50 protein-coding genes and 1 pseudogene (1 of these 51 running past the window's edge) are annotated in these 57,671 nt (G+C 45.8%); 38 read left to right on the plus strand and 13 right to left on the minus strand.

Features of this window, described 5'->3' with window-relative positions:
• The 12 genes from ACYVD3_RS17165 to ACYVD3_RS17220 form a co-directional block, all read left to right on the plus strand.
• Nucleotides 1-296 carry the final stretch of a tyrosine-type recombinase/integrase gene (locus ACYVD3_RS17165; protein ID WP_460643705.1) on the plus strand. The gene continues 562 nt to the left of window position 1, outside the view, so the window shows 296 of its 858 coding nt (coding positions 563-858); the start codon falls outside the window, past its left edge; it ends in the stop codon at nt 294-296.
• 39 nt (nt 297-335) lie between these two features.
• Nucleotides 336-2,144, plus strand: a complete 1,809-nt coding sequence (locus tag ACYVD3_RS17170) for a HAMP domain-containing methyl-accepting chemotaxis protein (protein WP_460643706.1) — start codon at nt 336-338, stop codon at nt 2,142-2,144.
• Between the two features lie 433 nt (nt 2,145-2,577).
• Nucleotides 2,578-3,852: a SpoIVB peptidase gene (gene spoIVB, locus ACYVD3_RS17175; RefSeq protein ID WP_460643707.1), complete on the plus strand. Its 1,275-nt coding sequence runs from the start codon at nt 2,578-2,580 to the stop codon at nt 3,850-3,852.
• 540 nt (nt 3,853-4,392) lie between these two features.
• Nucleotides 4,393-5,199: a sporulation transcription factor Spo0A gene (gene spo0A, locus ACYVD3_RS17180; RefSeq protein ID WP_025234581.1), complete on the plus strand. Its 807-nt coding sequence runs from the start codon at nt 4,393-4,395 to the stop codon at nt 5,197-5,199.
• Between the two features lie 97 nt (nt 5,200-5,296).
• Nucleotides 5,297-6,742: a glycogen synthase GlgA gene (gene glgA / locus ACYVD3_RS17185; RefSeq protein WP_460643708.1), complete on the plus strand. Its 1,446-nt coding sequence runs from the start codon at nt 5,297-5,299 to the stop codon at nt 6,740-6,742.
• Between the two features lie 37 nt (nt 6,743-6,779).
• Nucleotides 6,780-7,349 carry an HD domain-containing protein gene (locus ACYVD3_RS17190; protein WP_460643709.1) on the plus strand — a complete coding sequence of 190 codons (570 nt, stop codon included), beginning with the start codon at nt 6,780-6,782 and terminating at the stop codon, nt 7,347-7,349.
• Nucleotides 7,350-7,362: 13 nt separating this feature from the next.
• On the plus strand, nt 7,363-7,821 hold the full coding sequence (locus tag ACYVD3_RS17195) for a divergent PAP2 family protein (RefSeq protein WP_460643710.1): 459 nt from the start codon (nt 7,363-7,365) through the stop codon (nt 7,819-7,821).
• A 113-nt stretch (nt 7,822-7,934) separates the two neighbouring features.
• Nucleotides 7,935-8,498 (plus strand): putative ABC transporter permease, encoded by a 564-nt coding sequence (locus ACYVD3_RS17200; RefSeq protein ID WP_460643752.1) that lies wholly within the window; start codon nt 7,935-7,937, stop codon nt 8,496-8,498.
• 141 nt (nt 8,499-8,639) lie between these two features.
• Nucleotides 8,640-9,236: a Maf family protein gene (locus ACYVD3_RS17205; protein WP_460643711.1), complete on the plus strand. Its 597-nt coding sequence runs from the start codon at nt 8,640-8,642 to the stop codon at nt 9,234-9,236.
• On the plus strand, nt 9,233-10,015 hold the full coding sequence (locus tag ACYVD3_RS17210) for a Cof-type HAD-IIB family hydrolase (RefSeq protein ID WP_460643712.1): 783 nt from the start codon (nt 9,233-9,235) through the stop codon (nt 10,013-10,015). The genes ACYVD3_RS17205 and ACYVD3_RS17210 overlap by 4 nt, the downstream gene beginning before the upstream one ends.
• 23 nt (nt 10,016-10,038) lie before the next feature.
• On the plus strand, nt 10,039-11,010 hold the full coding sequence (locus ACYVD3_RS17215) for a peptidylprolyl isomerase (RefSeq protein WP_460643713.1): 972 nt from the start codon (nt 10,039-10,041) through the stop codon (nt 11,008-11,010).
• 29 nt (nt 11,011-11,039) lie between these two features.
• Complete coding sequence (locus ACYVD3_RS17220; protein WP_460643714.1) at nt 11,040-11,273, plus strand: hypothetical protein; 234 nt, start codon at nt 11,040-11,042, stop codon at nt 11,271-11,273.
• Nucleotides 11,274-11,348: 75 nt separating this feature from the next.
• Here ACYVD3_RS17220 and ACYVD3_RS17225 read toward each other — a convergent pair whose 3' ends face one another.
• From ACYVD3_RS17225 to ACYVD3_RS17245, 5 genes are all read right to left on the minus strand, one after another.
• The gene (locus ACYVD3_RS17225) at nt 11,349-12,107 is read right to left on the minus strand and encodes an ABC transporter ATP-binding protein (RefSeq protein WP_460643715.1); all 759 of its coding nucleotides are present in this window, start codon (nt 12,105-12,107) and stop codon (nt 11,349-11,351) included.
• A 3-nt stretch (nt 12,108-12,110) separates the two neighbouring features.
• Nucleotides 12,111-14,429 carry an ABC transporter permease gene (locus ACYVD3_RS17230; RefSeq protein WP_460643716.1) on the minus strand — a complete coding sequence of 773 codons (2,319 nt, stop codon included), beginning with the start codon at nt 14,427-14,429 and terminating at the stop codon, nt 12,111-12,113.
• Nucleotides 14,426-15,667 (minus strand): MFS transporter, encoded by a 1,242-nt coding sequence (locus ACYVD3_RS17235; protein WP_460643717.1) that lies wholly within the window; start codon nt 15,665-15,667, stop codon nt 14,426-14,428. The genes ACYVD3_RS17230 and ACYVD3_RS17235 overlap by 4 nt, the downstream gene beginning before the upstream one ends.
• 10 nt (nt 15,668-15,677) lie before the next feature.
• Nucleotides 15,678-16,307, minus strand: a complete 630-nt coding sequence (locus ACYVD3_RS17240; RefSeq protein WP_460643718.1) for a TetR/AcrR family transcriptional regulator — start codon at nt 16,305-16,307, stop codon at nt 15,678-15,680.
• 264 nt (nt 16,308-16,571) lie between these two features.
• On the minus strand, nt 16,572-17,162 hold the full coding sequence (locus ACYVD3_RS17245) for a hypothetical protein (protein WP_460643719.1): 591 nt from the start codon (nt 17,160-17,162) through the stop codon (nt 16,572-16,574).
• Between the two features lie 509 nt (nt 17,163-17,671).
• On the opposite strand from ACYVD3_RS17245, the gene ACYVD3_RS17250 reads away from it, so the two are divergent.
• The 6 genes from ACYVD3_RS17250 (at nt 17,672) to ACYVD3_RS17275 (ending at nt 25,038) form a co-directional block, all read left to right on the plus strand.
• Nucleotides 17,672-18,325 (plus strand): molybdenum cofactor guanylyltransferase, encoded by a 654-nt coding sequence (locus ACYVD3_RS17250; protein ID WP_460643720.1) that lies wholly within the window; start codon nt 17,672-17,674, stop codon nt 18,323-18,325.
• Between the two features lie 19 nt (nt 18,326-18,344).
• Entirely contained in the window at nt 18,345-19,133 is a 789-nt protein-coding gene (locus ACYVD3_RS17255; RefSeq protein ID WP_460643721.1) for a formate/nitrite transporter family protein, read from the plus strand.
• Nucleotides 19,130-19,654 carry an NADH-quinone oxidoreductase subunit NuoE family protein gene (locus ACYVD3_RS17260; protein ID WP_460643722.1) on the plus strand — a complete coding sequence of 175 codons (525 nt, stop codon included), beginning with the start codon at nt 19,130-19,132 and terminating at the stop codon, nt 19,652-19,654. Before ACYVD3_RS17255 ends, ACYVD3_RS17260 begins: the two co-directional genes overlap by 4 nt.
• 17 nt (nt 19,655-19,671) lie before the next feature.
• Entirely contained in the window at nt 19,672-20,934 is a 1,263-nt protein-coding gene (locus ACYVD3_RS17265; protein WP_460643723.1) for a complex I 51 kDa subunit family protein, read from the plus strand.
• Between the two features lie 47 nt (nt 20,935-20,981).
• The gene (gene fdhF / locus ACYVD3_RS17270; protein ID WP_460643753.1) at nt 20,982-23,678 is read left to right on the plus strand and encodes a formate dehydrogenase subunit alpha; all 2,697 of its coding nucleotides are present in this window, start codon (nt 20,982-20,984) and stop codon (nt 23,676-23,678) included.
• 151 nt (nt 23,679-23,829) lie between these two features.
• Complete coding sequence (locus ACYVD3_RS17275) at nt 23,830-25,038, plus strand: molybdopterin molybdotransferase MoeA (RefSeq protein ID WP_460643724.1); 1,209 nt, start codon at nt 23,830-23,832, stop codon at nt 25,036-25,038.
• A gap of 2 nt (nt 25,039-25,040) precedes the next feature.
• Here ACYVD3_RS17275 and ACYVD3_RS17280 read toward each other — a convergent pair whose 3' ends face one another.
• Nucleotides 25,041-26,327, minus strand: a complete 1,287-nt coding sequence (locus ACYVD3_RS17280) for a M18 family aminopeptidase (RefSeq protein ID WP_460643725.1) — start codon at nt 26,325-26,327, stop codon at nt 25,041-25,043.
• A 473-nt stretch (nt 26,328-26,800) separates the two neighbouring features.
• Here ACYVD3_RS17280 and ACYVD3_RS17285 point away from each other — a divergent pair, with 473 nt between their 5' ends.
• The 12 genes from ACYVD3_RS17285 (at nt 26,801) to ACYVD3_RS17340 (ending at nt 42,497) form a co-directional block, all read left to right on the plus strand.
• A complete protein-coding gene (locus ACYVD3_RS17285; RefSeq protein ID WP_460643726.1) occupies nt 26,801-27,298 on the plus strand; it encodes a DUF5721 family protein in 498 nt (165 codons plus the stop codon).
• A 256-nt stretch (nt 27,299-27,554) separates the two neighbouring features.
• Nucleotides 27,555-29,558 (plus strand): molecular chaperone HtpG, encoded by a 2,004-nt coding sequence (gene htpG / locus ACYVD3_RS17290; protein ID WP_460643727.1) that lies wholly within the window; start codon nt 27,555-27,557, stop codon nt 29,556-29,558.
• A 168-nt stretch (nt 29,559-29,726) separates the two neighbouring features.
• Nucleotides 29,727-30,014, plus strand: a complete 288-nt coding sequence (locus tag ACYVD3_RS17295) for a sulfate transporter (protein WP_460643728.1) — start codon at nt 29,727-29,729, stop codon at nt 30,012-30,014.
• 209 nt (nt 30,015-30,223) lie between these two features.
• Nucleotides 30,224-31,066 carry a DegV family protein gene (locus ACYVD3_RS17300; RefSeq protein WP_460643729.1) on the plus strand — a complete coding sequence of 281 codons (843 nt, stop codon included), beginning with the start codon at nt 30,224-30,226 and terminating at the stop codon, nt 31,064-31,066.
• A gap of 305 nt (nt 31,067-31,371) precedes the next feature.
• Nucleotides 31,372-32,805, plus strand: coding sequence for a 6-phospho-beta-glucosidase (locus tag ACYVD3_RS17305; RefSeq protein WP_460643730.1), 1,434 nt, complete (start codon nt 31,372-31,374; stop codon nt 32,803-32,805).
• Nucleotides 32,806-33,105: 300 nt separating this feature from the next.
• Nucleotides 33,106-34,203 (plus strand): GntR family transcriptional regulator, encoded by a 1,098-nt coding sequence (locus ACYVD3_RS17310; protein ID WP_460643731.1) that lies wholly within the window; start codon nt 33,106-33,108, stop codon nt 34,201-34,203.
• Between the two features lie 298 nt (nt 34,204-34,501).
• Nucleotides 34,502-35,974, plus strand: a complete 1,473-nt coding sequence (locus ACYVD3_RS17315) for an ABC transporter substrate-binding protein (RefSeq protein ID WP_460643732.1) — start codon at nt 34,502-34,504, stop codon at nt 35,972-35,974.
• A gap of 28 nt (nt 35,975-36,002) precedes the next feature.
• Nucleotides 36,003-36,902: an ABC transporter permease subunit gene (locus ACYVD3_RS17320; protein ID WP_460643733.1), complete on the plus strand. Its 900-nt coding sequence runs from the start codon at nt 36,003-36,005 to the stop codon at nt 36,900-36,902.
• Between the two features lie 16 nt (nt 36,903-36,918).
• The gene (locus ACYVD3_RS17325; protein ID WP_460643734.1) at nt 36,919-37,785 is read left to right on the plus strand and encodes a carbohydrate ABC transporter permease; all 867 of its coding nucleotides are present in this window, start codon (nt 36,919-36,921) and stop codon (nt 37,783-37,785) included.
• 12 nt (nt 37,786-37,797) lie between these two features.
• Nucleotides 37,798-39,069, plus strand: coding sequence for a CehA/McbA family metallohydrolase (locus tag ACYVD3_RS17330; RefSeq protein ID WP_460643735.1), 1,272 nt, complete (start codon nt 37,798-37,800; stop codon nt 39,067-39,069).
• The gene (locus ACYVD3_RS17335; protein ID WP_460643736.1) at nt 39,056-41,131 is read left to right on the plus strand and encodes a DUF5054 domain-containing protein; all 2,076 of its coding nucleotides are present in this window, start codon (nt 39,056-39,058) and stop codon (nt 41,129-41,131) included. Before ACYVD3_RS17330 ends, ACYVD3_RS17335 begins: the two co-directional genes overlap by 14 nt.
• Before the next feature lie 163 nt (nt 41,132-41,294).
• The gene (locus ACYVD3_RS17340; RefSeq protein ID WP_460643737.1) at nt 41,295-42,497 is read left to right on the plus strand and encodes a CapA family protein; all 1,203 of its coding nucleotides are present in this window, start codon (nt 41,295-41,297) and stop codon (nt 42,495-42,497) included.
• Nucleotides 42,498-42,521: 24 nt separating this feature from the next.
• Here the strand turns inward: ACYVD3_RS17340 and mnmL are convergent, their stop codons facing one another.
• Complete coding sequence (gene mnmL, locus ACYVD3_RS17345) at nt 42,522-43,466, minus strand: tRNA modification radical SAM protein MnmL/YtqA (RefSeq protein ID WP_460643754.1); 945 nt, start codon at nt 43,464-43,466, stop codon at nt 42,522-42,524.
• Between the two features lie 491 nt (nt 43,467-43,957).
• On the opposite strand from mnmL, the gene ACYVD3_RS17350 reads away from it, so the two are divergent.
• Together ACYVD3_RS17350 and ACYVD3_RS17355 are read left to right on the plus strand one after the other, a co-directional pair.
• Complete coding sequence (locus ACYVD3_RS17350; RefSeq protein WP_460643738.1) at nt 43,958-45,253, plus strand: galactokinase; 1,296 nt, start codon at nt 43,958-43,960, stop codon at nt 45,251-45,253.
• An 84-nt stretch (nt 45,254-45,337) separates the two neighbouring features.
• On the plus strand, nt 45,338-45,985 hold the full coding sequence (locus ACYVD3_RS17355; protein WP_460643739.1) for a cytidylate kinase-like family protein: 648 nt from the start codon (nt 45,338-45,340) through the stop codon (nt 45,983-45,985).
• A 103-nt stretch (nt 45,986-46,088) separates the two neighbouring features.
• Here ACYVD3_RS17355 and ACYVD3_RS17360 read toward each other — a convergent pair whose 3' ends face one another.
• Together ACYVD3_RS17360 and ACYVD3_RS17365 are read right to left on the minus strand one after the other, a co-directional pair.
• Nucleotides 46,089-46,460 carry a DUF4180 domain-containing protein gene (locus ACYVD3_RS17360; protein WP_460643740.1) on the minus strand — a complete coding sequence of 124 codons (372 nt, stop codon included), beginning with the start codon at nt 46,458-46,460 and terminating at the stop codon, nt 46,089-46,091.
• A 184-nt stretch (nt 46,461-46,644) separates the two neighbouring features.
• A complete protein-coding gene (locus ACYVD3_RS17365) occupies nt 46,645-47,109 on the minus strand; it encodes a helix-turn-helix domain-containing protein (protein WP_460643741.1) in 465 nt (154 codons plus the stop codon).
• Between the two features lie 473 nt (nt 47,110-47,582).
• On the opposite strand from ACYVD3_RS17365, the gene ACYVD3_RS17370 reads away from it, so the two are divergent.
• The 4 genes and pseudogenes from ACYVD3_RS17370 (at nt 47,583) to ACYVD3_RS17385 (ending at nt 49,331) form a co-directional block, all read left to right on the plus strand.
• Nucleotides 47,583-48,161, plus strand: a complete 579-nt coding sequence (locus tag ACYVD3_RS17370; protein ID WP_460643742.1) for an HAD-IA family hydrolase — start codon at nt 47,583-47,585, stop codon at nt 48,159-48,161.
• Nucleotides 48,162-48,446: 285 nt separating this feature from the next.
• On the plus strand, nt 48,447-48,635 hold the full coding sequence (locus ACYVD3_RS17375) for a hypothetical protein (protein WP_460643743.1): 189 nt from the start codon (nt 48,447-48,449) through the stop codon (nt 48,633-48,635).
• Between the two features lie 24 nt (nt 48,636-48,659).
• Nucleotides 48,660-48,971, plus strand: a pseudogene (locus ACYVD3_RS17380) (methionyl-tRNA formyltransferase); the annotation flags it as partial.
• 75 nt (nt 48,972-49,046) lie between these two features.
• On the plus strand, nt 49,047-49,331 hold the full coding sequence (locus ACYVD3_RS17385) for a hypothetical protein (RefSeq protein ID WP_460643755.1): 285 nt from the start codon (nt 49,047-49,049) through the stop codon (nt 49,329-49,331).
• 370 nt (nt 49,332-49,701) lie between these two features.
• Here ACYVD3_RS17385 and ACYVD3_RS17390 read toward each other — a convergent pair whose 3' ends face one another.
• A complete protein-coding gene (locus ACYVD3_RS17390; protein ID WP_460643744.1) occupies nt 49,702-52,206 on the minus strand; it encodes an FAD-dependent oxidoreductase in 2,505 nt (834 codons plus the stop codon).
• Between the two features lie 290 nt (nt 52,207-52,496).
• Here ACYVD3_RS17390 and ACYVD3_RS17395 point away from each other — a divergent pair, with 290 nt between their 5' ends.
• Both ACYVD3_RS17395 and ACYVD3_RS17400 read left to right on the plus strand, forming a co-directional pair.
• On the plus strand, nt 52,497-53,042 hold the full coding sequence (locus tag ACYVD3_RS17395) for a glutathione peroxidase (protein ID WP_460643745.1): 546 nt from the start codon (nt 52,497-52,499) through the stop codon (nt 53,040-53,042).
• 42 nt (nt 53,043-53,084) lie between these two features.
• Complete coding sequence (locus ACYVD3_RS17400) at nt 53,085-53,528, plus strand: MarR family winged helix-turn-helix transcriptional regulator (protein ID WP_460643746.1); 444 nt, start codon at nt 53,085-53,087, stop codon at nt 53,526-53,528.
• 85 nt (nt 53,529-53,613) lie between these two features.
• Here ACYVD3_RS17400 and ACYVD3_RS17405 read toward each other — a convergent pair whose 3' ends face one another.
• From ACYVD3_RS17405 to ACYVD3_RS17415, 3 genes are all read right to left on the minus strand, one after another.
• Complete coding sequence (locus tag ACYVD3_RS17405; protein WP_460643747.1) at nt 53,614-55,005, minus strand: FAD-binding oxidoreductase; 1,392 nt, start codon at nt 55,003-55,005, stop codon at nt 53,614-53,616.
• A gap of 93 nt (nt 55,006-55,098) precedes the next feature.
• Nucleotides 55,099-57,051: an HD domain-containing phosphohydrolase gene (locus ACYVD3_RS17410; protein ID WP_460643748.1), complete on the minus strand. Its 1,953-nt coding sequence runs from the start codon at nt 57,049-57,051 to the stop codon at nt 55,099-55,101.
• A 31-nt stretch (nt 57,052-57,082) separates the two neighbouring features.
• A complete protein-coding gene (locus ACYVD3_RS17415; protein ID WP_460643749.1) occupies nt 57,083-57,646 on the minus strand; it encodes a hypothetical protein in 564 nt (187 codons plus the stop codon).
• Nucleotides 57,647-57,671 lie beyond the last annotated feature (25 nt).

Consider the following 57,671-nt stretch of genomic DNA (forward strand, 5'->3'; position numbering starts at 1 on the left):
AAAAAAAGACCTCCGGGCCTGTTTTTGTCACAAAAACAGGCAGAACCCTTGATCGTTCCAACATCTGGCGGGACATGAAAGCCCTTTGCAAAAGTGCAGACGTGGAACCGGAAAAAGTGTTCCCCCACAACCTGCGACACCTGTTTGCCCGCATTTATTATACACTGGAAAAAGACCTGTTCCGGCTGGCGGATATACTGGGCCATTCCAATATCAATACTACCCGGATTTATACCGTGGAAAGCGGTACGGTTCATGCAAAGCAGATTGAACACATGGGGTTAGTAATCACATAATTTCGATTATGTGGTTTATGATAGGAGAGGGTGAATTTTATGAAGAAATGGTTTATCAACTTAAAAATCGGCGGTAAAATCATTTGCGGGTTCCTGCTTGTGGCGGTGATTGCCGGAATAATAGGCGCTATCGGGATTGTGAGCCTGGAACATGTGGGCGGGTCCTACAATGTGGCTTATTCGGATACTGTCACGGCATTGGAATGCATGGAAAGGGTCAGCGCTTCTTTTCAGGAAGTGCGGACAGACCTTTTGGAAATGGTGTTGTCCAGTAACAAAGCGGATAAGGAAGCTTGTGTGGAAGCCTTGACTCGTCATAGAGGCATCATAGACGACAACTTGTCCAAATACAAGGGCACGCTGGAGAAATACAAAGCAGAGGAAGTGGAGGAGGAGCTGAAACTGATTTTCCAGCTTGAATCAGCCTTGAATGGGTTTACTGAGGGACGCAATCGATTTATCAGCAGTCCCGCCGCCACGGATCCGGAGCACTACATGGAAGCTTACAGTATGTTAAGTGATGGAGGAGAACTGCACACCCTGGGTCAGGCAGTGGAAGAAATGATTACCGTTCTGGTTAAGTATAACCAGGATTATGCCAAGCAGCAGATCGACATTAACGATAAGCTGGTGGCAAGTGTCAAGATCATTATGTACATAGGCGTGTTAATGGGGGTAGTTTTGGCAGTGCTGGTTGGGTTATTTATTGCCCGCGGCATATCAAAGCGGATCGGCCTGATGGTAGAGGCCGCCGACAAGCTGGCCTGCGGAGAGGTCAATGTCAATATTGAAGCAAACTCCAGGGATGAAATTGGGGTGCTGGCCCAGAACTTCCGGCGTATGTCGGGCACCTTGAAACTGATGATCACCGATGCAGCCTATCTGTTGGAGGAATTGGCGGACGGCAACTTTACGGTGTACTCCAAAGCGGAAGAAAGCTATGTAGGCGACTATTTTTCTCTGCTGGATTCCATGGGCAAGATGAGGGACACCCTCAGTAATACCCTGAAGTCCATTGATGTGGCGGCTGACCAGGTGGCCACCGGCTCCGATCAGGTATCCAGCGGAGCGCAGGCGCTTGCATCAGGTTCCACCCAACAGGCCGCTTCCGTAGAGGAACTCAGTGCATCAATTGAAAAAATTGCGGAACAGGCAGCGGAGAACTCGGCCACGGTTGCGCTTGCATCAGAATCCGTGAATCAGGCTGGTGAAGACGCAAATGCCGGAAATGAACATATGGAGCAGCTTACGGCCGCAATGGCGGACATTGGCTCTGCTTCCGACCAGATCGCCAGCATTACAAAAGTTATTGAAGACATTGCGTTCCAGACCAATATTCTGGCGCTGAACGCTGCCATAGAAGCAGCCCGGGCAGGAAGTGCGGGAAAGGGTTTTGCAGTTGTGGCAAACGAGGTCAGGAACCTTGCCGGAAAATCGGCGGAAGCTGCAAAGCAGACCAGCGATCTGATTCAGGCTTCCGTCTCCACGGTAGCAAAGGGGACGGAAATCACCGCCAGGACGGTACAAATCCTGCAAGACGTAGGTACAAGCGCCCTTAAGGTGACGGAAAGCTTTGGAAAGATCCAGCAGTCCTCCGCTGAGCAGGCGGTGGCAATCAAGGAGATCAAACAGGGGCTTTTCCAAATATCTGCTGTTGTACAGACAAATGCCGCCACAGCAGAGGAAAACTCCGCTACCAGCGAGGAAATGTCCGCACAGGCCGCGGCTCTCCGTGGGGAGGTGGGAAAATTCAAGCTGGCAGGAGATATGGGTCTTTCCTCTGTGAGGTCTTATGAGGAGCCGGAAACAGAGTTTGAGCTCCGTAGGGACTATTTGCAGAAAATGTAATAAGATTTGGGCTGTTGGCTGACAGGTGGATTGCCCGAAAGGGTACTTCTTTCCTGTGCCTGTTTTTTCAAAATCATTGATAAGTAATTTAAAAAAAATAGTGAGACATGGGGAAAAGCTTTTATTTAAGCCAATTTCAGAAACTTTTAAAGGAATACTCAAAAATGTCTTTCTACTATTTAATTAATAAACAATAAAAAAATGGAGATCATAAGTATAAATAAAAATAATATTTCGCAATATTAATTTTTGATATTTAAATTCGGACTATTCATCGAAAACCATCAAAAAGATTTCCATTCTGTCGTTATCGCTGCCACCCAAAGAAAATAGTTACAACTAAAATATGACAGTGTGATTTAAACAATTTCTCACATACTAAGAGAGGAGCAAAAAAATTGTCTCCTTTCATTCACCTAAGGAGGTATGTGAGATGGGAAGAAATAAAATTCATAAAATAATTATTAGAGTATTCTGGATCAGCCTGATCTTTTGCATCGGATTTTCCTGGTTCTATATGAAGCGGGTAATTCCTGACAAATTGAATATCGTTGCACAGGAAGAGGAACAGTTTCATTTCTCCATGCCTTTCGATGTGACGCTGTATTCCGACAGCGAGGAAGTGGTGTTAAACAATGGATCAAATATCCCTTCCGATCAAATCCATCTTCAGGTAAACCAGGCATTTTCCCTATATTCGGAAAATCAGGGAAGCTATAAGCTGGGACTGAAACTCTTTGGATGGATTCAATTAAAAGACATACAGGTGAATGTAGTAGATACCAAATATGCGGTTCCATGCGGAACGCCCATTGGGATCTACTTAAAATCAGACGGTATCATGGTGATCGGTACCGGAGATGTAACGAAAAAAGACGGAATGGTGGTGGAACCGGCCTTTGGAATCCTGCAGTCCGGTGATTACATTGAAGCCATCAATGGAACACCTTTAAAGGATAAGGAAGGGCTGATGGGTGAGCTGAGTAAAATAGGCCCTGCTGAGGCAGTATTAAAGGTCAGACGGAACGGGGATATCATTGATGTAAAAATGAATCCCACGGAAGCAGAAGACGGAACCTATAAGCTGGGAGTCTGGGTCAGGGATGATACCCAGGGGATTGGTACCATGACCTATGTGGATATGAACGGACAATTCGGCGCATTGGGCCATGGAATCAGTGACAGTGACACCGGCAATGTGGTCCAGATCACCGATGGGTCCCTTTACGAAACAGCAATCCTTGGAATTGAAAAGGGAACCTTTGGAAAACCGGGAGTGATGAGCGGCATCATCTATTACGGTCCGGGTTCCACCCTGGGGACCATTACTGCCAATACGGAAGAAGGTATATTCGGAACTGTCAATGACAGGTATAAACAGAGCCTGGTCCAGGATGCCATTCCCATCGGCTACCGTCAGGATGTGAAGAAGGGAATCGCCCACATCCGAAGCGATGTATCGGGAAAAGTTCGGGATTACGAAATCGAAATACAGCGTGTGGATTATTCCACCACTCATAAAAGCAAGGGAATGGTAATCAAGGTTACTGACCCGGATCTTTTAGCCCTGACCGGCGGAATCGTACAAGGCATGTCAGGAAGTCCAATTATTCAGGATGGCAAACTGATCGGAGCCGTGACCCATGTGTTCATTCAGGATTCAACAAGAGGATACGGAATTTTCATCGAAAACATGATCAATCACTGAGTCTGACAATAAGGAAAGAAAAGAACAGGATCGTAAATATTTGCGGCGCCGTTCTTTTCTTTTTCACATTTTTAGTTAAATTACAATAATTACGGAAGATTTCAGGGGGGAAACTGGATTTTCCAGTGTTTTTCAGGAGAAATATACAGAATTATTTCATTTAATCGTCGAAATGTAGTAATTAAAGTCACAAAAAATGCCATATTTTATAAATTATGCTTTTCAACGTAAATATAATGTGTTAATATAGAAATTGTGGGATGAAAAAATTTGGAACTTTTTTGCCGACAAGTAGTTTCAATTTTCAACACCGGCAAAAAATGTAAGGGCTGGCAGGGACCCGGGTCAGGGTAGGCCCTTTCGACCTTCGGTGTATGAAATGAAAAAAATCGAAAAAAAATATTCCGGAAATCAACTTAAAAACAATTCTTTTTGTCGAATAATGCGATAGAATCCCATTGCGGCATGAGCCAAGGCAAGACTATAATGGCTTTACACTAGTTTTAATCTATTTTGAAGAATCAGAAGGAGAGTACCAATATGTCAGAAATCAGTATTGCGATTGCGGATGATAACCTGCAGACATTGAATCTGCTGAACGATATACTGGAGGGAGAGGAGGATTTCCACGTCGTTGGAAGAGCGGATAATGGCGAAGACGCTTATAACATGATCCTCAAAACAAATCCGGATGTTGTCTTATTGGATGTGATTATGCCGAGAATGGACGGAATTACGGTCATGGAACGTGTGCGGGGAAACGGCGCAGTTACAAAGATCCCGTCATTTATTATGGTCACTGCGGCAGGAAGCGAGAATATTACCGAAGATGCGTTCCGAATGGGAGCAAATTACTACATAATGAAGCCGTTTAATAAGGACATTATCGTCGACAAGGTACGAAGAGTGGGACAGAGGAAGTCGAAAACCCCCAGCCTTCAGGGTATGAAAAAGGTAAAACCATATGTCAATAAAACAGAGTACATGGAACAGAATCTGGAAAATGATGTCACTCAGATGCTTCATGAAATAGGAATTCCCGCACATATTAAAGGATACCAGTATTTGAGGGATGCCATTGTCATTTCCGTACAGGACCAGGAAATGCTCACCTCTGTCACAAAGATCCTCTACCCTTCCATTGCGAAGAAACATCAGACAACTCCCAGCAGAGTAGAGCGGGCCATTCGCCATGCCATAGAGGTGGCCTGGAGCAGGGGAAAGATGGATACCATCAATGAATTGTTTGGATATACCGTAAGTACCGGCAAAGGAAAGCCTACGAATTCTGAATTCATTGCTTTGATTGCTGATAAGATAAGACTGGATTATAAAAAACTTTCTTAATTTGTAAAATTTTATACTTCCTTATTTCTTTAAAATGCAGTATACTAAAGGAAAATCCACAATGCCCCAGGGGGAAAAGGATAAGGGAGGTTATTGGATGAAGAAGATATTATTCGTTGCATCGGAAGCAGTACCTTTCATTAAAACAGGAGGGCTCGCAGATGTTGTGGGGTCTCTTCCCAAGTGCTTTGACAAAGAGTTCTTTGATGTGAGAGTCATGATTCCCAAGTACCTTTGCATCAAGGAAGAACTGAGAAACCAGATGATCTATGTGGATCATTTTTACATGGATTATCTGGGCCAAAGCAGATATGTAGGGATTCTTCAGTATGTGCATGAGGGCATTACCTTTTACTTTATTGATAACGAAGGATATTATAATGGTTCCAAGCCTTATGGAGACTGGTACAGTGACCTGGAAAAGTTTTGCTTTTTCTCCAGAGCAGCCTTATCAGCTCTTCCTGTGATCGGATATCAGCCGGATGTGATCCACTGCCATGACTGGCAGACAGCCCTTGTTCCGGTTTTGCTAAAGGACCGGTTTCATGAAGGGGAATTTTTCCAGAACATGAAATCTGTGATTACGATTCACAATTTAAAGTTCCAGGGCGTATGGGATGTTAAGACCATACAGAAGTTTACCTGCCTGCCGGATTACTATTTTACTCCGGATAAGCTGGAGGCTTATAAGGATGGCAATCTGTTAAAGGGCGGTATTGTTTACGCTGATGCCATTACGACGGTCAGCGATACCTATGGGGAAGAGATCAAGATGCCGTTTTACGGGGAAGGTCTTGACGGCCTGATGCGTGCACGGGCCGGAAGCCTCAGGGGAATTGTCAACGGCATTGATTATGAGGAATTCGATCCGGAAACTGATCTGTATATTGAAAAGAATTATAATTCAAAGAACTTCCGTAAGGAAAAGGTGAAGAATAAGCGGGCTTTGCAGCAGGAGTTGGGACTGAATCAGGATGATAAAAAGTTTATGATCGGCATCGTTTCCAGACTGACAGACCAGAAGGGACTGGATCTGATCCAGTGTGTGATCGATGAGTTGTGTCAGGATGATATACAATTAGTAGTTCTCGGTACCGGAGAAGAGCGGTATGAGAATATGTTTCGCCATTATGCATGGAAATACCAGGATAAGGTTTCGGCCAATATTTATTATTCTGAGGCCATGTCCCATAAGATTTATGCAGCCTGTGATGCGTTCCTCATGCCCTCCCTGTTTGAGCCCTGCGGCTTAAGCCAGCTTATGGCCCTTCGTTACGGCACCGTGCCCATTGTACGGGAGACCGGTGGTTTAAAGGATACGGTGGAGCCTTATAATGAATTTGAGAACCGGGGAACCGGCTTCTCCTTTTCCAATTATAACGCCCACGAGATGCTGGAGGTCATCAGGTACGCCATGATCGTTTATTACGATAAAAAGCGGGAGTGGAATAAGATCATTGACCGCGCCATGATAAAGGATTACTCATGGAAAACTTCGGCCATGAAGTATCAGGAACTCTATGATTGGCTGATTGGCTATTAAGCCGTTCATTCATCAGGAAAGAAGCGATTGAATAAAGATGGAAAATATGCATTTAACCCGGGAAGAAAGAGAAGAAGCAATCCGATGGGCAGAAGATTCTTCTTGGGTAGAACGGGAAGATTACCGTGAGGATACCGATTATATGGACTGCGTAAGGGATATTATAGACAGTCCTGTATTTCAGTCCATGGATGACTATATGCAGCATGGAGACACTACCTGCAAAGCCCATTGCATTAAAGTGTCCTATATGGGCTATTGCATTTGCAGGAAACGGGGCTGGGATTATGCAGAGGTTGCCAGAGCCGGCCTTCTTCATGATTTGTTTTTATACGACTGGCATACCCATGCAAGGGAAACCGGGGAGCACTTCCATGGTTTGACTCATCCCCGGACCGCATTAAACAATGCGGTAAAATATTTTGAATTAACAGAAAAAGAGAAAGATATGATTTTGCGCCACATGTGGCCGTTGACGCCCATACCCCCAAAGAGCCGGGAGGGAATGGTAATTATCTATTCAGATAAATTCTGCGGTCTGATTGAAACAGTGGCCAGGATCAAGCGTTGGATCTTATTTGGTTTTGGAAAGAGAAGCGCTGCATAAGACGGAGGAAACCATGACATTTTGGGAAGATTTACTTGGGAATCAGGTTCTGATTACTGCAGTTACCGGCTGGCTGGTGGCACAGGTTTTAAAGACGATCATTGATCTGGCCCTTAACAAAAACTTTAATCCGGAGAGGCTCGTGGGATCTGGGGGAATGCCCAGTTCCCATTCCTCAACGGTATGTGCATTATCGACCGCCGCCATTTATCGTTATGGCGTCGGTTCTTTTGAGTTTGCGGTCTGTTTTGTCCTTTCCATGATAGTCATGTATGACGCCATGGGCGTGCGCAGGGAGACAGGTAAGCAGGCCAAGCTGTTAAACAGCATCCTGCTGGAAAACCCCTTTGAGCTTAGCGGAGAGATATTACAGGAAAGACTTAAGGAATATGTGGGACATACCCCTCTCCAGGTGGCGGCAGGGGCGATTTTAGGGATCCTGCTGGCGCTTTTTATAGCCCAGTTTTATTAAATATTGAAGAAAGTTTTCTGGGAATCGTAAGAAAATAGTCCTTGATTTCTTAAGATATCCATATTATACTTTAACAAGTTAAAAAATTGTTAAAATTGGAGGTAAAAATGGATATGTCAATTTATCATAGGATAAACTGTTTTTTCCTATTCAGCTTTCTTGGATACCTTCTTGAATGTGCTGTACTCAGTTATGAGAATAAGAGGCCTGTGCTGAATCGTGGATTTGGACATGGACCGTTCTGCATCATATATGGATTTGGTGCCACGGGAGCGTTGATTCTGCTTAAGCCTCTTGCCGGCAATCCGGTTTATCTTTACATTGCCGCTATGGCTATGGCGACTTTTATGGAGCTTTTGACAGCTCATATGATGATAAAGCTGTTCGGCTCTTTCTGGTGGGATTACAGCCGGAAGCTGTTTAATTACAAAGGGATCATCTGCCTGGAAAGCAGCATTGCATGGGGATTTCTGGGAATTTTTTATTTCCGCTTCCTTAACGGATTTGTCAATCAGATGGCAGGAATGATTCCGGAGAATTTTGAACGACTGGTGGCAATGAGCCTTTTGATTTTTTATATGGCTGATTTCATATACACCATGAGGATGCAGCTTCGGGATGACTGTGACTGTGACGACGATGATGGGTCCATGATTGGGCGTTTAAAAGTATATTGATGAGTGGCGGGATTCTATAGGGGTCCCGCTTATTTGCTTATTGTTGGGCGGCATATACAAATGGGTTTAGGAAATATATTTGTTCTGCCAGACGATAAATGGAATGGTCAGACGGTAAGGAATGTGACACGGAGGTTAGAGATGAATAAGATAGAAAAGCTTGTGCTGGCTTCGGCTTCCCCAAGAAGAAGAGAGCTTCTGGCTCAGATCGGGGTAACGCCGGAGATCGTGCCCAGCACCATAGAGGAGAAGATCACCACAGACGTACCGGAGGAGGCGGTGGCAGAGCTGTCCCGCCAAAAGGCGGAAGACGTTGCCGGCCGACAGCAGCCAGGGACTTGTGTCATCGGTGCGGATACCGTGGTTGCGGCAGGCGGTGAGATACTGGGAAAACCGTCCACCCACCAGGAAGCTTTCCGGATGATCTCCCTGATCGAAGGAAGGACCCATCAGGTATACACAGGGGTCACCCTGGTGTATTGTGGACAGAAGGGAAATAAGGTCAGGACCTTTGTGGAAAAAACCGATGTTCATTTATACCCCATGTCTGAAGAGGAGATCAAAGCCTATTCAGACGGAGGGGAGCCTATGGACAAAGCCGGGGCCTATGGGATACAGGGAAAATTCGCAGCTTTCATTAAAGGGATTGACGGGGATTATAATAATGTAGTAGGATTGCCAGTAGGACGTGTGTACCAGGAGATGAAGCAGTTGTTTGAACAGGAGGATAAGGAATGATTAAACTGATTGCATCGGATATTGACGGGACTCTTGTGACGGATGGAAGCCACGAGCTGAATCCTGAACTTTATGATGTGATTTTAAAGCTGCGGGCAAAGGGAATCCAGTTCGCCGCGGCCAGCGGACGCCAGTGGCTCAGCATAGAATCCATATTCGGCCCCATCAAGGAAAAGGTGTTCTATCTTTCAGATAACGGCGCTTACGTAGGCTGCCATGGAAGGAGTCTGTACATCAACACCATTGAGCGTAAGACGGTCATGGATATGGTGCAGGATGTACGGAATATGGAAGGGCTTGACGTTCTGCTCAGCGGACCTGATGTGATTTATGCGGAAACGGAAAACCAGGAATTCCTGGACTGGATCGTAAACGGCTACCGGTTCCACGTGAAGAAGGTGGAGGATTTAACAAAGGTGGACTCTGAGTTCATTAAAATCTCCGTATACCGTAAAACAGATGTGGAGGCTCATACCAGAATCTTAAAAGAAAAGTATGCAGACCGCCTTAAAATAACCATAGCAGGGGACATGTGGATGGACTGCATGAGACCGGGAATCAATAAAGGGCAGGCTGTGAAGCTTCTTCAGGACAGCCTGGGGATCAAGCCCGAGGAAACCATGGCTTTTGGCGATCAGTTAAATGATGTTGAAATGCTGAAGCAGGCCTATTACAGCTTTGCCGTAGGAAATGCCAGGGAAGAAGTAAAGGCTGTGGCCAGATTTCAGACAGATACCAATGTAAACGACGGGGTATTGAAAATACTGAAGCTTCTTTAAGCGGCATAAAGAGAGGGATGCTCATGAAAGGTCAACTTAAGATTGTGGGAAGAGTCCTTCTGGCTGCTGCGGTGACAATCACCCTGCTGTCCGGCTGCAGGACTGATATCCCCCTTGTTTCCGAAACTTCGTCAACAAAGGCGTATACTCTGCCTCAATCCATGGTGATCCTGGCCACAGAGAGGAACCGGTATCAGGAGATTTATACCAGCCAGATCTGGGGCGTGGATTTGCCCGACGGACAGACTTTTGAAACCTATCTGGTGGATCAGGTAAAGGAGTTTCTTCAGGAAATGAAAATGATGAATTTCCTGGCCCGGAATAAGGGGGTCACCCTGACCAGCGCGGAAAAGGAAGAGGTCCGTAAAGCATCGGATGAATATTTTACTTCCCTGACAAAGGAGGATATTTCTTACATGGGGGCCACGGAAGAGGATGTGAGGACCATGTATGAGGAATATTATCTGTCCAATAAGGTGGTGGATGAACTGACAAAGGATATGAACCTGGAGATCAGCGACAGCGAAGCCAAGGTGATCGTGGTGGAGCAGATCGTTTTGTCCGATGGGGCCGGAGCAGGGGACGTGCTTTTAAAGGCAGGAGCCGATGGAGCTGATTTTTCCGCACTTGCCAGGGAATATTCGGAAGATGGCACCATTGAGCGCCAGGTGGGAAGAGGGGAGAATCCGGGTCCATATGAGGAGGCCGCCTTTTCTCTTTCCGCAGGCCAGGTCAGCCAGGTGGTGGAGGATAAGGGCAAATACTATATCATCCGGTGCGTCAATGATTATGATGAGGACGCTACCCAGGAGAGGAAAGCAGGGCTGTACCGGAAACGGAAGAAGGAAGCCTTTGATCAGATCTATTCCCAGTTTAAGCAGGAAAATCCGGTCACCTTCAGCAATGAAATATGGAAGGATGTAAAATTCTCCAAGGATGACAGGACAACTACCACCAACTTTTTCGAAATTTACAAGAAGTATTTTTCTGATTAACCAAAGGGGAAGGATGGGGAAAACCACAGATGAAACCGGAACAATATGATAGCATGAGAGGGCGCAGCCGCAGGCGCAGAAGAAACCGCAGACGGGAGATCCTTATGGGTTTCCTGCGTTTCCTTCTTGCTCTGTTTCTGCTGGCCGGCTTAACGGTGGGGGGCGTGTTTGGATACCGGTACTGGGAGGGCAGCAAAACCGCTGATTCGTTTTTGGAAACCAGCCGGGAAGTGGTGCCTGAGACCATGGGGGAATCACAATAAGGAAAAGGGGAAATCAGAGTGCTGATTTCCCCTTTTTCAGGCTATGAAAGGAAGTCTGCAATAAAATGCAGCACCTTATATTCCTATTCTGCGCATTTTTTCAACGATCTTTTTCATTCTGCCATCAATATCCCTGTCCTTAAATTTTCCAAGCTGCATTTCACCGTCGATTTTACCATCACTCATGAAGAGGATGCGTTCCGTTCTGGCTGCGACTTTTGCATCGTGGGTTACAAGCATAAGGGCTGTACCCTCGGCATTTATTTCTGTAAAGATATCCATAATTTCTTCTGCTGATTTTGAATTAAGGGCACCTGTGGGCTCATCGCAAAAAATAATTTGAGGGTCTGCCATCAGCCCGCGGCATATTCCTGCCCGTTGGAGCTGCCCGCCTGAAACCTGCGTGATTTCCCGGTCTGCAAGCTCTAAGATGCCCGCTGTTTTCATAAGTCTTCTTGCTTTTTCGGTAATCATACGGGCATTCTTTCTGTTATCACGGATGGAGGGCAGGATGATATTATCCAGAATATTCAGATTACGAAGCATGGTGGGCTGCTGAAAAACAAACCCCATTTGTGTTCTTCTTAAGTCTGCAAGCTGGTTTTCCGTGTAAGACCCTAAATCCCTTCCGGCAAAAGAGGTCGTTCCGCCGTCAATGGTGTCCATTCCGCTGACAGCGAACAGCAGCGTTGATTTTCCCGACCCAGAAGGCCCCATAATGGAAACAAATTCTCCCTTGGCGATTTCCATATCTATTCCATCTAATACATGTTGGCTGTCACTGCCCTTGCCATAGGTTTTCACTACATTTTTACAACTGATTATATGTTCCATGGGTTACTCCTTTATATTTTCCGTTATTTTGATATTTCCGGCAGACCATGTCCCCAGGATGGTGGCAGTCAGTACCGAACATACCATGAGAAATGGACAAAGAATATAGGACAAAAGCGGATCTGCGGCAAACTTGAATGAGGAGGCCCCAAAAGAGGAAATTACCATGCCTGCAATGCTTTCGCCCAGGGTGTTTGCTAAGAGTGTGCCTATGGCAATGCCGGGGATTAAAACAAAGATGGACCGTGTGATGTACTGGATCCTGATATCCGAATTTGTAAAGCCCCACGCTTTCATAACAGCAATGGAGTATCTGTCTTTCGCTGTCAGAAGTTTCATAAACAGCAGCATAACCAGCACTGTGATAACCAGGGATACGGCGATGGCAGCGATGAAAGACTGTTTCACAGAGACCAGTGTCTGCCCGTAGGTTTGAGAAATATATTCCCGTATGTTTGTCACCTTGGCATAATCATATTCCTTTGCGTATTCGTCTACTGTCTTATAGACAGTAGACCGGTCCATAAGGGAACCGTAGATGATACTCCACATAACCTCTGCGGAAGGATCAGTGAAAACGGCCTTTGCTGTTTTGCCGCCGTTGGTGATGTCTGAGTAAATTCCGCATACCTTTAGATTTTTTTCGCCTCTGTCTGTCATCAGTGTCATGATATCGCCCACCTTTTTGTCCAGCTCCTCAGCATTGATCGCTGAAAGTGCAATTTCATCGGATGCGGCAGGAGCTTTGCCTTTTGCATAGGACACGGGAAATACAGAATGGTCGCCAAGTTCGATTTTCATGCTTTTTACAGAACCATCGGCCAGCTTAAGGTTAAATGTTTTTGTTGTGAATACTGTATACTTTGAAATGTTATTGTCCCTTTTCATTTTATGTTCAATTTCAGCGGCCTTTTCCCCAATCTGGTCGGTTTGCTGAATATCAATCCGCAGATCACAGTTTCCGATTCCCATATAGGTGGCAAAGCTGTCTGCAGAAATGGTGCTGTACAGGTTCAGTGGGACAATCATAATAAACGCCGCAGCCACAAGGGATATAAGGCTTGTGGCATATAGTCCTTTGCGTGAGAGAACATCCTTGATACCAAGAAAAACATTGGCATTAAAAAGTCTGTTCCTGTATAGAAAAAATGTTCTTCCGGTCCCAGGCTTTTCCTGTATGGTTCCAAAACGCATTGCCTCAGCAGCGGATATTTTTCGAAAGCGCCGAAGGATACCGTTTACAAAAAGAAGGATTGCAAGGAATACCAGCAGCATTCCCAGGATTCCCACCAGGCCGGCAATGGGGGCCTGTTTGCTTTCTCCCATGGTAAGCCGTATGTTTCGGGTGAGCATTCCCCTGAACAAAAAGGAAAGTGCAAAGCCCGAAATACATCCAGTCAGCCCCATTGCCGCGTATTTTGCAAGGTAAATTTGCTTCAGGTCTGAAACACGCAGCCCTATGGCCTTTAAAACACCGATTTCACGTATTTCGTCCTGGATTTTTGCAAGGAGAGTAAATCGGATGCACAACAGGGAAATCATCACAACAAGAAGGCTGATCAGCAAAATTACCCCAATCATCATGCCATCGGAAATCCCATTGAGCATTTTAAAAAGAGGGTAGGTGACGGTCGGGCCGTTTCCAGGCAGCTTAGCAGCGGCATAATCCGCTTCAAAGGCATCCAGGGCCGCCAGATTCTTAAGCCGGAACTCTACAAGGTATTCCACCTTTCCAAGATCTTTTAATGCCAGGTAGTCATTTTCACTGACGAGAAATCTCTTTGAGGAAGACAGCATGGAATTCATCTGTGAATCCCGGAGAAAACCGGCAACAATAAATTCTTTTCCGCCTATATTTGCCTTGTCACCGATCTTTACAGTATTGCTTTGCATGTAGCAGATTGGAACATAAAGCGCTCCATCGGGAACATCTATAATATTGCCATCCAGATCAAGGAGATAATCAAAGGTCTCACTCTGGGTGGAAAACCCGTTATCCTGAGTGCTGTGGCTAAGTGAGTTTTTTCCAAGAAGTATTTTTGAATTGTCAACATTTAAAAATTCCAGCACCTGGAATTCTTCAACAGCAGGATGGTCCTTAACAAAGCGATCCAGTTCCCAAGTGTCAAATTCACCGGAGTGCATCTGCATAAAATGGGGGGTTTTGGCCTGTGTCATCAGTGTTTGGATGGCACCTGTCAAATTGACTGCCAGGATGGCCGCCAGTGAGATAAGTAAGGCAGCGGCAGCAACAAACATTGTGGTAAGCAGTGTTGTGATTTTATTGCGCAAACAATCATTTTTTATAAGGCGAAAGGTCACGATGCACCTCTCTTTTCAAGCATGCGGACGGACTTTATTTGATACAGAGTGACGGCGGTCAGTGATAAAAGTATCCCTGCAATGATAATTAAAAAGCCTGAGCCTCTGCCGACGCCTGTTCCAAGGGCTGTTCCTGCGGCATCTGCCAATACGCCGGAAAGGGCATAAGCAGCCACATAGCCAATCTGAGAAATCACCCCGATGACGCCCCACGCCCTGCCCTGCAGCTCGTTCTTTAAATTGGTCCGGAGCATATAATCCAGTGATGCATTTGCATAGGGAAGCATTGCAAAAAATAAAAACCCGGAAATTCCAATGATCAGGACATTTTCATACAGCCCGAATACAGCCATAAAAATACCCGCAAAAAACAAGGAAGCTGAAAGGGTTTTTGCATACCCCCTTTTTATGGAAAACATGCCGATTAAAACACTGGAAACCAGCATCCCGGATGCACATACGGTTTCTGTAATGCCCAGGGCAGCGCTGTCTGAAAAAGCCAGCAGAATGGGGGCAAACAGGGTTTGCATAAAACCCAGGAACAGGGTTATCACCGCCCCCATCATTACAAGCACAAGCATGCCCCGGTTTTGGGAAACAGCACTCCACCCCTCTTTTAACTCAGAGAAAAACGAGGTTGTCCGCTGGGCAGGCCTGGAAACAATTTCCCTGCGTACAACAAGCGTTGCCATGGTCGTCACAAATAAGGTGCCTATGTCAATGATGAGCAGCAGCTTAATATCAGAAACCGTCAACAGCATTCCTGCAAGAATAGGAGATATTAAGTATTTTGCTGAACCTGCCACGCCAATAAGTCCGCTTGCTTTTGCATATTGCTCTGGGGTCAGTAAATCAGTTACAGTGGCCTTGCAAGCCGGTTCAAGCAGGGCGGAAAATGCAGAACTGATGGTAACGCCCACACAAATCTGCCATAGCTTTGCTTCTCCCTGTAACATACAAATCAGAATGAATATAAGGCCAACTGCGGAAAGTCCATCGCCCAGTATCATTAAAATTCTGCGGTCATAGCGGTCTGCAAGCACTCCCGCAGGAATGCTCAACAGCAGGGCAGGCATAAATGCCAATAAGGTTACAAGTGCCAATGCCGAAGCTTTTCCGGTTTGCTGGAACACATAAACCCCAAGTCCAAAGGAGGTAAGGCCGCTGCCGATGGCTGAAATAAACTCTCCGGACCACAAAAGAATAAACTTGTTAAAATGACTTTCCAAATGCCCCATTGTACACCTCCTATTCACTGTCAAACATTTGCATAACACAATCCTTAAGGGTTCCGTCTTTTCCTCCCAGCAGCCTTTCCATATTAAAAGCAAAGGCCTGTATGCGTTTTGTCTGTTCCTCGTCCGTCATTTCCATATCACCGTCAAAAACCCCGTTTGCATAGGTCATGATCATCTCCATGCTCTCATAGGGATATGGGGTGTCAAATACTCCGGTCTCCATGCCTTCTTTGATCAGCTCTGCAAGGATTGGAGTGATTCCGTTTAAGATTGCTTTCTGTGTTTTTTGATGCATCAGGGCATTTTGTGGTTTGTGCATTTGCTCAATGATTTCCTTTCCGCCTTTGTGGTTGATGCGCAATGCCTTGATCACCTGGAGAAGACGCTGGGTGACCGGCAGACTTTTATTGGAAGCGATTTCCTTTGCTGCGTTTACAAGCTGAACATGATATCGCTCAATCAGCGCATCCATAATATCTTCTTTTGATTTAAAGTGATAGTACAGGGTTCCTCTTGCAATGCCGACTTTCTCTAAAATGTCATTTGTGCTGGTGCCGTCAAACCCCTTTTGGCCGAAAAGCTCATCTGCGGCATCCAGTATTTCATTTTTCCGTTCTTCTGCTTCTTTTACGTTTCTCATAACAACACCTCCTGGTTATAGACCGACTGTCAGTCTGTAAATAAAGATAGCACATGACCGTGGAAATGTAAATGGGTTTTGCGAAAAAATATGGAATGGGGATGTTCAGTCAGATATGAAAGGCAAAAGGCGCAGGAAACGGCTTTCCCATAGGGGGCCGATCTTTTGGGAGAACTTAATATCAATGCTTACGGAGCAGCATGAAAGGGGAAATCAGTTGGCTGATTTCCCCTTTTTGTGCTGTAAAAGATGAGTTGATCCGTTTTATTGGTTTGGATCTGTGAGATATGGTCTTAATTTCTGATACAATTCCCCCTGAACAAAATCGGCAAAAGAATCTTCATTTTGAGGAAGAATCACGTCTGCGTACTCCATCACTTCCTCTGCCGTAGGCTTTATGCTGGAAGAAGTGCTGCTTTGTATCATAACAAAGAGAGCCGGTTCAGCCACCAGGCGTAGGCTGTTGGATTCACATAGAACAAGGGCGTTCTTTGGAACCAATTTCAGTGCTTCCTCTAAGGCCTCTCTTAAATTTTCTTTAAAAGCCCGGATGAGATAGACCTGTTCTGCTCCGGCCTTTTTCAGCACCATAGTATCTTTTGTCCCTGTGCCGGTTTCCGGTGTTATGTCAAAGCAGCCCTTCAGCCCCTTGCAGATTCCGCAGCCATGACCACCTCTTGGGCATATGTCCCCATGATTCCTTATGGTAATCAGCTTGAATGCGACAACCGGTATTTTATCCTTAAAGGCATGGATCATCTGAAGAGCCAGGGTGGTTTTTCCGCTGTTTCGTCCCGTCGCTCCGATTAGTACCATATGTCTGGCTTGCAGAAGAGTTGTGTTTTCTGTACTCATATATACTCCCATCTCATTAATTTGCTGCATTTTTTTGTAAAAAAAGTATGATTATGTGAAAAATTATTTTTATTATAACACTATCCTAACATGGTTTCAACATGGAAAGAATGGGGAAAATTGTCAAAAATGCGTGATATTTTTAACAAAAAATCTGTTCTCAGTTAAGGGCTGTATTTCATCAGCAGCCGTGTGCACAGAATGCCGTGGCTTGATTTTATTACAGAAACAATGAAAAGCCGGCCAACCCACATTTTAGTGTCACAATTGTTTGTATTACCTAAAAAAAATTTTGAAAACAGAGGGAAGAGATTGAGAAAAACGTAACGAGAAAAAAGCAAAATTCATTAGAATTGTACATTCTGAACAAAATTGGATGGAAGCGTTATTTCCTTTTGTGCATATTGACACGATGAAAAAGGGGTGCTAATATAGAAAAACAATCTAAAAAAGTTTTTTAGCAAATAAAAATTTTTTAGATAAAAAACTTTTTTAGGGGCCATTATCCGGTGCGGTTCATAGAAAAACAAAAACAGGGGGTGATTTCTTTCGAAAATGTAGAGAAAAAAATCGAAAATGTGACGGCTGCCATTTTATGCGGAGGCAAAAGCAGGAGAATGGGATTTGATAAAGCATTTCTGATGGATGACGAACAGTATCTGCTGCTGCAGACTGCCAAAGAGCTGCAAAGCCTGTTTGAGCAGGTGGTTCTGGTCAGCAATACAAAAGCCAAGTTTGACGGCCGGACGGATTTTACGAAACTTCGCATTTTAGAGGACCGCTACATCGAAAAGGGTCCCATGGGAGGGATAAGCACTGCTTTAGAGCAGATTCAAACGGAGTACATATTTATTATGGCCTGTGATATGCCTTTGCCGGATATTGGGCTGATCGGCCGGATGTACCGGAAGCTGAATCAGGAACAGGTATTGGTCTGCAGCCATCAGGGGAAATTAGAGCCTTTGTTTGCTTTTTACCATAGGTCCTGTCTTCCTGTTTTTAAAAAACAAATGGAAAAAGGGGAGCTCAAGCCGCGAAGCACTTTTCCGGCCCTGCATGTGGGTATGTATTGTTTGAGCGATGGGGAAATGAACACCATAGTAAATTTAAACACACCGGAAGATGTACAACATTGGAGCCAGAAAACAGCAAAAAATGAATGATGTTACATAGGAGGGGGAAATGGGATTCTTTAGTCAGGCAGAAGTTTTGGATATTTTGGGAGACAAAGCCCAAATAAAAAAGAAGTTGTCTTTTTCAAGATTATTTTTACTTTCTATTCTAGGCGGTTCATTTATTGCAGAAGGTTTTTTATCCTGCATACGCGTTCAGGGAACAGTGCCTGCCCAATGGGGGAGCTTTGCAACATTTCTTGGAGGCTGCCTTTTCCCCATCGGCCTCATGGCGATTGTGCTGGTTGGAGGAGAATTGGCCACCGGAAATATGATGACAATGGCCATCGGCCTGTTCCAGAAAAAGATTTCTGTTTGGGATTTAATTTATAACTGGGTGGTTGTCATGGCAGGAAATATGGTTGGAAGCATAATCGTCGCCTACTTTTTCGGGCATTTTGTGGGGATGACGGAAGGGCCTTTTTTGGCTAAGACCATGGCTGTTGCCAACGCCAAGATCAGCGATCCGCCTATGGTGGCCCTGGTTTCCGCTATCGGCTGCAACATCTTTGTCTGTATGGCTGTATGGTTTGCTACCAGTGCCAAGGATTTTACCGCAAAGATGGCGGGAATGTGGTTCCCTATTATGATTTTTGTGGTCTTGGGATTTCAGCACGTGGTGGCAAACGCTTTTATCATTCCTGCAGCAATCTTTTCAGGAGAATCTTCCATCACCTGGCTGAATTACCTGGAGAATACGATGTTTGTCTTTGTGGGTAATGCCATTGGAGGAGCGCTGGCCTTTGCCCTGCCCTGCTTTTTTATGTATGGGCAGAAAGAGGACGCTAAAAAAGAATGAGAAGTAAAAATAAAATGAAAGAAAGGGTCATTGCAATGGAAACAAGGGAAAGGGAAGAAAAGCTGAGGATCATCCGGCAGGATGGAGCAAAGCAGGAAAACATTTTGGAAATTTTAATTGATCTTCAATTTGCTTCGGAAGAAGGCTATATTGACAAAGAGACTGCGGCCATGGTGGCCAAGGAGCTGCATATGACTGAAACCAGGGTGTATGAGATCGTCAGCTATTACGCCATGTTAAAGGATAAGCCTCAGGCCAGATATGTCCTTAAAATCTGCAACAGCTCGCCCTGCCATTTCTCCCGTGCAGAAGAGGTGTGTTTATCCTTGGAGAAAAAGCTTGGCGTACCCATGGGAAAGGCCACGGATGACGGTCTTTTTGCCTATCACTATATTCCGTGCGTGGGCGCCTGTGACATTGGTCCGGTCATTAAGATCAAAGATACGGTATTCGGCAATCTCAGTGACGAAAAAATATCTTCTCTGATTGATGACCTGCGCAGAGGAAAAATAGCCGTATGATGAAAGGGGGAAACACAATGGCAATGAAAGAACCGGTCCTTTTAAAACGAGTGGGGAAAATGATTGATCCCACTTCCGTTGAGGAATATATAAAATACGGCGGCTTTGCAGCGCTGGAAAAAGCCGTGACAATGGACAGGGAGGATATTTTAGGAGAATTGGATACCGCTTCCCTTCGGGGAAGAGGCGGAGCAGCCTATCCCTTAGGACGCAAATGGCGCCATTTATACGGCAGCTTCGACACCCCTAAATACGTTGTCTGCAATGCAGACGAAGGGGAACCCGGCACCTTTAAGGATAAACTGCTGCTGGAGAAGGATCCTCTCAGCATTATTGAAGGCATGCTCATCGCAGGGCATGTGTTCGGTTCTAATGACGGTTATATTTATATCAGGGGGGAGTACCGCCACATCCAGGCCGTATTCCATCAGGCAGTAAGCAACGCCCGTGCTGCCGGATATCTGGGAAATAAGATTATGGGGATTGACGGGTTTGACTTTGATATCCACGTTGTTTCCGGCGGCGGCGCTTATGTCTGCGGAGAAAACTCTGCGCTCCTTAATTCAGTGGAGGGGAAAACCGGGCGTCCAAGGGTGAAGCCTCCCCACCTGGCTGATGTGGGACTTTACTTAAAGCCTACGCTGGTCAACAATGTGGAATCCTTTGCCTGCGTTCCCGCTGTCATCAATATGGGCGGAGAAGCATTTTTACAGCTTGGCACAAAGGATGGGGGCGGCACCAAGCTTATCTGTTTATCAGGACATATTAAAAACCGGGGCATTTATGAGGTGAACCTTGGCACACCTCTTGATGAGATCCTCTACAGCGAGGAATACGGAGGGGGCACCTCCACAGGGAGGCCCATTAAATTCTGCCATTTTGGCGGCCAATCCGGCCCCATCGGAACCAGCGAGAAGATCAAGGGCCGCCTGTATGACTACGGAGATTTCTGGTCTAATAAGCTGGCGGTGGGTTCAGGCGCCATCGTGGTAATGGATGACAGCGTGAGCGTTGTGGACTATATTACAAGCGTAATTGAATTTTTTGCTCATGAGTCCTGCGGCAAGTGCACTCCCTGCCGGCTTGGCACCACCCGGCTTTTAGAACTGCTCCAGAATTTTCAGCGTCATAAAGGCAGACCAGGGGATCTTGAAAGACTTGAAAAAATGTTGGAACATATCACATATTTGTCCGCCTGCGGACTTGGCCAATCGGTATCAGTTTCTGTGAATTCTGCCTTAGCAGGCTACAGAGATGAATTCGAAGCCTGTATCAGTTAATGGAGAAGGAGGAAAATACTGTGTCAGAAACAGAGAAAAACAACTCTATGGTTGAACTGGAAATCGATGGGCACGCCATTGCCGTGCAAAAGGGAACCACCATTTTGGAAGCCTGTAAAACACTGGATATTGAGATTCCCACCCTTTGCCATATGAAAGAGCTGGCTCCGGATGGCTCCTGCCGGATGTGCGTGGTGGAAATCGAGGGCGGAAGAAAGGGAGGGCTGGTCCCTTCCTGCTCCGAGCACTGTGCTTCAGGCATGAAGGTATCCACCAGGTCGGAACGGGTGGTGGAGTCCCGGCGGTTTATCCTGGACCTTCTTTTAAGCAACCATGTGCTTAGCTGCTTTGACTGCGCTTCCAACGGGGAATGCAGGCTTCAGGATTACTGCCTGGAATACGGCGTGGAAAAAACCAGCTTTACCTTCGGGAAGAGAGTGGGGACCAATGAAGTGGACCGCAGCAATCCCTTCTTTTCCTTTCATCCTGAAAAGTGCATCATGTGCCGGCGTTGTACCAGAGTATGCCAGCAGCTTCAGGGGCGGGATGTTATCAGCGTTTCCAACCGGGGTTTTGATACCCGCATGAGCCCAAGCTATCAGCTTCCGTGGAGAGAATCCACTTGTGAATCCTGCGGAAATTGTGTATCAAACTGTCCCACAGGAGCGCTCTCCTCCAAGGATCAGCGGAAGCATTACAGGGCCTGGGAGGTTGAAAAGGTACGGACCACCTGTCCCCATTGCGCCACAGGATGCCAGATGGACCTTTTGGTGAAAAACAACCGGATCGTGGGGGTTGATCCAGCCGACGGACCGTCAAACAGAGGTCTTCTGTGCGTAAAGGGCAAATTCGGCTCTTATAAGTTCATCCATTCCGGAGACCGTCTCACCCATCCCTTGATCAAACGCAACGGGAAATTTGAGAAGGCCGGCTGGGATGAGGCTCTGGACTTGATTGCCCGCCGGTTTACAGAAATCAAAAAGAAGTATGGAGCGGATGCCAATGCCGGTTTTTCCTGTTCACGGGCTCCCAATGAGGACAATTACGTTTTCCAGAAAATGATGCGTACGGCTTTTGGAACCAACAATGTGGATAACTGCGCGAGAGTCTGTCACTCCGCATCTGTCCATGGCCTTGCCACGACCCTGGGCTCCGGAGCCATGACAAATCCCATCCAGGACATTACGGAAGATGTTGACCTGATTTTACTCATAGGCTCCAATCCCACGGAAGCCCACCCTGTGGTCGGCGCACAGATCCGCCAGGCAATCCGGAGGGGTACACAGATTATTGTGGTGGACCCGCGAAAGATCGATCTGGTTAAGGATGCGGCCATCCATATGCCCATCAAAGCCGGAACCAATATTGCGTTTGCCAACGCAATGATCCATGTCATCATCAGGGAAGGCCTTGCGGACATGGACTTTATAAGGGAGCGGACCGAAGGTTTTGAAGAGCTGGCTGAAATCGTGAAAGATTATACGCCGGAAAAGGTTGCAGAGATCTGCCATATTGACGGGGAGGATATCCGCAAAGCTGCAAGGATGTATGCAAAGGCTAAAAAGGCTCCAATCATTTACTGTCTGGGCGTTACTGAGCATTCCACAGGAACAGAGGGCGTTATGAGCCTTTCCAATCTGGCCATGGTAGTGGGGAAAATAGGTAAATCAGGCTGCGGCATCAATCCTCTCCGGGGGCAGAATAATGTACAGGGCGCCTGTGACATGGGATGTATGCCCTATGATTTCCCGGGATACCAAAAGGTGGCAAACAAAGAGGTCCGGGAAAAATTCGAAAGGGCATGGGGGCTTCCCTTAAGTGAAACCACCGGACTTATGTCCACCCAGGTGCTGCCGGAGGCCATAGAAGGAACGATTAAGGGGCTCTACATTTTCGGAGAAGACCCCATGGTCACGGACCCGGATACGGCCCACGTAGCCAAGTCCCTGGAAAGTCTGGACTTCCTCGTGGTGCAGGAACTGTTTATGACAGAAACGGCCCAGTTCGCTGATGTAGTTCTGCCCGGAACCAGTTATGGGGAAAAGGAGGGAACCTTCAGCAATACGGAACGGCGGGTTCAGAGGGTGCGCAAGGCGGTGACTCTGGAAGGAGAAATGCGCCTGGATACAGATATCTTTTATGATGTCATGAACCGCATGGGCTATCCTTGTGAGAGAAAGACAGCGGCTGAGATCATGGATGAAATCGCCAGCGTAACGCCGGCCTTTGGGGGCATCAGCTTTGAGAGGCTGGACCGCGGGGAATCGCTTCAGTGGCCTTGCCTGGACAAGGAGAGCAAAGGCACTTATATTATGCATGTTGGAAAGTTTTCACGGGGGCTTGGATATTTTTATCCGGCAAAGTACCGGCCGTCCAGGGAACTTCCTGACGAAGATTATCCGTTTATGATGGTTACAGGCCGTATGCTCTACCATTACAACACCAGAGCCATGACGGGCCGGACGGAAGGTTTAAATGAAATCTGCGGAGACTCCTATATTGAGATCAATCAGGGAGATGCAGCCATGCTGGGAATTAAGAATGGGGACAAGGTCAAAGTTTCCTCCCGCCGTGGTGAAATTGAAACCAGGGCAGTGGTAGGGGATAAGATGATGCCTTCAGAAGTATTCATGACCTTCCATTTCGCAGACGGAAATGTGAATAAAATCACGAATTTTGTGGTTGATGATATCGCCCGCATTCCGGAATACAAGGTGTGTGCGGTGTCTGTAAAACGCGCTTAATCTTGTCATTTAAAAAGGGGGCTGCAAAATGCACTTTTCTGCAGAATACAGTAATACGAATCAGGTATTGCTCCTATATTTTGCAAATCTCTGTTATTTTGCAGCCTCCCCTTTACACGTTATTTAGTTATATTAGAAAGGAGGAGCCTGTTTGATCGAAATAGAAGAAGCCGTTAACCTGCTGGTGAACAGCGTTAAAATAGAAACAAAGACAGAAAAGCTGGACATTTTATCTGCCTATGGAAGAATTTGTGCAGAGGATGTAACAGCGCCTTTCCCAGTTCCCCATTTCCCTAAATCAGGAATGGATGGGTATGCGGTCAGAAGCCAGGATACAAAAGGCGCTTCAAGGGAAACTCCCATCGGTTTTCAAGTGGTTGGTGAAATATGTGCAGGGGATCATCTTTCCCTCCAGGCAAAGCCCGGTACAGCGGTTCGGGTCATGACCGGAGCCATGGTGCCGGAGGGTTATGACTGTGTGATACGCCAGGAAGATACGGACTATGGCCAGAAGCAGGCAGAGGTATATGTGGAGGGAAAACCCTGGCAGAACTATTGCAGGATCGGAGAGGACATCCAGGCCGGAACGTGCATCATCCCAAGGCAGGACCGTTTGAGTGCAGGGCATATCGGCGTTTTAGCCAGTATGGGAATCCAGGAAATTACGGTGCTTCAGGAACCGAAGGTGGGCATAATTTCAACGGGTAATGAGCTTGTGCCTCTTACCAGGCCCTTGGGAAAGGTAGGGGTGTATCCCAGCAGCGCCTATGCCATTGCCTCCCAGTTGAAATCCCAGGGAGTCCAGGTGCCTTTTATGGAAATCTGCCCCGACGATCCCCAAGGGTTTTCCCGTATGTTGGATGAGAGAATCGGTCAGGCGGATGTGATCATCACCACCGGTGCGCTTTCCGTGGGAAAGAAGGATTTTCTTCCGGAGGCATTGGAAGAAATGGGCGCTGAAAGACTTTTTCATGGAGTGAATATGCGTCCGGGCACACCTGTTATGGCCAACCGGTACAAAGATAAGCTTATTCTCAGCTTATCCGGTTATCCTTTTGCGGCCATGGTTAATTTCCAACTGTTTTTCTGGCCTGTTATGGCCAGGCTTGTGGGTAATGAATCTCTTTCCTGGAAGAAAACAAGGCGTGTGGTGGCAGAGGGAGACGCCAATGAGGCAAAAAGGAGACGGTTTGTCCAGGCCTTCAGTGATGAGGCCGGTGTTCATATTTTTGACAGAAACCACCATTCCTCCGTTTTATCCGGAATGCTCCGTTCAAACTGCATCATTGACCAGAAACAGGGATCGGCTATTTTACCGGGGGATATGGTGGATATTCTTTATTGGAGGCAGGAAGGATAATATTATGCCTGAAAAAAGGCCTCTGCCAGTTTTACAAGAGCTTCCTGGTCCTTAGCTCCCATGACCTCCCTTGCGGAGTGCATGGCCAGTATGGGCACGCCTGCATCCACCGTCCGCATGGTAAGAAGGGCGGAAGAGATGCTTCCCAAAGTGGAACCGCCTTTCACATCGGAGCGGTTGGAGAACTTTTTATAAGGAATATTGTTTTTACGGCAGATTCCTTCGATGACTCCGGTGCTGGAAGCGTCGGTGGCGTAAGCCTGGCTGGATGCCAGCTTAATGGCAACCCCGTCTCCCATGAGGATCTGGTTCTTAATGTCGCATTTTTCCCCGTGATTGGGATGAATGGCATGGGCAACGTCCAGGGACAGGAGAAAGCCGTTCAGAAGAATATTTAAAAAGGTTTCTCTGGAGTAACCAAGGGATAAGCAGATTTTTTCAAGAATACGCTCCATCAGGGCGGAAGCTGCTCCCTGCTTGGTATGGCTTCCGATTTCTTCATTATCGTATAAGGCGATGGCGTGGATGCCGTTTTTGCACGGTCCGGTCATGATCCCCCTTAAGCAGGCCTGTACGGAGGTCAGGTTATCCAGACGGGGAGCGGAATAGAATTCATTCTGTAAGCCCAACAGGGTTCCTTTTTCCCAGTTATAGATGCAGATTTCATAATCCAGAATGTCTTCCTTTTTCACACCTGCCTCTTTTGCCAGGGCTTCCAGGAAAAAGTCCTCTTTGTTTAACTCATGGGTGATCCGGGTAATGAGGGGAAGCATGTCTATCTGGGGATTGATGGCAACTCCGTCGTTGGCATCCCGGTTCATGTGGATGGCCAGATTCGGCACCGTAAGGAGGGGACGTGAAAAGTCCACGAATATGGTTTCAGGCCTCATGGGTGATGCTCCGGCTACACAGACCTTGCCAGCCATGGATAAGGGACGGTCAAACCAGGTTCCCAAAAGAGGGCCTCCGTATACCTCCACGTTAAGCTTTCCGTATTCCAGAGAAGTGACCTCAGGGGAAGGTTTTACCTTCAGGCATGGCCAGTCCGTATGGGAAGCCGCCAGCTTAAAATCCGGGATTCCGCTCAGTTCTTCCCCGATGGAAAATGCGATCAGTGTGGAATCAAAGGCATTTATGTAGTAAGATCCGCCCTGCTTTAATTCCCAGGGCTCAGCCAGGGGCAGCTCTTTAAAGCCTGCGGCCAAAAGCTGTTCCGCCGCTGCCATGATGCAGTGGTAGGGAGAAACTGATGCGGCGATCAGTGTTTCTAATTGTTCAATATGATTCATATGCTTTCCTCTTTTCCGCCCATGCTTTCTGGGCATAATGGTATGCCCGTAGGGCGCTTCCTCTTTTCTGCCCGTGTTGTTTGGGCATAATGGTATGGCCGTAGGGCGCTTCCTCTTTTCTGCTTGTGTTTTTGGGTTTAAGTCCGCAGTGCAGCGAGGGAATCCAAAGGATTCCCTCGCTCACGGGCATTTGCCCTATAAAACAGGACAGGTGGAAATTTTCTTACGTGCGGGCACGACGAAAATTTCCGCCTGCCCTGTTTTGCACTGCTCATTGCTTTCGTGGATAGTATACCACAGAACTCCCCGGTTTGGAATACCGGAAGAGGGTGGGAAATACCCGGGAAATACCCTTCGGTCATACCTTTATGTCCAGAGAGCATGGAAAAAAATGGGGAAATCCTGCGTTGACAGTCTGGGATGATCCGGTGTATAGTTAACGGATAAAGATTAGAAAATGGGGAGAATTTGCCATGATCGCACTGAAAATTGAGGATATCAGAACCTTTACATCCAAACTGTTCGTAGGGGAAATCTTTGACCAGTTCCTTGCAAAGGAAGCTGTTATTGCTACCTATAATACGTTTACCATAGACGGAACGGTCCGTTCCGGATATTACTCCAAGGATGAACAGGAGGAAATGAAAATCGGACAGCTTTCCACCTGGGCCATGATGAAGCCCTTTTGCTTTTCCCTGATCAAAGGAAAACGGCTTCCCATCAGCTTCCGTATCATCCTGCAGATGTCAAAGGAGGGAACTGAACGCTTTCTTGCTTCCCGCCAGGTTTCTCTTGCCCCTGATCAGGTGAAAGGGCTGTACCTGAATATCCGGTATGAGGAAGACAAGCTTTCCTGCGTGACCGGAACCTCTGTTTCCTTCTTTACCCTGGATAAGACCCTGGATGAGGAATGGGACCAGGCCATGAAAGGGTTTTTAAAGCGAAATGAGATTTTATTTATGGAAGAATAAAGTTATTAGCACTCAGTTTTAATGAGTGCTGATTTTCTATTGACATTTCCATAACAGCGTATTAAAATATTCTATGCAGGTATAAAGGTTGAAAGAAAAGCATCTTTTAACTTTGGATCTGTGAACAGTGTGCCGGCTTCACCGGGTATTAACTGGATATGCCTGCAGATCTGCTTGATCCATTGGTATACAAATTTGTGAAAATTCCATGGAAACATGGAAATGAAATAGAAAAAAGAGTAAGGAGTGTTCTAATATGGCAAAGACAGGAAGTTTAACAATCAACAGCGAGAATATTTTCCCAATTATTAAAAAATGGTTGTATTCCGACCATGACATTTTCTACCGGGAGCTTGTTTCCAATGGCTGCGATGCTATTACAAAGCTTAAGAAGCTGGAAATCATGGGAGAGTGGCAGAAGCCCGAGGATCTGGAGTTTAAGATCGAGATCATCACTGATTCCAATGAAAAGTCCATTACATTTAAGGACAACGGCCTTGGAATGACCATGGAGGAAGTAGAAGAGTACATCAACCAGATCGCCTTTTCCGGCGCCCAGGATTTTCTTGAAAAATATAAGGACAAGGCTAATGAGGATCAGATCATCGGCCACTTCGGCCTTGGTTTTTATTCCGCATTCATGGTAGCCGACAGGGTAACCATTGATACCTTATCCTATAAGGAAGGAGCCTCTGCGGTTCACTGGGAGTCTGAGGGCGGTACAGAATACGAGATGGAAGAGGGGGACAAGGCAGAGTCTGGAACCACCATTAAGCTGTATCTTAATGAAGAAAGCCTGGAGTTCTGCAACGAATACCGGGCAAAAGAAGTTCTTGACAAGTACTGTTCCTTCATGCCGGTGGCAATCTATTTAACCAGCGCATCTGCTGAGCCTGAGTACGAGACCATTGAAAAGGATGAGCTGACTGATAAGGACACTGTGGTGGAGACCATTGTGGAGGAAGCAAAGACCGAGGAAAAGGAGAACGAAAGCGGAGAAAAGGAAGTCGTAGAAGTATCTCCTGCCAAGGAAAAATATAAGATCAAAAAGCGTCCTGTGCCGGTCAATGATACCAATCCCCTGTGGAACAAACATCCAAATGACTGCACAACAGAGGAATACAAGGCCTTCTACCGCAAGGTATTCAATGACTATAAGGAGCCATTATTCTGGATCCATTTAAATATGGATTATCCCTTTAACTTAAAGGGAATCCTTTACTTCCCCAAGCTGAATTTAAATTATGACAGCCTGGAAGGAACCATTAAGCTGTACAACAGCCAGGTGTTTATTGCGGATAATATTAAGGAAGTGATCCCGGAATTTTTGATGCTGTTAAAGGGCGTGATCGATTGCCCGGATCTTCCTCTGAACGTATCCAGAAGCGCCCTTCAAAACGATGGGTTTGTGAAGAAGATTTCCGATTACATCACAAAGAAGGTTGCAGATAAGCTGTCCGGTATGTTTAAGACAGACCGTGAAAATTATGAGAAGTACTGGGATGACATCAATCCATTTATTAAATTCGGCTGCTTAAAGGATGAAAAGTTCGGGGAAAAGATCAATGATTCCCTTATCTTTAAGAATTTAGAAGGCAAGTATCTGGCCCTGTCTGATTGCCTGGAAGAGAACAAGGAAAAGCACGAGAACAGCGTATTCTACATTTCCGATGAAAAAGAACAGAGCCAGTACATCAACATGTTTAAAGAAGCAGGCCTTGATGCGGTTTATCTGACCCATAATATTGACAGTGCGTTTGTAGGCTATCTGGAGCAGAAAAATGAGAATGTAAAATTCTTATGCATAAATTCTGATTTATCCGACATCTTTAAGGAAGAGGTAAAGGAAGAGGATAAGGAAGCCATGACGGCGGATACAGAGGCTCTTACCCAGTTGTTCCGTAAGGCATTGGAGAAAGAACATCTGGAGGTCAAGGTTGAGAAATTAAAGAACGAAAATGTATCCTCCATGATCACTGTATCTGAGGAATCCCGCCGTATGCAGGAAATGATGAAAATGTATACCATGCCTGGAATGGATCCTTCCATGTTTGGGGCAGGCGGCGAGACTCTGGTGCTTAACTACAACAATAAGCTGGTGCAGTATGTGCTGGGACATAAGGACGGAGCCAACACAAATTCCATTTGTGAGCAGCTTTATGATCTGGCGGCCTTAAGCCATGGTTCCATGACACCGGAGCGCATGACCAAATTTATTGCCAGAAGCAACGAACTGATGCTTGTCATGGCAGAGGTGTAAAACCCGGAAACCTTTGATTTTGGGATATCTTTTTTCTCCTATTTGTGCTATATTAGGTACAGCGATTTTTAGTCGGCAGGGAGGAAATACCTTATGGGGAACCTGCCCCGCTTGACCGGGCATGTACCATATGTCCAAATAGCACGGGCATTGAAAGGAGAAACTGTGATGAAGGAAAAGACGATGAGGATAAGGAAAGGGATACTGCGCCTGATGCTGGCTCTTGTGCTGGGCATATTTGCAGGTGCGGCGCCTGGGGCAGCACTGGTGTCCCAGGCAGAGACAGTTGCTGTTTCAGAGGCTGCGGTACCGGCAGAAGTAACCACTGAGAATAACGGTTCGGTCTTTTTAATTGCCTTTTTCGGGGGACTGATGCTCCTGATTCTGTTTGTTGTTGTTGTCGTGGTAGCTTCCAGCATTAGCGCGGTAGGAGTATTTGACGTACAGGAGGATTAATATCCGGCAGCAGGCTGAGGGCTTGTACTTTGGAAATTTCTGGTACAAGTCCTTTTTTATGATCAGGAAATAGAAGAAATCTAAGACTCCTTCTCATGGCAGGTCTTATGGTGTTAAATTATACTATTGACATCTGAGTCTGGTTTCTCTATAATATATGGTAATGAATACTACATGATAAGTTTCGTGCCAGGAGGAAGGATAGAGATATGAGCTATAAAATCATTGGGGACAGTTGCATGGATCTTACGGCAGATTTAAAAAAGGATCCTCACTTTCAGATAATTCCCCTTATTTTACAGGTGGGAAATGTTCAGGTAATCGATGACGAGACCTTTGACCAGAAAAGCTTTCTGGAGCTGGTGAAAAGCAGCAGCGAGTGTCCCAAAACGGCATGTCCGTCACCGGAGCTGTTTAAAGAAGCCTATGAGTGTGATGAGGACCAGGTTTTTGTGATCACTTTGTCCGAGCATTTAAGCGGAAGCTATAACAGTGCGGTTCTTGGAAAAAAGCTTTACGAAGAAGAACATGGGAATAACGGGAAAAAGATTGCAGTGCTGGGGTCGGATTCTGCCTCTGCCGGACAGTTGAACATCGCCCTTTACGTCCAGTCTCTTTGCCAGGCATCCATGACCTTTGAAGAAATCGAGGAAAAGGCAAGGACCTTTATCAGGGATATGAAGACCTATTTTGTCCTGGAAAGTCTGGATACATTACGAAAGAACGGCCGCCTTACAGGGCTTCAGGCCTTTTTTGCCACTGCCCTTAATATCAAACCGGTCATGGGAGCGGAGTCCGGCGTGATCGTTAAGCTGGATCAGGCCAGAGGGATCAATAAGGCCCTGGCCCGCATGGTGGACCTTGCCCTTAAAGGGGCTGGCGACACCAGGGATAAGGTTCTGGCCATTTCCCACTGCAACAACCGGTTGCGGGCGGAGCATGTAAAGCAGGAGATGATGAAGCAGGCCAGGTTCAAGGATGTGATCATTGCAGAAACAGCCGGGGTTGCTACGGTATATGCCAGTGACGGCGGAATCGTCATGACTCTTTAAATCCTGTATAATAAACGCTTTACAACTCTGGATAAATATGTTAAAATGCACCTTAATAAAGGAACTGACTAGGTGTAACTGTAATAAATGGTGCAGGCATGACTGGTTATATTTATACTTTTGCTTCGGCAAGGCATAGATATGACCAGTTTTTTACGTTATGGGGAAAAATAGAAGTGTGGGATTCACCATACCATAGGAGCATCAATGGCATTCCTGTCACCCGATGGATGTAATATAAGACAGTATGTTTTATGAGAAGCAGATAAAACGGCTTCTTGTAAGCTGTATCATAAAAAGAAAGGATGGGAAATATGAGAGAAAACTTTTTGTGGGGAGGAGCCACTGCGGCGAACCAGTGCGAAGGCGGCTGGAAGGAAGGAAAACGGGGAATGGGAACCGTGGATGTGATCCCATGGGGAGAAAATCGTTTTCCGGTTATGGGAGGAGAGATGGATTACCGTCAGCTTCCTGAGGATTCCTATTATCCTTCCAGGGAAGCCATTGACATGTATCATCATTATAAGGAAGACATTGCCTTATTTGCGGAAATGGGGTTTAAATGCTACCGCTTTTCCTTTTCATGGTCCCGTATTTTCCCTACCGGGGAGGAAGAGGAGCCTAATGAAGAGGGGCTTAAGTTTTATGAGGATTTCATTGATGAGCTGTTAAAGTATGGGATCGAACCGGTGGTGACCATCTGCCATTTCGACGTGCCCCTGGCCCTTGTTGAGAAATACGGCTCCTGGAAGAACCGGAAGGTCATTGAGTGCTTTACGAAATATTGCGATGCCATTTTCCGCCGGTTCCGGGATAAGGTGACCTACTGGATCACATTTAATGAAATCAACATGCTTCTTCACCTGCCCTTTATGGGCGCCGGAATCAGGTTCTCTGAAGGAGAGGATGAAAAGCAGGTAAAATACCAGGCTGCCCATAATGAGCTGGTGGCGTCTGCCCTGGCAACGGGACTGGCCCACCAGATCAATCCGGATTTTAAAGTAGGCTGTATGCTTGCGGCAGGAAACTTTTATCCCTATAGCTGCAATCCCGAGGATGTCTGGGACGGGATCAATAAGGACAGGGATAATTATTTCTTTATTGACGTTCAGGCCAGGGGAGAATATCCTGCCTATGCAAAGAAAATGTTTGAGCGGGAAGGAATAGAGCTTGAGACAGGCCCGGAGGATGATGAGATTCTGAAAGAAAATACGGTGGATTTTATTTCCTTCAGCTATTATTCATCCCGGTGCACCAGCACATCGGAAGAAGTCATTGCAAAATCCACGTCAGGCAATGTGATGAAAAGCATCAGAAATCCTTATTTAAAGGCATCGGAATGGGGCTGGCAGATCGATCCCCTTGGACTGAGGATCACCTTAAATACCTTGTATGACCGGTATCAGAAGCCGTTGTTTATCGTGGAAAACGGCCTTGGTGCGGTGGACAAGGTGGAAGATGATGGAAGCATTATTGACGATTACCGGATAAGCTATTTAGAAGAACATATCAAGGCAATGATGGATGCTGTGGATGAGGATGGAGTGGATTTATTAGGATATACTCCCTGGGGATGCATTGATCTGGTCAGCGCATCAACGGGAGAGATGAAAAAGCGGTACGGCTTTATCTATGTTGACAAGGACAATGAAGGAAAAGGAACCCTAAAACGCAGCAGGAAAAAGTCCTTTGAATGGTATAAACAGGTGATCGCAACCAACGGCGCTGTTTTAAAGTAAGAACGGCAGGAAAGCAGTGCCAAAGATTCCGTAAGTGATATAAAATAAGGGAAGAAAGCACCTTTTTGGGAAAAACCGGGGATCATTAAAAGATCCCTGAGCCTGGAAAGGTGCTTTTTGTGCTGAGATCCTGTACTGGGGTTTCAATTTTAGGAGAATAACATTCCGATGTCCATAAAAACAGATTCATGAAAGGGAGAAAACAGGAAATTCTGCCTGGCTGAAAAGAAAAATATATTTTTGTTGAAAAAAGTGAGAGTAAAAGATATAATATATAAAAATGCTAATTTTGAGGGAACCATGGAAAAAGAACAGTTTTTATATAAAAAGATTTATCTGGATTTGAAAAATAAGATCCTTACGGAAGAACTGGCGGAAGGAACATGCCTGCCCCAGACAGGAGAACTGGCGTCTGCCTATGGAGTCAGCACCATAACCATCACCAATGCCTTAAATGCCCTGAGAATCGAAGGCTATTTAAACCGAATCAAGGGCAAGGGAAGCTTTGTACAGCTTCCTGTAAAGGGGGCTGAGACGTTTGCAGGGGGCTTTGACGGGGCGGAACCATGTGAGAACAGGGGCGGAGATAAAATGCTGGGTCTGGTCCTGGAGCATATATCCTCCTGCTTTGGACTTGACATGATGTATGCAATGGATGCCATGGCTGCTGAGGCCGGCTATAAGCTGTGTGTTCGTTTTTCCTACGGTGAGAGGGAAAAGGAAACGGAAGAAATCGAGTTTTTAAAGGAGCTGGGTGTCAGCGGGATCATAGTCATGCCCTGTCATGGACTTTATTATAATACGGCAATTTTAAAGCTTGTCATTGAAGAATTCCCCATGGTATTGATCGATAAGAAAATGGAGGGGATCCCGGTTCCATCTGTAAGAACGGACAATCATCTTGCCATGAAGGCGTTGGTGGATCATCTTGTCAATAAGGGAAATAAAAAGATCGGCTTTATTACATTTTCGGAAAACGGTACTTCTTCCATCAAGGACAGAAAAAAGGGATTTCTGGAGGCCATGAAAGCTGCCGGAGCGGAAGCAATGGCGGAATGCTGCCTGGAAGGCGCTGAAAAGATAACGATTTATTCCGACGATTTTGATACAGGGATGAGAGAGAAGATTGACCGGTACTTAAACGATAATAAGGATTTAGATGCGGTCATCTGCGCTGAATATGGAATTGCAAGATGGCTTGGAAACCGGAAAGGAATAACCGTATGCTGCATTGACGAAGACTATTTATCACCCGGAGGTCCTCGTTTCACCCACATAAAACAGAATGAAAAGAAAATGGCCTTTGAAGCCATTGGAATCCTGTTAAAGCAGGTGGAAAAAGACCCGTCTTACAGCCAGGTGGACTGCCTGGTGCCTGGAATTTTTTGTGAGTACTAAAATATATATTTGTTCCTGTAATATCATTGGAGCCCAGAACAGGGGAAATCACTGTTCTGGGCTCCTTTATTTATTGTTGGATATATTGCATAAAAAATACATATAAAATATGTATTTTATTAACGAAACGACGATAGGTAGTTGATAATAAAAGTATGATATGGTATTATAAATATATAAAATATATATTTTAATTAAAATATATGTAAAAGTTGCGTAAACATGGTTTACAAAATGAAAAACATAATATAATATGATTTTGTAAGCCCCGATGATTGTCAGATCGAAAGGAGAAAAAATGAAAAAAAGTAGAGTCATGTCACTGCTTGCTGCCGCCCTTATGGTATGCTCCATAAGCGCCTGTGGAAATCAGGAGAGCGCCAGCACGAAAGAAAGCCAGACAGAAAAAGGTCAGACAGAAGAAAGCAAGACAGAAGAAAGCAAAACAGAAGCAGCCGGCCAGACGGGGAAAGAGGCAGGGGGTACCGTAAGAATCATGTCATCCAATACGGGAGGCAAGGATGAGGCGGAGATGAAGCTTTTTGCAGAGGCTCTTTCCCAGGCTACAGGCCTTACGGTGGAAATTGAAAAACCTGCATCGGATTATGATAAAGTTCTGATGCAGAAATTAAGCGGCGGTGAAACTTATGATCTGATTTATGTCACTGCAAGCCAGTATGCCAATCTTGTAGACCAGGGAGCCCTGATGGATATTACGGACCGGGTGAAAGGCTCGGAAATCCTTACCGGAAATGTTGATCCGGCAGAGTGGAAGGATATTACCATTGACGGAAAAATTTACGCAGGCTTTAACAAAAAGGAGATCCACCGGGTGGTTGCCCTTAACAACACGCTTCTTAAGAAGGCGGGGATCGATTATAAGAAGATCGAACCTACCATGGACGGATATTATGATGTGATGAAGAAGCTGAAAGACAGCAGCCTTGATCCGGACTTTTATCCCTTTGATACCATTTTATCTGAAACCTATGACTTACAGCCATGGATGGCGGCAGAGGGCTTAAAAGACGGAGTGGTTCTGGACGATTCCGGGAAAAAATATGCGCCTTATGCAGAAGATGGGGCAGCACCTGTGTGGGAATGGTTTAAAAAGCTGTATGACGGTGGTCTTCTGGATCCCTCCTCTTTTGTTGATAAGACAAAGGATATGAGAGCAAAAATGGGGGCTTCCTCCCAGAAAACGGCTGTAACCGTCGATTGGTCGGCATGGGTTGGTTTACATAATGCAAATGCAAAGGCAGGCGGGATTTCTCCTGAAGAATATGAGGCCGTCTCTCTTCCTGGCCTTAAGACACCAGAAGGAAGCTATATGCTGGTAAAAGGAAGCGCCAGTTTGTTTGCGGTACCGGGCAATGCAAAGAATCCTGACGGAGCCATGAAGGTTTTGGAATATTTTGCGACCCAGGAAGGAGGCAATCTTCTTTCAACAGGAATTTTAGGCCATGATTATACAGGAACGGAAGGTAAGTTTGAATTGACGGAAACCGGCACCCAGCACGGCAATGACCATGGGGCTCCCTTCCCCATTTATAAGGATTTCAAGCCGATTTTCGGATTTAATCCGGGAGTTGAGGAAGCTTTAAGCTATAGCCAATACGCGGCCATTGACATGATTATCCCCAATGAAAAGGATTACAAGGAGATCGTAGGCAAATGGGGAATCAAGATCATCAAGGGAGAGGTTTCCACCGCCGAGGGGCTTAGGGAAATGAGAAAAGAGCTTGTGGACCGGAAGGTGACAGACCGGTAATCACCCAAAATAGACAGGAGGCATCGGTTTGAAAGGACAGCTTAAGAAAAAGATATTGCGGTATAAGGAAATCTATCTGCTGCTGGTACCCGTTCTCATTTACTTTCTTGTATTTTCCTATTATCCGTTGATACTGGGAATCTTAAAAAGCTTTCAGAAGGTAAAGCTTCTGGGAGGATATGAGATGGTAGGACTTAACAATTACAGGGAGATTTTTGGGGATAGGCAGTACAGGCAGGCATTTGTCAACAGCCTGACAGTGGGCGGGGGAACCTTTCTTTTGCAGTTTGGATGGGGGCTTTTGATTGCGGTATTGCTCAATGAAATCAGGAATAAGGCGACTAAATCCCTGTTTCAGACGGTCACTTACATCCCGTACCTTCTGTCCTGGTCCGTGGTGGGAGGATTGTGGATCTCCATTTTATCCCCTGCGGGCATGGTAAACGGCATCATGAAAGCCATATTGGGAGACGGCTATTCCCCGTTGGTTTTTATGTCCGAGGGACGTTACGCCAGATTTATCATGATCTTTACAGGCGCATGGAAGGGGGCCGGCTATTTTGCGGCCCTGTTCCTGGCGGCCATGATCGGGATTGATTCGTCCCTGTATGAATCCGCAAGAATGGATGGGGCCACAAGAATCAGGCAGATCCGTTACATCACCCTGCCGGTCATTGTGCCCACCATGAAGGTGGTGGCGGTGCTGTCGGTCATGGGGATCCTGCGGAATTTTGACCAGATTTTTGTTATGATGAATGCCTCCATCAGCGACAAGGTGAAAAACCTCCTGGTTCTGATCTATGAACAGGGCATTATCCAGTTTAATGTGGGAACTGCTACGGCGGCTGCCACCGTGGTTTTGATCGCTACCCTGGGGATCACCTCGGCAGTCAGAAAAATGCTGAAATATGATGAGATTTATTCCTGATGGAAAGGGCAAAGATATGAAGGATAATCTAGGTAAAAACAGTTTAACAGGCTTTTGGAAGGCACTTTTTTTGTTTTTGGCAGCGGTCATTTTTCTTGCCATGTTTCTTCCTATGTGGAATGTATTTGTGGTGTCCACCTCAACCGCCCTTGATTCTTCACAAAGCGGGATCAAGCTGTGGTGGTCAACATTTAGTGTGGAAGGCTTTTTCTATGTATTCCGGGTGACAAAAATGGCCAGGCCATTTTTCAATTCTCTTTTTATAACCACCATTGGTACTGTGATCCAGGTCCTTTTGTCAGCCCTTGCAGGATATGTTCTCATACAAAAGAGCCTTCCTTTTAAAAATTTCATCTCCTCCTTCATCATGCTCACCATGATGGTGCCTGGAGACTTAACTCTGATATCTGTTTACCAGTTAAACAAGCAGCTATCATTGTTAAATACTTATCAGGGCTTGGTTTTAAACGGGCTGGTGTCAGGCTTCAGCATCATGATGATGAGAAATTATTTTGAGACGGTCCCTTATTCCCTTGCGGAGTCAGCCAGAATAGATGGAGCAGGGGAATTTAAAATTTTCAGAAGCATTTACATGCCCATATCCCTTCCGGGATTTGCAACGGTGTTTTTCATGGAATATGTGGCCAGATGGAACTCCATCATGCTTCCGGCAACCCTGATCACTGATGAGAAAAAATATACCCTTCCTCTGATGCTGAAACAGATGATCATGTCCGTGGATTCCACCTCGGGAATGGCGGCAACTCCGGACAATGCCATTATGGCGGCCATTGTGATTTCCACCCTGCCGCTGCTGATCATTTATATTTTTGCACAGAGATTTCTTCTGGAAGGAATAAACATGGGAGCCGTTAAGGGCTGAGAGAGGATTGACATGAAGGAAAAAACCATTACATTTCAAAGGGTGGCCGCAAAGGAGGAAGAAGGGCTGTATGTAAAGGTGCCCTTTTCCGTACCGGAAGAGGCGGCTTCCATGGAAATATCATACGAATATGACCGGAGGGGAAATATTATAGATTTCGGTCTGCTGAATGAAAAGGGGGAACTGATCGGCTGGTCAGGCTCCAACCGGAACCGGGTCGTTATATCGGATCACAGGAGCACGGAAGGCTTTGCATGTGTTCCTGTAAAGCAGGGAGAATGGAGCATACTTCTGGGAGCCTATAAGGTAGAGGAACAGGGAGCAGAAATTACATATAAAATCACTTATCATTTAAAAAGCTTCCGGCTGCTTAAGGGAGATACCCACCTTCATTCCAAAGGCTCCGACGGAAATATGACTTCGGAAGAGCTGGTCCTTGCTGCAGAACGGGAAGGGCTGGATTTCCTGTTTGTTACAGATCATAACAACTATGCCCATAATGACTGGCTGCGCTCCACGGAACAGGTGACCATGATCCCTGGGGTGGAGTGGACCCATTACAAAGGGCATATGGGAATGCTGGGAAGGAAACGCCCGTTTAAAAGCTTTCTTTCAAATTCCCTGGAAAGGACCGTGGAAATCCTTAAGGAAGCAAAGGAAAACGGAGCTTTTACGGTAATTAACCACCCCTTCTGCCACCGGTGCGGCTGGAAGTGGGGGATGGAGAAAGTGCCCTTTGATGGGGTGGAAGTATGGAACGGAGGCTTGGAGCCGGAACGCAACCTGGCCTGCTTAAACTGGTGGGATGAAAGGCTTAAAGAGGGCAAAAGGATCCCCATGACAGGGGGGAGCGATTTCCATAAATACGAGCCGGGAAGGATGCCTGCCTCTCCATGTACCTGTGTATACGCCTTGTCAAATGCCCCTGAGGACATATTGGAAGGGCTTAAAAAAGGGCATTCCTATCTGTCTATTTCTTCGGAAGGTCCCATGATGGAAACAAGGGCCGGAGACCGTCTCATGGGAGATGAGATCCATATAGGCACTGAAATCCGGTTCACCTTCTGGAACTTAAAAAAGGGAGATATCCTTTCCCTGGTTTCCAAGGACGGCAGGGTAGAAATTTCCTGCGAATCAGACCGGCTTTCCATGGAAAGAACTGCCGGGGAACCGGGATATCTCCGGGTGGAGATCAGGCGGAGCCTTATTAAAGGATATCCGCAGATACCGGTGCTTCTTTCCAATCCTTACTATATAACAGGTGAAAAAAATGATAAAGAATGAGTTAATGACTGATGAATCAATTAAGAGAGTGCATGTGGTTTTCATGACCCATTTTGATATGGGGTTTACAGATCTGGCGGATCGGGTCCTTTCCAATTATATCCACGATTTTATTCCTGGAGCCATGAAACTTGCCATGGACTTAAACCGGGATGGGAGGAAGCGGTTTGTCTGGACCCTGGGGGCTTTCTTAATTGACCAATATTTAAAAAAAGCCGGACAGGCAGAGGCAGAAAGGCTGAAAGAAGCCATCGCAAGAGGAGATATCTGCTGGCACGGACTGGCCTTTACCACTCATACGGAGCTGATGGACGCAGATTTGATGGATTTTAACCTAAGCTATGCAGACAGGCTGGACAGGCAGTTTGGAAGAAAGACCATGGCCGCAAAGCTGACCGACGTACCAGGCCATACGAAAGCCATGGTGCCGGCCATGGCCCGTCATGGAAAACAGTATCTGCACATCGGGGTAAACCCTTCATCCATGAATCCAATGGTTCCCAAAAGCTTTGTATGGCAGTCGGCAGGCAGGGAGATCCTTGTTCAGTATTCTCCTGTATATGGCTCCACCTGCTATGTGGACGGCATGGAGGATGTTCTGGAGTTTGTATTTTTAGGGGATAATCTGGGCATTCCCACCAGGGAAGAGGTTTTAAGGCAATTGGAGGCATTGGAAAAGAAATATCCCGGTGCCAGGGTGGAGGCCTCTACATTGGATGCCTATGCCCAAACGCTTTGGGAAAGAAAAGAAGAGCTTCCCGTCATAACAGAGGAAATCGGGGATTCCTGGATTCACGGCATAGCTTCTGATCCGGTCAAGGTCAGGGGACTTAGACGGCTTCTGGGCCTTAAAGACCAGTGGAAAAAACAGGGAAGATTTGATCCTGAACAGCCACAGTTCCATGGCTTTATGGAAAAACTCCTGATGGTATGCGAGCATACCTGGGGACTGGATTATAAAAAGCACCTGTTTGATTTTGAAAACTGGAAAAAGGAAGATTTTAACAGGGCCAGAAAAGAAAACCATGTGACAGAAGCCATGTTTACGGAAAGAAATGCGGCCCTCTTACACGCCATCTGCAGAGAAAAGGGAGTGGATCATATGGAGAGCACCTATGACCGGTACGAAAGCTCCTATGAGGAACAGCGGACGTATCTCCATGAAGCAGTGGGGCTTTTACCCCAGGAGTTGAAAGAGGAAGGGGCCCAGGCGCTTACATGGGAGCCTATGCCAAAGGCCGGGATGTGGGAAGAAGGGGAGGTGGTCCATCCCTTTGAAATCGTCTCCATACAGAACTGGAAGGCAGCATTTGACGGAAGCGGCGCTGTGGTTTATCTGGAAAAGAACGGAAAGGTCTGGATTCAGTCAGGGTGTTTTGGCCGTTTTTCTTATGAAACCTATGGGGCTTTGGATACGGTATCAGAATTTTATGAGTACAATCATGCATTTAAAGAGAATATGGCCTGGTCGGAAGCAGATTTTTCAAAGCCCGGTCTGGAAACCGTTGAGGGACTTTCCAACAGGAATTATTCCTTTGGAGTGCGGAATATGAGGAAGTCCGGTTCCGTGGTAAGGATCCGCCTGGCAGGAAATCCGGAAGCAGTGACGAAATATGGATGCCCTGAAGGGGCATGGATCACCTACACCTTTGGTACAGAGCTTTTGTGCGATCTTTTGTGGGAAAATAAGGATGCCAATAAAATGCCGGAAGCCCTTTGGTTTGATGCAAACATTGATGTGGAAAACCCCTGTCTCTGGAAGATGAAGATCATGGATCAGGAAATCTCTCCCCTGGAAGTGGTAAAGGGAGGAAACCGAAGGCAGCATTGTACGGAAAAGCTGGTCTATGACGGGGCAGACGGGACCATAGAACTATGGAACCAGGATTCTCCCCTGGTAAGTGCAGGAGGAAGGAGACTATATGGCGGCTGCCTGGAGCTTCCTGATATGAAAAAGGGATTTTCTTTCTGCCTGTTTAACAATAAATGGGGAACAAATTTTTCCATGTGGTGCCAGGATGACTGCTGGTTCCGTTATGTCCTGAGCTTTCATAATAAGTAAACCGGAATGTTTGACAAATCCACAGATCCAGTGTAAGATAAAAAAATGGAAATAAACCCCACAGAAATATGTAGAAAAGTTTATGTAAAACTTTATGATATTGTGGAAAAAGTAATGAAAAATAGAAAATCATGTGGAAATTGTCAACAATCAGGAGGAGTAGATGAAGAAGACCAATGGGCTGATGAAGATTCTGATCTTCTTTCCCATATTGCTGTTTGTTTTGCTTATTGGGTGGATAGCTGTAAGTGAATGGAAGGGAACACAGGGGAAAAAGATACCTGTGACAGAGGCCTTACCCAGAGAAAGCCTTGCCCAGTCAGAGCCTGAGGCATCAGAGGAAACGGAAATACTGACGGTGGAAGAAACCCAGTCTCAGGAGGAGACTGGGGCAACCGGGGAAGAACAGTCACAAAACCCGGCTGTTCATCTGCTCTTTGCAGGAGATATATTACTATCTAGTCATGTGACAACTGCTTATGATAAGGCAGGAGGCATAAATGGAGTGCTGGATGAGGGATATCTGGGTGAAATCAGCGGGGCTGATATTTTTATGGCCAACCAGGAATTTCCTTTCAGTGACCGGGGTTCTGCGGCGCCGGACAAGCAGTTTACGTTCCGCCTTTCTCCTTCCAGGGTTTCCATGATGAATGAAATCGGAGTTGATATGGTTACCCTGGCCAATAACCATTCCCTTGATTATGGGACCGACGCTCTTGTGGATACCTGTACGGCCCTGGATGGGGCAGGGATCCGGTACGTGGGGGCAGGTCCTAATATGAACCGGGCCAGACAGCTTGAGACCATGGAAGTGAACGGAAAAACCATAGGCTTTCTTGGGGCGTCAAGAGTCTATCCCGATACCAACTGGGTGGCCAACAGCAAAAAGCCAGGCATGGTAAGCGGTTATGACCCGACCATTCTTTTAGAAGAAGTAAAAAAGGCAAGAGAAAGCTGCGATTATGTGGTTGTCTATGTCCACTGGGGTGTGGAGAGGGATGAGAAACCCCAGGAATACCAAAGGGTACTGGGAAAGAAGATCATTGATGCCGGGGCAGATTTAGTGATCGGAAGCCATCCCCATGTTCTTCAGGGAATTGAATATTACAATGGAAAGCCCATCTGCTACAGCCTTGGAAACTTCATCTTTGGAAGCAGCATCCCAAAGACAGCTCTTATGCGGGCCAATGTGGATTTTGACCAGGGAACCACTACCTTGTCCCTGGTTCCGGGAACCTCTAAGGCAGGTTTTACCAGAACGTTGACCCAGGATGATGACATTCAGGGATTTTACCGGTATTTCCAAGGGATATCCTTTGGGGTGTCGGTGGATGAAAACGGTGTCATTCATAATGGGGGCAATTAAATTTATATGAAAGTTCACGAAAACTTATAGGAGGTATCTGTCGCCCTGGCAGATGCCTCGTTCTTTTAGCCTCTTTGCCAGAGTGCCAAGGACCAGCTTCTTATTGCCGCTCCATAAAGGCGCAAGGAGCAGCTTTTTCGGTCCGTCCCCGCTGATCCGGTGTATGACCACTTCAGGAGGGAGAAGAGCGATGCAGTCGATCACCAGATCTACGTATTCTTCCAGGGTATAGACGGGAACCAGGCCTTTTTCATATTCTGGGGCCAGATCGGTCCCTTGTAACACATGAAGAAGCTGAAGCTTGATCCCGTCGATCCCATGTTCCCCCAAATGGCCCAGATAGTCCACAGTTTCCAGGGTCATTTCCCTGGTTTCTCCCGGAAGCCCTAAAATGACATGAGCGATGACAATAAGACCTGCTTCTTTTAAATTACGGTAAGCTTCTAAAAAAGCAGGAAGAGGATATCCTCTCCGGATATAATTGGCCGTGGACTCGTGGATGGTCTGAAGTCCCAGCTCGACCCATACAGGCTTTATCTGGTTTAATTTTTTCAGCAGATGAAGGACAGGAGGAGGAAGGCAGTCAGGACGGGTGGCAATGGAGAGGACCTCCACATCCGGATGGAAGATGGCCTGGGTGAACAGCTCTTCTAAGTAGGGAAGGGGAGCGTAGGTGTTGGTATAAGACTGAAAATAGGCGATGAAACCGCCGGATTCCGGCTTTATTTTCCCCTGTATCCGTTCACGGGCAGCTTGGATCTGCTGGTTTACGGAACAGTGGAGCGTCAGGGATTCAGCAAATTCGCCGGACCCTCCGCCGCTGCAGAAGATACAGCCCCCGGTTCCCAGGGTCCCATCCCGGTTTGGACAGGTCATGCCCCCGTCAAGAGCCAGCTTATAAATCTTTTGCCCATATTGCTTTTTCATTTCATAATCCAGGGAATGGTAAGGTTTGTCGTTCCAGAACATGGTTTCCTCTTTTCCGCCCATGCTTTTTGGGCATAAAGGTATACCCGCAGGGTGTTTCCTCTTTTCTGCCCATGCTTTTTGGGCATAAAGGTATGCCCGCAGGGTGTTTCCTCTTTTCTGCCCGCGTTTTTTTTGCATAAAGGTATACCCGCAGGCTAATTTTTCCGGGTTTTTTGATTGTATCATTATACGGGAGTCTGGGATGAACTGTCAAATTATTTTATAGGTTTTCGTAAAATATTATATTGTGAAATCTTTAGCATTTATGATACAATGAGCGCAAGAGAGCGAAGATGAGCTTGCTCATCGGCGCGAACGGCGAATGTGGATCATGAACGTCTGCGTTCATGATCTATTCGTAGCAATGACAATAGTAGCAATGATAATACTTTGTCAACAAATGGGGGAATACCATCCAGGTTTACCTTATAAACTGGGTGGACCCTGCCCGAAAGAGCGAGGGCGGTAAATCGGAAAAGGAGAGCAATGACATGAAAGTAAGCGACACGATTCAGATGCTGGAGTCTAAAGAGTCAGAAAAGCTTATGACCGCTTTATATGGAGAAGATGCGGTCAGGGAGAACATTGAACGTTATCAGAGCCTTGTGAGGAATTTTCAAAAGAACTTTCCAGGGGATGATGTGATTCTGTTTTCCTCACCGGGGCGTACGGAGATCAGCGGAAACCATACGGATCATAATCATGGTAAAGTCCTGGCTGGAAGCATTAATTTAGACTGTGTGGGAGCGGCTGCAAAAAACAACAGCAGGAAAGTGAATATTACCAGTGAAACCTATAATCAGAGCTTTGAGATCGATTTGGACGATTTGGAACCAAGTGATAAGAAAGCAGGGACCATTGATCTGGTAAAAGGGCTTTTAAAGGGTTTTTTGGAAGCCGGGTATGAAATCGGCGGCTTTGATGCATACATCACCAGCAATGTCATCAGCGCGGCAGGCGTCAGCTCTTCCGCTTCATTTGAGATGCTGCTTTGCTCTATGTTAAATACATTCTTTAACAATGGCGCCATGGATACGGTAGCTTATGCCCATGTCGGCCGGTTCTCTGAAAATGTGTACTGGGACAAGGCTTCCGGCCTTTTAGATCAGATGGCATGTGCGGTTGGAGGACTTATTACCATTGATTTTAAGAACCCGGCAGTTCCGGTTGTGGAGAAGATCAATTTTGATTTCGGTTCAAAAAACCACAGCCTTATTATTGTCAATACAGGAAAGGGTCATGCGGATTTAAGTGCAGACTATTCCTCAGTTCCGGCAGAAATGAAAAAGGTTGCTGAATTCTTTGGAAAAGAAGTCTGCGCCGAAATTACAGAAAAAGAGGTCATTGATCATTTACAGGAGGTCAGGGACTTTGCCGGTGACCGTTCGGTCCTTCGCGCCCTGCATTTCTTTGAAGAGAATAAACGGGTGGAGGCAGAAGTGGCTGCCTTAAAGGAAGACCGGTTTGAGGACTTTTTAATGAATATCACTGAATCCGGAAATTCCTCCTGGAAATGGCTTCAAAACTGCTTTACCAATACCAGCTACCAGGAACAGGGAATCACCATTGCCCTGGCTCTTACAGAACTTTTCCTGGCAGAAAAGAAGAAAGGTGCATGCAGGATACACGGAGGCGGGTTTGCAGGCGTCATTATGACCATGCTGCCCAATGAATTGGTGGATGAATATATTTCTTATATTGAGAAAGCCATGGGAGAGGGCAATGCTTACCGGATGAGCATCAGGCCTTATGGAGCCATTTGTTTCAACGAGATAATGAACCAATAATAATTGTAAATTCTGCCCCAATGGAGTACAATAAAAGAAAGAAACAGTAAGAAAAGAACGTGAGACATAAGGAGGCAGGCATTTATGAAGGAAAAGAAAAATCTGGTCATCACCATAGGAAGGCAATACGGCAGCGGCGGCCGCATGGTAGGAAAAGCTCTTGCAGAGGAATTGGGAATTCATTTTTATGATGAAGAGATTTTGACTATCACATCGGAACAAAGTGCCGTTGGAGAAGTGTTTTTCCGTCTGGCGGATGAAAAGGCAGGAAGCAATCTGCTATATAAAATCGTAAGCGGTTTAAAGCCCCAGCTTGGAAAGCCATCTATGGATGCGGATATCGTGAAGCCGGAGAATTTATTCCGGTTCCAGTCCCAGGTCATTAAAGAGCTGGCGTCAGAGGAGTCCTGCATCATTGCCGGCCGGTGCGGGGATTACATCCTGGGACGTGAGAAGGAAGAATTCCCTGGCCTGGTAAAGATCTTTGTTTACGCAGATGTGGAAACCCTTATCAGACGCACCATGGAGGTGGATAAGGTTGATGAGAAGGAAGCCACAAAACGCGTAAAGAAGATCAACCGGGAGCGGAAGGAGTATTACCGCTACTATACCGGCGGCAACTGGGAGGATTGGAACAATTATGATCTGATCATCAATACCGGCTGTATTGATCTGGAGCAGACGGCAAAGCTGATCAAGGATTATATTAAGCTTAGGGGAATTGAGCAATAAAGAAAACACATAAAACGGCGGCTTTGATTGAAATTTCAAAGCCGCCGTTATTTTTTCGTGATAGAACCTACAGGAAACAGCCTATGACAATCATTGGTTCTCTTTAGGATTTCCCGGATTTTTCCGCCACCAGGGCTGACAAGGCATCGTTTAAGTTATTCTTAAAATAGATTAGGTTACCCTTGTTGCATTCATAGATAAAATCCTTTAAACTTTTGCTGGTATACTGTGAGAAATCCCCCAGGATTCCAAGCTTGAACTGGTAGTTTGAGAATTTCTGCAGGATTTCCCCGGCAATCCCTGTTTTAAGATCAAAGAAGCTTTCATCAAGGCTCTCTTTATACAAGATCATGCCAATGCAACCATGCTGGTATTGGGACGAAGCCATTATATCAAGGATATCCTGAACGCCGGTTATTTTATCCTCTTTATTAACAATGGCAATATTCTGATTTCTTATTGCTGTAATATTCATTTGATTCCTTCTTTCTCTAGAAATGGGTCTGCGATGGCCAGTACATTGGCCAGCATATCCTCCAGCTTTGAAGAATGCGGGTTTTGGCCATTGGAGCAGGGCTGTAATCCTGGATGCCGCCTGTTGGGCATCAATAGTAACATTATTTTGTCTGGCGATAGGGAGGACACATTCCTTATTGACCTTATAAAAAATCCTCCTGCCTTATACTTTCTGCCAATTCGTCAATTACATGAATGATCGCCTGGGCAAATTTTATATTTCCCCATATGGTCACACGTACTTTGTATTCTGATTCCAAAAACTGTGCGTGCATGGTTGGCTGGCCATATTCCGGCAGGCTGGTATGAATGGCGGCAGTAACGGCATTCATAATGCGAATGGCATTATCCCTTCCATCAACATCCATATCAATTACAGAAGACACTTTTATTTCATGATCTGATTTTTTAATGGGATCCCTATGTTCCCTGCCGGCTGACAGTTTTGTGCTTTCCATAAAAACACTTAGATCATGTCCTGTGACTCTCCATCCTTTTCCGATTTTTCCTGCGCGCAGTTTGCCCTCCCTAATGTAGCGCTGGATCGTCTTTGGGTGGATATTTAGCATTTCCGATATCTGATCTACTGAATAATATTTTTCCTCCATATTAATTGCTCCTTATTATTTCGTAATAGTTAACTATAAGTAATAATAAGATATAATAAGGAGTGTGTCAAGAGCTTGTTTTAGGCGGATTATTACTTTTTAGTTAATATATGGTTATGTGCACCATAACCTTTCTTATTTGCAAAACAGCATTCATGGCAGATGGCCCTTTCCAACATTGTAAAATAACAGTCATGACTGATGGGCCTCTTACAATATTGCAAAGCACCATTCATGGCCAATACGCCCCCTGCCAGCAGGCGGAAATAAAATAGGAGGTGCTGCACTCTTATCATTGCTCCAAACTGGATTTTAATATCGCCCACTTTCAATTTACTGTATTGAGCAATAATGCTGCTATTGTCAGATTTGTTTACTAAATTACTATTTACTAGATTATTTTGATTAACTGAATTTGCAGTATATAATGAAGAAAAGGAGGCGTACTATGACACAACAAGAAAATCTTAACTGTGATAAGATTAGAATTAATAATATTGATTGGCTATTTTTTGATTTGGGATATACTCATTATTAATGAGGACGCTGCTCATAATTCCAGAATACAAAAAGCTGTAGAGAGCATGAACTCATTAGGTATAAAGGTTACATTTAGTGACATCTACAATGGAATGGTAAGTGCTTCAAAGCAGTATAAATCGCCATTTTGTTCTGTAATGAATCAATATGGCATAAAAAGAAAGGAGCCATATCCCAAAGAATTAGAAGAACCATATAGTGTTTCAGAAAGCCGGATTGAAAAATTTGGTTTCTTAAATCATATTGAATTTTGTTTATCTTCTGCTGAGATAGGAATATCTAAGCCCGATATTCGAATATTTCAGATGGCTGTCGATAAATCCAATTGTCCACCTGAAAAAGCAATAATGATTGGTGATAGACTAGATAATGATATATATCCGGCAAAGAAGATTGGAATGAGAACTATTTGGATCAAACAAGGTTTTGGGGGCTTTCAAACACCTATATCAGATGAATATGAACCTGATTTTACAGTTAATTCATTAGATGAACTACAGTGCATATTATGATCAAATGAAAGATTATGATTTTCAGTTTCCATTCTAAAAGTAGTATAATAAAACTATGTAAAAGAATAATTGCAGGTTATGTTATGACATATAGGAGAGTTTACAAACTCCCCTCAGGCTGTCGACATTCTATATGTTGATGGCTTTTTTTAAATAATCATGTTATAATACAGATAAACATTAGTCGGATAATGGGAGCTTTTAAGTAAATAGATTTTGAGTCATATTATTTATATTATCACAGGAATAAGTAGATGAAATGAATAAAGACGAGGAGAAAAATTTATGAAAGTATTATTTATGGGAACCCCTGAGTTTGCAAAAATTTCGCTCGAATATCTCGTGAAAAATGAATATAATATTGCAGGGGTTGTCACACAGCCGGATAAACCTGCGGGCAGAAAACTGATTTTGACCTCGCCGCCCGTGAAAGAATATGCCTCCGGCAAGAATATTCCCGTTTATCAGCCGTAAAGCTTAAAAGGCGAAGATTTTTTTGATTTGTTAAAATCAATTAATCCCGATATAATCGTTGTGGTTGCTTACGGGAAGCTCATACCCAAAAACGTCTTGGATTTTCCGAAGTACGGTTGCGTAAACGTTCACGGGTCACTGCTGCCGAAATACAGGGGAGCCTCGCTGATAAACGCCGCGATTATAAACGGCGAAAAAATCACGGGGATTACTACTCAGTATATGAACGAGGGCATAGACACGGGCGACATGATACTTAAAGAATCAATCGAAATCGGCGAAAATGAAACTTATGGAGAGCTGCACGATAAATTGGCGCAAATCGGCGGCAGATTATTGATTGATACGCTTAAGCAAATACAGGGCGGGACTGTGAAACGAGAAAAACAGCCTGACGACGGCGCGTCTTACGTGGGAAAAATAGATAATACTATGTGTGAAATCGACTGGAATCTGACAGCGCAGGAAATACACAATAAAATCAGAGGGCTTTCACCTGTTCCGGCTGCGTTTACTTATTTAAACGGCAGAAAATTAAAGATTTTTAAATCAAGGATCTCGGACGACGGTATTGTGGAACTGTTGGAAGTGCAAATAGAAGGCGGAAAAAGAATGAACGCGATGGATTTTGCAAATGGCAGAAAAAATACTGAAAGCGATGACCGTGAGGGAAGCTTGTTTAAATTCTCTCGTTAATTTTGAAAAAGAAAAAAATCAAATATAGAATTGAGCGGAACCGTAGACAGATATAATTTCAATATTAATGATTTGGACAGGGCATGAGCAATCTTCGGCTTCGTCATTTAATGTAAGCTGTGCCGCGACGGTTATGTTTTTATGAAGCAATCAGACAGCGTACAAATTAAGCATAATGCGGTGTAAACAAAAAAATACTTTGCCCAGCATTATACTATTAATATTCAGGGGGCGTTGCAAAACAGATAAAAAATCATCTGTTTTGCAACGCCCCCTTGTGATATATAGCTTATTGCATTTTAACTGCAGGAGGCATATTTTTGACTGCTTTTTTTGTAGTGATGATATATTTTTTCAAGGATTTGCTATCCTAAATAAATAAGTTTACATTTGATTCTTCCGCATCTCCCAAATAAGCGCCTACGCCTCCAAGCTCTACCCCTTCGATCAATTCCTCCGGCTGGATTCCCATGACATCCATGCTCATAGTACAGGCTACGATTTTCACTCCGGATTTCATGGCCTTTTGGATCAGGGTTTCCAGTGAATCCACATGTTTGTCATTCATGATTTTTTTCATCATGGCAGTTCCCATGCCGCCCATATTCATTTTTGACAGTTTTAATTTTTTGCTGCCTCTGGGAAGCATGGCACCGAACATGGATTCTATCAGGGACTTGCGGACCGGCTGTTTTTCTTCCTTTCTTAGTGCAGTCAATCCCCAGAAGGTAAAGAACATGGTGACAGGTCTGCCCATGGCAGCAGCCCCGTTGGCAATGATAAAGCTTGCCAGGACCTTGTCAAGATCGCCGGAAAAAACGATAATGGTCTTTCCTTCGGCTGTTTCCTTTATTACAGGGGAGGCCGGACTGCCTTTCTTTACCAGGGCAACGTAATCATTTCCCCGGTGCTCGCAGGCCATCAGCTCATTTCCGGTACGCCTGCACCAGGCTCCTATGTCCCGTGTAAAACCGGGATCAGAGGCGGATACCTCCATGACTGACCCATGGGGCATTTCCTTCATGGTTTCAAATACCTTCATAATGGGACCGGGGCACTGCATGCCGCTGCAGTCTAAGCGCATGGCCAGGGTAGGGATATTTTTGGTATCCATCTGGCCTTGGGGGCCGTTGCCAAGGTCAAGCAAGCTTGGCTTTAGTTGGCTGCCTTCGGGAGAATGCTGGGCAATGGCGGAAGGGGCCACTGCCTCAGCCTCAGCCTGATAATGGGTGGACTGATAGAACCTGACGCCGCCGGGATAAAGCTTCACATTGCGGAATCCGTTCTGCATGAGGATGCGGGCCGCATTGTAGGCCCGGACTCCAATGGCGCAGAAGACAATGATTTCTCTGGAAGGGTCCAGTTCCTTTAAGCGGTTTCTTAACTGTCCCAGGGGAATGTGCTTTCCATTGGGCAGAGAAAAGGCTGTCAGCTCCGCAGCCTCTCTTACATCAAGAAGCAATGCCTCAGGATTCTCTTCCACCACCTCCCAGGATGCAAATGCGACTTTTCCGGTAATCAGGTTTTCAGCCACAAAGCCGGCCATGTTGACCGGATCCTTTGCGGAGGAGAAGGGAGGTGCATAGGCAAGCTCCAGGCTCTTTAAGTCAGGGATCCCTGCGCCAAGGCGGATGGCAACAGCCAGGGTATCGATCCGTTTGTCAACTCCATCCCTGCCCACGATCTGGGCTCCGAAGATCTTTTTTCCTTCGGTGGAAAAAAGAAGCTTCATGGTTATAGGCACTGCACCGGGATAATAGCCTGCATGGGAATTCTGGGTGATGAGAATGTTCTCATAGTCCCTTCCCTTTTGAAGCCCCCGCCTGATCAGCGCCTTTTCATTTGCCCCCGTAGAAGCCACCGCCAGATCAAATACCTTTGCTACGGATGTTCCCTGGGTCTGCCCATAGGTTTCCTGCGCCCCTGCAATATTGTTTGCGGCAATGCGCCCCTGTTTATTGGCAGGACCGGCAAGGGGGATCATTGCAGGCTCCTGGAATATAAGGTCATCCACCTGAATCACATCTCCCACGGCATAAATGTCCGGGTCCGAGGTTCTTAAATAATCATCAACCACAATGCCTCCCCGCTCATTAACGGCAAGGCCCGCTGCTTTTACCAGCTCGCTGTTTGGCCGGACGCCGATGGAAAGGATGACCAGTTCGGCGGAAAGGGTCTTACCGCTTTTTAAGGTAATGGCTACAGCGTCATCCAGGTCTTTAAACCCGGCTACCCCATCCCCCAGATGAAGGTCTACGCCATTTTGCAGGAGGTGCTCATGAAGAAGTTGGGCCATCTCATAATCCACAGGCGTCATAACCTGATCAAGCATTTCAATGAGGGAAACGGAAAGCCCTGCATGGCGAAGATTTTCAGCCATTTCAAGGCCAATAAAGCCTCCGCCGATGACAGCCGCTGTCTTAATATTGCTTTCCTTTATAAGAGCCCGGATCCGGTCGGTGTCAGGGACCGTCCAGAGAGTCTGGACCCGGGAAGACTCAATTCCCGGAATGGGCGGGCGGACCGGTGAGGAACCGGTGGAAATGACTAAGGTATCATAGGTTTCCTCATAGACTTCTCCGGAATCCAGCCGTCTGACCGTGATTTTCTTATTCTCCCGGTCAATGGAGGAAACCTGGTTTTTAACCCTGACATCAATGCCGTACTTTTGCTTCATGGCTTCCGGCGTCTGAAGTAATAATGCCTCCCTGGATTTGATCACATCGCCTATATGATAAGGAAGGCCGCAGTTGGCGTAGGAAATATAATCCCCACGTTCCAGCATGATAATGTTTAACTCCTCATCAAGTCTCCGCAGCCTGGCGGCACAACTTGCTCCGCCGGCCACTCCGCCTATAATCACTATTTTTTTCATAGTATGCCTCCTGCTATATTTTTAAAATATGAATGGTCATGGGTTGTTTTATTTAGTATAAACGAAATTTTATGAAAAGTCTGTGATTGAGTCACATAAGAGTACCCCTTTATGACAAGGATCATATTTTTTCGTTTTCAGCAGGGATAAAAAAATTTCTGCCCAAATTAATTTTATACAATTAAATTTCGTAAAACTATTGACAAATGAGCAATAAGGTTTTATGATGAAAATAGATTTAGAAAATATAATTTTGCACAATATAATAGGAAAATAAGGAGGTATATAAGATGTCTGTTTATGATTTTACAGTTAAGGAAATGAATGGTACAGAGAAATGCTTATCCGATTATGCAGGCAAGGTGCTGCTGATCATTAATTCAGCCACGGTTTGCGGGTTTACTCCCCAGTATACAGATCTTCAGGCTATGTATGATGAATACCAGGATAAAGGGTTTGAGATCCTTGATTTCCCCTGCAACCAATTTGGAAACCAGGCCCCCGGCGGCAATGAAGAGATCCATTCCTTTTGTACCGGACGCTTTGGAGTCACCTTCCCTCAGTTTGCAAAGATCGATGTCAATGGGGAGAACGCCATTCCCCTCTACCGTTACCTGGTAAATGAAAAAGGCTTTGAGGGTTTTGATCAGGGACATGATCTGACCTCCCGTCTGGAACAGAAGTTTGAAGAGCTTAATCCCAATTATAAAAATGAACCGGATATTAAGTGGAATTTCACCAAATTCCTTGTGGACCGTCAGGGAAATGTAGTCAGGCGCTTTGAGCCCACTGGGGATATGAAGCTTGTGGAAGAAAGTGTAAAGAAATTATTGTGAAAAGACGGACATGGGACAGTTGTGGGAGAAGGGAGAAACGTGATGGACTATGAGAAATTAAAGCTGGAAAACCAGCTTTGCTTTCCTCTTTATGCCTGCTCCCGCGAGATCATCAGAATGTACAAGCCATTTCTCGATGAGATCGGCCTGACCTATACCCAATATATTGCCATGATGGTATTGTGGGAGTGGAAGCAGGTCACCGTTAAGAGAATGGGAGAGCTTTTGTATTTAGACAGCGGCACCCTGACTCCGTTGTTAAAAAAGATGGAGGCAGCCGGCCTGCTTAAGCGGAGCCGCGCCAAAGAAGACGAGAGAAGCGTGATCATTGAACTGACGGAAAAGGGAGAGGCGTTAAAGGACCAGGCCGTAACTATTCCTGACCGGATGTTCCAGTGTATCCCCGTGAATGAGGAGGAATCCAGGGATTTATACCGGCTGCTGTATCAGATTTTAGGCCAGGCCGGTGAGAATCCGGAAAAGTAAAATAAAAACCAAATGAAAGCGCCCTCGTGTGAACAGAATTCTCACGAGGGTGCTTTTGTATCCATGCCTTGGCCGCATCAAAGGTTTACAGGGAGGTGTTACAGCATTTGGAAGCTGTAAAATTCGTATCATAAAGTCCTCCGATTCCCTGAGGAAAGGTAAAAATGTTGAATGGGTCATATTTCTCCTTCACCTTTTTTAATCTGCAGACATGGGTTCCATAGTATTCTTCAAGATAGCAGGGAAGACATGCATAGGGGAAATTCACATAGGAGCCTTTGGTAACCGATTCCAGGTAGCTGAATTTATCGGATATCCAGGCGGCATTTTTGCATTTGTGTTCTTCAAATACGGTATCAAGCCAGACAATATAGTTTGCATTACGGTAGAAGAAGGCGGTTTCATCTGCATCCACCTCAGCCACCTTGCCTCCAAGGGCATAAAAGGAAATGCTGGCATAAACAGAGCCTTCGGCCCGTTCTTTGATAAGCCCGGCTATTTTTAAGCTTTCACAGTTGTTAAAGTCCCGCAGGGCGAAACGGCTTGCTGATTTGAATTTTTCAAATGGGGGATAAAAATCCCCGATCAATGTGGCAGCTTCCAGGAAGGTCACATGTTTTAAACTGTATTTTACGCCTCCAAGCTCTAAAAGGGGGGCGATGATTCCCAGGGCTGTCTCAGGAGGTCCATAAAAGATCCCCCGGGCGATGATTGCAAGTCCTTCGTAAAGAGAGTTATAGATCCTTGAGATCAAAGTGACTCTCTGGTCGGCATCTTTCAGCCAGTCCTGCCAGGTCTGCAGGAACATAGACTGCTTTTCCTGGTCTGCATGGGGATATCTTATATCAATGAGTGTGACTTTATTTACTTTATGGGGAAGGCGGAAGGTCATGGAAACGATTACGCCAAAGTTTCCTCCGCCGGCTCCCCGGCATGCCCAAAACAGATCGTCATTTTCCTGGGGACCGGCATTTATGATGTGTCCTTCGTAATTGACCATCCGGATTTCTAAAAGGCTGTCGCAGCCAAGTCCGAAATAGCGGCAGGAGAGACCGAAGCCTCCGCCTAAAGTATACCCGCTCACCCCTACAGAGGGACAGGTCCCGCCTGGGAAGGGGTAACCTTTTGATGAGACGAATTCATATAGCTGCTTGTTTGTTACGCCTCCCTGAACGTGAAGCAAATGGGCGTTTTCATCTATGGTAAGCTGGTTCATTTCGCTTAAATCAATGTCAAGTACATCGTTGCCGGTGGAGTAGCCTTCGTAGTTATGGCCTCCGTTTCGAACCCGCAGGCAGATGTGATACTTCCGGGACCACAAGACCGCGTTGCTTACATCATCCTGATTCCGGCAGTAGACGATGGCCAGGGGGAATTTTTGAACTGCCCGGTTATATACTTGTCTTAATTCATGATAACAAGGGTCGTCTGGCGTTACAACACGACCGGTAAGCCCGTTAAAATTACAGGTGTTCATGAGGATTGCCTCCTTTCCTAATAACATTTTATTAGGAAGGAGGACATTTGGTTCGGCCTGTATCTGGTCCGCTCCTAAGGCGGCTTAAGCTGGTCAGCAGAGTTTATTAAGATCTAAAAATAACTGGGCGATCTGGGGATCGAACTGTGTGCCTGCACAGCGTTTGATCTCTTCCATTGCCTTCTGGCTGTCCATTGCCTTGCGGTAAGCCAGGTTGCTTGTCATGGCATCATAGGCGTCGGCAACCGCCAGAATGCGGCACAGCAGCGGGATCTCATCTCCCTTTAAGCCTCTGGGATAACCGGTTCCATCCCATCTTTCCTGGTGGGAGAGGATATGCTCGGACACGGTAACAAGCTCCGGGGTATTCTGGGCGATGCGGTAACCGATTTCCGGGTGGCGTTTGATCTCTTTCCACTCTTCCTCGCTTAAGGGGCCGGGTTTTTTCAGGATCTCCATACTGATGCCCACTTTTCCGATATCGTGGAGCATGGATAAAAGGGACAGATCGTTTTTTTCTTCAGGAGACAGGTTCATTTTTTCGGCCATAGCAATGCAATAGGTTTCGATCCTTAAAGCATGTTCTTCTGTTTCCATGCTCTTTTCATGAAGAGTTGCCAAAAGAGTATTTATGATGCGGTTGCGCCAGCTTTTTCCTTCTAAGAGCTTTTTATGATACATCCGTTCCTCTGCTTTTTGCAGTACCTGATGAAGATTGTCATATTCGCTGTGCTTTACATCAAATCCCAAAGACACGCTGATCTGCAGGGGAAGGCGGTCATTTTCCTTAAATTCTTTCTCCAGCGTTTCAATGATCTTCTGGGCCTGGGGGGCATCGGTTTTGGGCAGCAGGATCAGGAATTCGTCCCCTCCCCATCGGGCGGTGATCCCATTTTTCTGTATGGTATGCTGGAATGTTTTTGCAACTTCCCTTAAAAGAAGATCGCCTGTTTTGTGGCCGAAAACATCGTTGGTCACCTTCAGGCCATTCACATCCCCCATGATCACCGTAAGCGGCAGCATAGAGGCCCTGTCCATCCGGATCATCTCTTCCTCCATATACCTGCGGTTAAAAATTTCCGTTAATGAATCATGATAGCTTAAATACATGATCCTTCGCTGCTGCCTTTTTTCATGGCTTACATCGTGAAAAACCATGACAACTCCGTATACATGTCCCATTTCATCCTTGATGGGTGCAGCGCTGTCTGTAATGGGAATAAAATCCCCCTGCCGGTTTAAAAGAACGGTATGATTGGCAAGTCCCACGATCTTTCCGGTCTGCAATACCGCACTGACCGGATTTGAGATGGCTTCTCCGGTGGACTCATTTCTTAAATCGAAGATTTCCTCAAAGGGCCTTGCGGACGCAGTATCATTATTCCAGCCGGTGATTTCCTGGGCGGCCTGATTTAAGTAGGTGATTTTGCCTTCGTTATCAGTGGTAACGACTCCGTCCCCAATGGAGTTAAGGGTAACGCTTAACAATTCATTGTCCCAATAAAGGTCATATCTGAATTTCTCCCGGTCTGATACGTCAAAAATGATGGAGAAGAGCTGGCTTTTCCCTTCATAGGTGATTGGGCTGGAATAAACGTCCACCATTTTGACTTCCCCGCTTTTTAAGCGGTGGGTGAACAGGGAGTAAGGCGTTTCGTTATTGAGGGCCTGAACGCGCATAAGCTTAATGGCGTCATTGGAGGTTTCCGTGATATCCTGTATGTGCATTGTTAAAATCTCTTCCCTGGTGCAGCCGTAAAACCTGCAGGCCGATGGATTGGCATTGAGTATTTTCCCGGTTGTCATGTCAATGATCAGCATGACTGCTGAGTGCTCCGTAAACATGGAATTTAAGTTTTCAAGGAGCTGCTCCTTATCTTCCCGCAGTTTTTTTAATTCCGTAATATCAAGGCGTGATCCGATGATATAGGAGACCTCACCGTTTTCTTTTACCGGAGTGAGCCGGACCAGCCAGTTCCGGCTGCCGCCCGTAAATTCTACGGTTTCCTCGTACATCATGCTGTTTCCGGAGGCAATGCATTTCATGTATCCCTCCTGCAAAACGCTTCCAACCTCATCACCCATTGCTTCTATGGGCGTCTTTCCTTCCATGAGAGGGGGGGGTCATTCCGGTCAGTTTCTGATGGACCATATTGTTTCGGATATAACGGAATTCACCGTTTTTATATTCCAGAAAGAACAACCCATCCTGGGTGCTGTTAAAAAAAATCTCAATTTCCCGGCTCAGCCTTTCGTTTTCCTCCCTTTGAGACTCCAATTCCCTATGGATTTCCGTGGTATCGTCAAAAATCGTTATCAGGCTGTTTGGGGAGGGATTATAAACGGTGACCTTAAAGCTGCGTTTCCCAATGGTTACGGTAAAATGCCTGTCCTTTTCTGCACTGCCCAGACTTTCCTGAAACGTATGCCATGCAAGGGATTCTGTTTTATCCTTCAGAAGCAGGGATACGTTCTGATGCAGTGCTTTTTCCTTATCAAGGCCCCAGAGATCAAAAAAGGCGTCATTTGCTTCTGCTAGAACATATTCCTGTGTGTGTTCCCTATTCCCAAAGACAATTTCGTAATAGGCATAACCCAATGGCGATTGCATGAAAAGTTTATCTATTCCCTCTTTTGTCATAACAGGACCCCCTTTACGTGATTTT

The sequence above is a fragment of the Lacrimispora brassicae genome (assembly GCF_054772055.1).

Coding starts and splice junctions, on each gene's coding strand:
- ACYVD3_RS17390 (WP_460643744.1), bottom strand. CDS start 52,206: ATGAAAAAAATAGTGATTATAGGCGGAGTGGCCGGCGGAGCAAGTTGT.
- ACYVD3_RS17285 (WP_460643726.1), top strand. CDS start 26,801: ATGATCGCACTGAAAATTGAGGATATCAGAACCTTTACATCCAAACTG.
- ACYVD3_RS17415 (WP_460643749.1), bottom strand. CDS start 57,646: ATGACAAAAGAGGGAATAGATAAACTTTTCATGCAATCGCCATTGGGT.
- ACYVD3_RS17360 (WP_460643740.1), bottom strand. CDS start 46,460: ATGAATATTACAGCAATAAGAAATCAGAATATTGCCATTGTTAATAAA.
- ACYVD3_RS17325 (WP_460643734.1), top strand. CDS start 36,919: ATGAAGGATAATCTAGGTAAAAACAGTTTAACAGGCTTTTGGAAGGCA.
- ACYVD3_RS17330 (WP_460643735.1), top strand. CDS start 37,798: ATGAAGGAAAAAACCATTACATTTCAAAGGGTGGCCGCAAAGGAGGAA.
- ACYVD3_RS17410 (WP_460643748.1), bottom strand. CDS start 57,051: ATGAAATGCATTGCCTCCGGAAACAGCATGATGTACGAGGAAACCGTA.
- ACYVD3_RS17235 (WP_460643717.1), bottom strand. CDS start 15,667: ATGGGGCATTTGGAAAGTCATTTTAACAAGTTTATTCTTTTGTGGTCC.
- ACYVD3_RS17305 (WP_460643730.1), top strand. CDS start 31,372: ATGGGAAATATGAGAGAAAACTTTTTGTGGGGAGGAGCCACTGCGGCG.
- ACYVD3_RS17200 (WP_460643752.1), top strand. CDS start 7,935: ATGTCAATTTATCATAGGATAAACTGTTTTTTCCTATTCAGCTTTCTT.
- ACYVD3_RS17340 (WP_460643737.1), top strand. CDS start 41,295: ATGAAGAAGACCAATGGGCTGATGAAGATTCTGATCTTCTTTCCCATA.
- ACYVD3_RS17295 (WP_460643728.1), top strand. CDS start 29,727: ATGAAGGAAAAGACGATGAGGATAAGGAAAGGGATACTGCGCCTGATG.
- ACYVD3_RS17300 (WP_460643729.1), top strand. CDS start 30,224: ATGAGCTATAAAATCATTGGGGACAGTTGCATGGATCTTACGGCAGAT.
- ACYVD3_RS17220 (WP_460643714.1), top strand. CDS start 11,040: ATGAAACCGGAACAATATGATAGCATGAGAGGGCGCAGCCGCAGGCGC.
- ACYVD3_RS17190 (WP_460643709.1), top strand. CDS start 6,780: ATGGAAAATATGCATTTAACCCGGGAAGAAAGAGAAGAAGCAATCCGA.
- ACYVD3_RS17315 (WP_460643732.1), top strand. CDS start 34,502: ATGAAAAAAAGTAGAGTCATGTCACTGCTTGCTGCCGCCCTTATGGTA.
- mnmL (WP_460643754.1), bottom strand. CDS start 43,466: ATGTTCTGGAACGACAAACCTTACCATTCCCTGGATTATGAAATGAAA.
- ACYVD3_RS17375 (WP_460643743.1), top strand. CDS start 48,447: ATGAAAGTATTATTTATGGGAACCCCTGAGTTTGCAAAAATTTCGCTC.
- ACYVD3_RS17405 (WP_460643747.1), bottom strand. CDS start 55,005: ATGAACACCTGTAATTTTAACGGGCTTACCGGTCGTGTTGTAACGCCA.
- fdhF (WP_460643753.1), top strand. CDS start 20,982: ATGGTTGAACTGGAAATCGATGGGCACGCCATTGCCGTGCAAAAGGGA.
- ACYVD3_RS17265 (WP_460643723.1), top strand. CDS start 19,672: ATGGCAATGAAAGAACCGGTCCTTTTAAAACGAGTGGGGAAAATGATT.
- ACYVD3_RS17255 (WP_460643721.1), top strand. CDS start 18,345: ATGGGATTCTTTAGTCAGGCAGAAGTTTTGGATATTTTGGGAGACAAA.
- ACYVD3_RS17355 (WP_460643739.1), top strand. CDS start 45,338: ATGAAGGAAAAGAAAAATCTGGTCATCACCATAGGAAGGCAATACGGC.
- ACYVD3_RS17400 (WP_460643746.1), top strand. CDS start 53,085: ATGGACTATGAGAAATTAAAGCTGGAAAACCAGCTTTGCTTTCCTCTT.
- ACYVD3_RS17335 (WP_460643736.1), top strand. CDS start 39,056: ATGATAAAGAATGAGTTAATGACTGATGAATCAATTAAGAGAGTGCAT.
- ACYVD3_RS17210 (WP_460643712.1), top strand. CDS start 9,233: ATGATTAAACTGATTGCATCGGATATTGACGGGACTCTTGTGACGGAT.
- ACYVD3_RS17195 (WP_460643710.1), top strand. CDS start 7,363: ATGACATTTTGGGAAGATTTACTTGGGAATCAGGTTCTGATTACTGCA.
- ACYVD3_RS17365 (WP_460643741.1), bottom strand. CDS start 47,109: ATGGAGGAAAAATATTATTCAGTAGATCAGATATCGGAAATGCTAAAT.
- ACYVD3_RS17310 (WP_460643731.1), top strand. CDS start 33,106: ATGGAAAAAGAACAGTTTTTATATAAAAAGATTTATCTGGATTTGAAA.
- ACYVD3_RS17260 (WP_460643722.1), top strand. CDS start 19,130: ATGAGAAGTAAAAATAAAATGAAAGAAAGGGTCATTGCAATGGAAACA.
- ACYVD3_RS17280 (WP_460643725.1), bottom strand. CDS start 26,327: ATGAATCATATTGAACAATTAGAAACACTGATCGCCGCATCAGTTTCT.
- ACYVD3_RS17170 (WP_460643706.1), top strand. CDS start 336: ATGAAGAAATGGTTTATCAACTTAAAAATCGGCGGTAAAATCATTTGC.
- htpG (WP_460643727.1), top strand. CDS start 27,555: ATGGCAAAGACAGGAAGTTTAACAATCAACAGCGAGAATATTTTCCCA.
- ACYVD3_RS17240 (WP_460643718.1), bottom strand. CDS start 16,307: ATGAGAAACGTAAAAGAAGCAGAAGAACGGAAAAATGAAATACTGGAT.
- glgA (WP_460643708.1), top strand. CDS start 5,297: ATGAAGAAGATATTATTCGTTGCATCGGAAGCAGTACCTTTCATTAAA.
- ACYVD3_RS17205 (WP_460643711.1), top strand. CDS start 8,640: ATGAATAAGATAGAAAAGCTTGTGCTGGCTTCGGCTTCCCCAAGAAGA.
- spoIVB (WP_460643707.1), top strand. CDS start 2,578: ATGGGAAGAAATAAAATTCATAAAATAATTATTAGAGTATTCTGGATC.
- ACYVD3_RS17350 (WP_460643738.1), top strand. CDS start 43,958: ATGAAAGTAAGCGACACGATTCAGATGCTGGAGTCTAAAGAGTCAGAA.
- ACYVD3_RS17395 (WP_460643745.1), top strand. CDS start 52,497: ATGTCTGTTTATGATTTTACAGTTAAGGAAATGAATGGTACAGAGAAA.
- spo0A (WP_025234581.1), top strand. CDS start 4,393: ATGTCAGAAATCAGTATTGCGATTGCGGATGATAACCTGCAGACATTG.
- ACYVD3_RS17215 (WP_460643713.1), top strand. CDS start 10,039: ATGAAAGGTCAACTTAAGATTGTGGGAAGAGTCCTTCTGGCTGCTGCG.
- ACYVD3_RS17225 (WP_460643715.1), bottom strand. CDS start 12,107: ATGGAACATATAATCAGTTGTAAAAATGTAGTGAAAACCTATGGCAAG.
- ACYVD3_RS17245 (WP_460643719.1), bottom strand. CDS start 17,162: ATGAGTACAGAAAACACAACTCTTCTGCAAGCCAGACATATGGTACTA.